Origin of the sequence: Stutzerimonas stutzeri (assembly GCF_013522825.1) — a bacterium.
Lineage (GTDB): Bacteria > Pseudomonadota > Gammaproteobacteria > Pseudomonadales > Pseudomonadaceae > Stutzerimonas > Stutzerimonas stutzeri_AK.
In genome coordinates this window covers 113696-170626 of record NZ_JAAMQZ010000005.1, presented here as the reverse complement: position 1 = coordinate 170626, position 56931 = coordinate 113696, and the positions used below count along the sequence as shown (strand labels likewise).

The 56931-nt window shown below is 63.4% G+C and carries 53 protein-coding genes and 1 tRNA gene (2 of these 54 only partly in view); 39 read left to right on the top strand and 15 right to left on the bottom strand.

The window, feature by feature from the left end:
* Positions 1-623, top strand: partial view of a 2-polyprenyl-3-methyl-6-methoxy-1,4-benzoquinone monooxygenase gene (gene coq7, locus G7020_RS05385; RefSeq protein ID WP_181082908.1) — the 3' portion only. Its footprint begins 25 nt before the window's first position; 623 of the gene's 648 nt are visible here — the last part of the coding sequence; the start codon falls outside the window, past its left edge; its stop codon occupies positions 621-623.
* A 76-nt stretch (positions 624-699) separates the two neighbouring features.
* Here the strand turns inward: coq7 and G7020_RS05380 are convergent, their stop codons facing one another.
* Entirely contained in the window at positions 700-1128 is a 429-nt protein-coding gene (locus tag G7020_RS05380; protein ID WP_181082907.1) for an OsmC family protein, read from the bottom strand.
* A gap of 215 nt (positions 1129-1343) precedes the next feature.
* On the opposite strand from G7020_RS05380, the gene crp reads away from it, so the two are divergent.
* Positions 1344-1988, top strand: a complete 645-nt coding sequence (gene crp, locus G7020_RS05375; protein ID WP_181082906.1) for a cAMP-activated global transcriptional regulator CRP — start codon at positions 1344-1346, stop codon at positions 1986-1988.
* A gap of 49 nt (positions 1989-2037) precedes the next feature.
* Here crp and trpC read toward each other — a convergent pair whose 3' ends face one another.
* The 8 genes from trpC to gabT all read right to left on the bottom strand — a co-directional run bounded on the left by trpC (position 2038) and on the right by gabT (position 11471).
* Positions 2038-2871, bottom strand: a complete 834-nt coding sequence (gene trpC, locus G7020_RS05370) for an indole-3-glycerol phosphate synthase TrpC (protein WP_181082905.1) — start codon at positions 2869-2871, stop codon at positions 2038-2040.
* Positions 2868-3914, bottom strand: a complete 1047-nt coding sequence (trpD, locus tag G7020_RS05365) for an anthranilate phosphoribosyltransferase (protein ID WP_181082904.1) — start codon at positions 3912-3914, stop codon at positions 2868-2870. The genes trpC and trpD overlap by 4 nt, the downstream gene beginning before the upstream one ends.
* Positions 3914-4507 (bottom strand): aminodeoxychorismate/anthranilate synthase component II, encoded by a 594-nt coding sequence (locus G7020_RS05360; protein WP_181082903.1) that lies wholly within the window; start codon positions 4505-4507, stop codon positions 3914-3916. The genes trpD and G7020_RS05360 overlap by 1 nt, the downstream gene beginning before the upstream one ends.
* A gap of 288 nt (positions 4508-4795) precedes the next feature.
* Entirely contained in the window at positions 4796-6988 is a 2193-nt protein-coding gene (locus tag G7020_RS05355) for a putative bifunctional diguanylate cyclase/phosphodiesterase (protein ID WP_181082902.1), read from the bottom strand.
* 120 nt (positions 6989-7108) lie between these two features.
* On the bottom strand, positions 7109-8587 hold the full coding sequence (trpE, locus tag G7020_RS05350) for an anthranilate synthase component I (RefSeq protein WP_181082901.1): 1479 nt from the start codon (positions 8585-8587) through the stop codon (positions 7109-7111).
* Positions 8588-8763: 176 nt separating this feature from the next.
* A complete protein-coding gene (locus tag G7020_RS05345; protein WP_181082900.1) occupies positions 8764-9465 on the bottom strand; it encodes a phosphoglycolate phosphatase in 702 nt (233 codons plus the stop codon).
* Positions 9462-10136, bottom strand: a complete 675-nt coding sequence (gene rpe, locus G7020_RS05340; protein WP_181082899.1) for a ribulose-phosphate 3-epimerase — start codon at positions 10134-10136, stop codon at positions 9462-9464. The genes G7020_RS05345 and rpe overlap by 4 nt, the downstream gene beginning before the upstream one ends.
* Before the next feature lie 54 nt (positions 10137-10190).
* Entirely contained in the window at positions 10191-11471 is a 1281-nt protein-coding gene (gabT, locus tag G7020_RS05335; protein ID WP_181082898.1) for a 4-aminobutyrate--2-oxoglutarate transaminase, read from the bottom strand.
* A 217-nt stretch (positions 11472-11688) separates the two neighbouring features.
* Between gabT and G7020_RS05330 the strand changes: the two genes are divergently transcribed.
* Positions 11689-12723 (top strand): DUF3530 family protein, encoded by a 1035-nt coding sequence (locus G7020_RS05330; protein ID WP_181082897.1) that lies wholly within the window; start codon positions 11689-11691, stop codon positions 12721-12723.
* Here the strand turns inward: G7020_RS05330 and G7020_RS05325 are convergent.
* The 3 genes from G7020_RS05325 to G7020_RS05315 are packed head-to-tail and all read right to left on the bottom strand — an operon-like array spanning position 12720 to position 15184.
* Positions 12720-13493, bottom strand: coding sequence for a DnaJ domain-containing protein (locus tag G7020_RS05325; RefSeq protein ID WP_181082896.1), 774 nt, complete (start codon positions 13491-13493; stop codon positions 12720-12722). The genes G7020_RS05330 and G7020_RS05325 overlap by 4 nt on opposite strands.
* Complete coding sequence (gene murU, locus G7020_RS05320) at positions 13494-14165, bottom strand: N-acetylmuramate alpha-1-phosphate uridylyltransferase MurU (protein WP_181082895.1); 672 nt, start codon at positions 14163-14165, stop codon at positions 13494-13496.
* Positions 14162-15184: an aminoglycoside phosphotransferase family protein gene (locus tag G7020_RS05315; RefSeq protein ID WP_181082894.1), complete on the bottom strand. Its 1023-nt coding sequence runs from the start codon at positions 15182-15184 to the stop codon at positions 14162-14164. The genes murU and G7020_RS05315 overlap by 4 nt, the downstream gene beginning before the upstream one ends.
* Before the next feature lie 130 nt (positions 15185-15314).
* Between G7020_RS05315 and G7020_RS05310 the strand changes: the two genes are divergently transcribed.
* From G7020_RS05310 to G7020_RS05260, 11 genes are all read left to right on the top strand, one after another.
* Positions 15315-18080: an LPS-assembly protein LptD gene (locus G7020_RS05310; RefSeq protein ID WP_181082893.1), complete on the top strand. Its 2766-nt coding sequence runs from the start codon at positions 15315-15317 to the stop codon at positions 18078-18080.
* The gene (locus G7020_RS05305; protein WP_181082892.1) at positions 18061-19365 is read left to right on the top strand and encodes a peptidylprolyl isomerase; all 1305 of its coding nucleotides are present in this window, start codon (positions 18061-18063) and stop codon (positions 19363-19365) included. Before G7020_RS05310 ends, G7020_RS05305 begins: the two co-directional genes overlap by 20 nt.
* 212 nt (positions 19366-19577) lie before the next feature.
* Positions 19578-20564, top strand: coding sequence for a 4-hydroxythreonine-4-phosphate dehydrogenase PdxA (pdxA, locus tag G7020_RS05300; protein ID WP_181082891.1), 987 nt, complete (start codon positions 19578-19580; stop codon positions 20562-20564).
* Between the two features lie 226 nt (positions 20565-20790).
* On the top strand, positions 20791-21585 hold the full coding sequence (rsmA, locus tag G7020_RS05295; RefSeq protein WP_181082890.1) for a 16S rRNA (adenine(1518)-N(6)/adenine(1519)-N(6))-dimethyltransferase RsmA: 795 nt from the start codon (positions 20791-20793) through the stop codon (positions 21583-21585).
* Between the two features lie 20 nt (positions 21586-21605).
* The gene (apaG, locus tag G7020_RS05290; protein WP_181082889.1) at positions 21606-21989 is read left to right on the top strand and encodes a Co2+/Mg2+ efflux protein ApaG; all 384 of its coding nucleotides are present in this window, start codon (positions 21606-21608) and stop codon (positions 21987-21989) included.
* Positions 21986-22813, top strand: a complete 828-nt coding sequence (locus G7020_RS05285) for a symmetrical bis(5'-nucleosyl)-tetraphosphatase (protein ID WP_181082888.1) — start codon at positions 21986-21988, stop codon at positions 22811-22813. Before apaG ends, G7020_RS05285 begins: the two co-directional genes overlap by 4 nt.
* Positions 22810-23139, top strand: coding sequence for a thiosulfate sulfurtransferase GlpE (gene glpE, locus G7020_RS05280; RefSeq protein WP_181082887.1), 330 nt, complete (start codon positions 22810-22812; stop codon positions 23137-23139). The genes G7020_RS05285 and glpE overlap by 4 nt, the downstream gene beginning before the upstream one ends.
* A gap of 280 nt (positions 23140-23419) precedes the next feature.
* Positions 23420-25342 carry a PrkA family serine protein kinase gene (locus G7020_RS05275; RefSeq protein WP_181082886.1) on the top strand — a complete coding sequence of 641 codons (1923 nt, stop codon included), beginning with the start codon at positions 23420-23422 and terminating at the stop codon, positions 25340-25342.
* Between the two features lie 94 nt (positions 25343-25436).
* Complete coding sequence (locus tag G7020_RS05270; protein WP_181082885.1) at positions 25437-26708, top strand: YeaH/YhbH family protein; 1272 nt, start codon at positions 25437-25439, stop codon at positions 26706-26708.
* Positions 26709-26718: 10 nt separating this feature from the next.
* On the top strand, positions 26719-28269 hold the full coding sequence (locus G7020_RS05265; RefSeq protein ID WP_181082884.1) for a SpoVR family protein: 1551 nt from the start codon (positions 26719-26721) through the stop codon (positions 28267-28269).
* 410 nt (positions 28270-28679) lie between these two features.
* Complete coding sequence (locus G7020_RS05260) at positions 28680-29831, top strand: multifunctional CCA addition/repair protein (RefSeq protein WP_181082883.1); 1152 nt, start codon at positions 28680-28682, stop codon at positions 29829-29831.
* 127 nt (positions 29832-29958) lie between these two features.
* Here the strand turns inward: G7020_RS05260 and folK are convergent, their stop codons facing one another.
* Both folK and folB read right to left on the bottom strand, forming a co-directional pair.
* Positions 29959-30513: a 2-amino-4-hydroxy-6-hydroxymethyldihydropteridine diphosphokinase gene (gene folK, locus G7020_RS05255; RefSeq protein WP_181082882.1), complete on the bottom strand. Its 555-nt coding sequence runs from the start codon at positions 30511-30513 to the stop codon at positions 29959-29961.
* Positions 30504-30857 carry a dihydroneopterin aldolase gene (gene folB, locus G7020_RS05250; protein WP_181082881.1) on the bottom strand — a complete coding sequence of 118 codons (354 nt, stop codon included), beginning with the start codon at positions 30855-30857 and terminating at the stop codon, positions 30504-30506. Before folB ends, folK begins: the two co-directional genes overlap by 10 nt.
* Positions 30858-31019: 162 nt before the next feature.
* On the opposite strand from folB, the gene plsY reads away from it, so the two are divergent.
* Positions 31020-31589, top strand: a complete 570-nt coding sequence (plsY, locus tag G7020_RS05245) for a glycerol-3-phosphate 1-O-acyltransferase PlsY (protein ID WP_181082880.1) — start codon at positions 31020-31022, stop codon at positions 31587-31589.
* Here plsY and tsaD read toward each other — a convergent pair.
* Positions 31586-32629 carry a tRNA (adenosine(37)-N6)-threonylcarbamoyltransferase complex transferase subunit TsaD gene (gene tsaD, locus G7020_RS05240; RefSeq protein ID WP_181082879.1) on the bottom strand — a complete coding sequence of 348 codons (1044 nt, stop codon included), beginning with the start codon at positions 32627-32629 and terminating at the stop codon, positions 31586-31588. The two genes, plsY and tsaD, sit on opposite strands and share 4 nt — an antisense overlap.
* Positions 32630-32835: 206 nt before the next feature.
* Between tsaD and rpsU the strand changes: the two genes are divergently transcribed.
* From rpsU to G7020_RS05120, 24 genes are all read left to right on the top strand, one after another.
* Positions 32836-33051 carry a 30S ribosomal protein S21 gene (gene rpsU, locus G7020_RS05235; protein ID WP_003283508.1) on the top strand — a complete coding sequence of 72 codons (216 nt, stop codon included), beginning with the start codon at positions 32836-32838 and terminating at the stop codon, positions 33049-33051.
* Between the two features lie 144 nt (positions 33052-33195).
* On the top strand, positions 33196-35124 hold the full coding sequence (gene dnaG / locus G7020_RS05230; protein ID WP_181082878.1) for a DNA primase: 1929 nt from the start codon (positions 33196-33198) through the stop codon (positions 35122-35124).
* Positions 35125-35390: 266 nt separating this feature from the next.
* Positions 35391-37244 (top strand): RNA polymerase sigma factor RpoD, encoded by a 1854-nt coding sequence (gene rpoD, locus G7020_RS05225; RefSeq protein WP_181082877.1) that lies wholly within the window; start codon positions 35391-35393, stop codon positions 37242-37244.
* Positions 37245-37358: 114 nt separating this feature from the next.
* Positions 37359-37435: transfer RNA gene (locus G7020_RS05220), tRNA-Ile, on the top strand.
* 233 nt (positions 37436-37668) lie between these two features.
* Positions 37669-39459 carry an SLC13 family permease gene (locus G7020_RS05215; protein ID WP_181082876.1) on the top strand — a complete coding sequence of 597 codons (1791 nt, stop codon included), beginning with the start codon at positions 37669-37671 and terminating at the stop codon, positions 39457-39459.
* 83 nt (positions 39460-39542) lie between these two features.
* Positions 39543-40820, top strand: coding sequence for a bifunctional O-acetylhomoserine aminocarboxypropyltransferase/cysteine synthase (locus G7020_RS05210; protein ID WP_181082875.1), 1278 nt, complete (start codon positions 39543-39545; stop codon positions 40818-40820).
* 129 nt (positions 40821-40949) lie between these two features.
* On the top strand, positions 40950-41672 hold the full coding sequence (locus G7020_RS05205; RefSeq protein ID WP_181082921.1) for a beta-ketoacyl synthase chain length factor: 723 nt from the start codon (positions 40950-40952) through the stop codon (positions 41670-41672).
* Positions 41648-42457 (top strand): lysophospholipid acyltransferase family protein, encoded by an 810-nt coding sequence (locus G7020_RS05200; RefSeq protein WP_181082874.1) that lies wholly within the window; start codon positions 41648-41650, stop codon positions 42455-42457. Before G7020_RS05205 ends, G7020_RS05200 begins: the two co-directional genes overlap by 25 nt.
* Positions 42438-42701 carry a phosphopantetheine-binding protein gene (locus G7020_RS05195; RefSeq protein ID WP_181082873.1) on the top strand — a complete coding sequence of 88 codons (264 nt, stop codon included), beginning with the start codon at positions 42438-42440 and terminating at the stop codon, positions 42699-42701. The genes G7020_RS05200 and G7020_RS05195 overlap by 20 nt, the downstream gene beginning before the upstream one ends.
* A gap of 12 nt (positions 42702-42713) precedes the next feature.
* The gene (locus G7020_RS05190; RefSeq protein ID WP_181082872.1) at positions 42714-42971 is read left to right on the top strand and encodes an acyl carrier protein; all 258 of its coding nucleotides are present in this window, start codon (positions 42714-42716) and stop codon (positions 42969-42971) included.
* A 40-nt stretch (positions 42972-43011) separates the two neighbouring features.
* A complete protein-coding gene (locus G7020_RS05185; protein ID WP_181082871.1) occupies positions 43012-43578 on the top strand; it encodes a hypothetical protein in 567 nt (188 codons plus the stop codon).
* A complete protein-coding gene (locus G7020_RS05180; RefSeq protein ID WP_181082870.1) occupies positions 43575-45254 on the top strand; it encodes an AMP-binding protein in 1680 nt (559 codons plus the stop codon). The genes G7020_RS05185 and G7020_RS05180 overlap by 4 nt, the downstream gene beginning before the upstream one ends.
* The gene (locus tag G7020_RS05175) at positions 45251-46057 is read left to right on the top strand and encodes a glycosyltransferase family 2 protein (protein ID WP_181082869.1); all 807 of its coding nucleotides are present in this window, start codon (positions 45251-45253) and stop codon (positions 46055-46057) included. Before G7020_RS05180 ends, G7020_RS05175 begins: the two co-directional genes overlap by 4 nt.
* Positions 46054-47007 carry a glycosyl transferase gene (locus G7020_RS05170; protein ID WP_181082868.1) on the top strand — a complete coding sequence of 318 codons (954 nt, stop codon included), beginning with the start codon at positions 46054-46056 and terminating at the stop codon, positions 47005-47007. Before G7020_RS05175 ends, G7020_RS05170 begins: the two co-directional genes overlap by 4 nt.
* Entirely contained in the window at positions 46988-48535 is a 1548-nt protein-coding gene (locus G7020_RS05165) for an HAL/PAL/TAL family ammonia-lyase (RefSeq protein ID WP_181082867.1), read from the top strand. The genes G7020_RS05170 and G7020_RS05165 overlap by 20 nt, the downstream gene beginning before the upstream one ends.
* A 74-nt stretch (positions 48536-48609) precedes the next feature.
* Positions 48610-49035 carry an acyl-CoA thioesterase gene (locus G7020_RS05160; RefSeq protein WP_181082866.1) on the top strand — a complete coding sequence of 142 codons (426 nt, stop codon included), beginning with the start codon at positions 48610-48612 and terminating at the stop codon, positions 49033-49035.
* Positions 49032-49625 (top strand): outer membrane lipoprotein carrier protein LolA, encoded by a 594-nt coding sequence (locus G7020_RS05155; protein WP_181082865.1) that lies wholly within the window; start codon positions 49032-49034, stop codon positions 49623-49625. Before G7020_RS05160 ends, G7020_RS05155 begins: the two co-directional genes overlap by 4 nt.
* On the top strand, positions 49609-51969 hold the full coding sequence (locus tag G7020_RS05150; protein WP_181082864.1) for an MMPL family transporter: 2361 nt from the start codon (positions 49609-49611) through the stop codon (positions 51967-51969). Before G7020_RS05155 ends, G7020_RS05150 begins: the two co-directional genes overlap by 17 nt.
* Positions 51956-53200 (top strand): NAD(P)/FAD-dependent oxidoreductase, encoded by a 1245-nt coding sequence (locus G7020_RS05145; protein WP_181082863.1) that lies wholly within the window; start codon positions 51956-51958, stop codon positions 53198-53200. The genes G7020_RS05150 and G7020_RS05145 overlap by 14 nt, the downstream gene beginning before the upstream one ends.
* Complete coding sequence (locus tag G7020_RS05140; RefSeq protein ID WP_336509711.1) at positions 53187-53693, top strand: hypothetical protein; 507 nt, start codon at positions 53187-53189, stop codon at positions 53691-53693. The genes G7020_RS05145 and G7020_RS05140 overlap by 14 nt, the downstream gene beginning before the upstream one ends.
* A complete protein-coding gene (locus tag G7020_RS05135; protein WP_181082862.1) occupies positions 53690-54877 on the top strand; it encodes a beta-ketoacyl-[acyl-carrier-protein] synthase family protein in 1188 nt (395 codons plus the stop codon). Before G7020_RS05140 ends, G7020_RS05135 begins: the two co-directional genes overlap by 4 nt.
* A complete protein-coding gene (locus G7020_RS05130) occupies positions 54874-55323 on the top strand; it encodes a hotdog family protein (RefSeq protein ID WP_181082861.1) in 450 nt (149 codons plus the stop codon). Before G7020_RS05135 ends, G7020_RS05130 begins: the two co-directional genes overlap by 4 nt.
* Positions 55320-56048 (top strand): 3-oxoacyl-ACP reductase FabG, encoded by a 729-nt coding sequence (fabG, locus tag G7020_RS05125; protein ID WP_181082860.1) that lies wholly within the window; start codon positions 55320-55322, stop codon positions 56046-56048. Before G7020_RS05130 ends, fabG begins: the two co-directional genes overlap by 4 nt.
* Positions 56048-56931: the 5' portion of a beta-ketoacyl-ACP synthase gene (locus G7020_RS05120; protein ID WP_181082859.1), read on the top strand. The gene runs 343 nt beyond the window's last position; only the first 884 of its 1227 coding nucleotides appear in the window; its start codon is at positions 56048-56050; the stop codon falls past the right edge of the window. The genes fabG and G7020_RS05120 overlap by 1 nt, the downstream gene beginning before the upstream one ends.

Here is a 56931-nt window from a genome sequence, read left to right as displayed (position 1 = left end):
CTGCCGACCGCCTGCTGTTGCAGGCCGATGCCGCATTAAGAACGCTGCTGCCTTTCAGCGGTCAGCCCAACCGCCCGAACCCGGCGCTATTGAAAAACGAGACCGAGCTGAGCGACAGCGAAACACGTCACGTTGCCGGCCTGATGCGCATCAACCACACCGGGGAAGTCTGTGCCCAGGCGCTCTACCAGGGCCAGGCGCTGACAGCCCAGTTGCCTAAGGTGCGCAAGGCGATGGAGCAGGCCGCCGAAGAGGAAATCGACCATCTGGCCTGGTGCGAACAGCGTATTCACCAGTTGGGCAGCCACACCAGCGTGCTCAATCCGCTCTTCTACGGGCTGTCATTCGGCATCGGCGCCACGGCTGGGCTGATCAGCGACCGGGTCAGCCTGGGTTTTGTCGCTGCCACCGAGGACCAGGTCTGCAAGCACCTCGATGAACACCTTGAGCAGATCCCCGCAGGCGACGAGAAATCGCGGGCAATTCTCCAGCAGATGCGCGTGGACGAGGCACAACATTCGACTGCCGCCCTGGAGGCAGGTGGATTCCGCTTCCCGGCGCCGGTCAAGTTTGGCATGAGCCTGATGGCCAAGGTCATGACCAAGACCACCTATCGAATTTGAGGCTGGAGGCTGGACAGGATCGCTCCGGGCAATGCCGATCCAGCTTTTTCATCCAGCTTTCCAGCCTCAAGCGCTTTTAATCGGCTTTTGACTCGACAATCTCATAGTCATGGGTGATCTCGACGCCGGCCCGTCCGAGCATGATCGAGGCGGAACAGTATTTTTCCGCCGACAGCTCTACCGCACGCTTGACCTGGGCCTCCTTCAGGCCACGCCCCTTCACCACGAAATGCAGATGAATCCGGGTGAACACCTTCGGGTCTTCGCTCGCGCGCTCTGCTTCCAGAAAGGCCTCGCAGCTTTCAACCGGCTGACGGGACTTCTTCAGGATGCTCACCACATCGAAGTTGCTGCAGCCACCCAGGCCGAGCAGCAGCATTTCCATGGGGCGGACGCCAAGATTGCGCCCTCCGTTTTCCGGCGGACCGTCCATCACCACGACATGCCCGCTGCCCGACTCGCCAAGAAACATCGCTTCGCCAGCCCATTGAATGCGCGCTTTCATCGACAGACTCCGTAGAAAAAGAGCGAAGCTTAACATGAGCGTTTCAGTCGAATGGATGCAGTGAATCGGCAAAGTCCTGTCCCAAAGGTGATATTCGTGCCGCAGTTTTGTTATCGATCGATAGCGGTCTGTTAAGCTCCCATGACCACGTAAAAAGCCAGCCAATTAGATAATAAGAATCTGCCTCCATTGGATACATCTTCCGGGATTACAGCATGGTCGCTATAACACTTACGCCCAAGATCAAGAACATCGACAAACTGCTCGCTCACTGCCATCGGCGACGCTACACCGCCAAGAGCACCATCATCTACGCAGGTGATCGCTGCGAAACGCTCTTCTTCATCGTCAAGGGGTCAGTCACCATCCTGATCGAAGACGATGATGGTCGCGAGATGATCATCGCCTACCTCAATGCCGGAGACTTTTTCGGTGAAATGGGGCTTTTCGAGAAGGAAGGCACCGAGAAGGAGCGCAGCGCCTGGGTCCGCGCCAAGACCGAATGCGAGGTGGCCGAACTGAGCTATGCCAAGTTCCGTGAACTGACGCAGCAGGACCCAGACATTCTGTATGCCCTGGGCAGCCAGATGGCCGAACGCCTGCGCAATACCACGCGCAAGGTGGGCGACCTGGCATTCCTCGACGTCACGGGACGCGTTGCCCGCACTCTTCTGGACCTGTGCAAGCAGCCCGATGCGATGACCCACCCGGACGGCATGCAGATCAAGATCACGCGCCAGGAAATCGGTCGTATCGTGGGCTGCTCGCGGGAAATGGTCGGACGTGTGCTCAAGAGCCTGGAGGCCCAGGGGCTGGTCTACGTCAAGGGAAAGACCATGGTGGTGTTCGGCACCCGCTGAATGCTGTGCGGTGCAAGGCCGGCTTCACCAAGCCGGCCCACCGAATCGATCAGTCCGGCTCGCCAGCCGCTCTGGGACGGCTTCGCCCAGGAAAGAACAGGCGCTGCAACTCGACGCCGGGCTGCTCGGCGCGCATAAAGGCTTCGCCCACCAGAAACGCATACACCTGGTTTATCTCCATCAGTTCGACATCCGCACGATGCAGGATTCCGCTCTCGGTCACCACTACCCGATCACGGGGGATGCGCGGCAACAGATCGAGCGTGGTTTCCAGATTCAGCTCGAAGGTATGCAGATTGCGATTGTTGATCCCGAGCAATGGCGCTTCGATACGCAATGCTCGCTCCAACTCGACGGCGTCATGCACCTCTACCAGCACATCCAGGCCCTGCTCTGCCGCCACGTCGACCAGCTCCTTCATTCGCTCGTCGGTCAACGCAGCGACGATCAGCAGAATGCAGTCGGCACCCAGCGCCCGCGCCTCGACCACCTGATAGGGGTCGACCATGAAATCCTTGCGGATGACGGGCAGGCTGCAGGCACTGCGCGCCTGCTGCAGGTACTCATCGGCACCCTGGAAGAAATCGATGTCGGTCAGCACCGACAGGCAGGTCGCACCGCCCGCCTCGTAGCTTCTGGCGATCTCGGCAGGCACGAAATCTTCACGCAGCACGCCCTTGCTCGGAGATGCCTTCTTGATCTCGGCAATCACTGCAGGCTGTTTGTTGCCAACCTGCTCCTGCAGGCGTCGGGCGAAACCACGGACCGGATCGGCGACCGCCGCCAGCTTTTCCAGCTCAGCCAGTCCCATTCGGGCACGACGTTGCGCCACTTCTTCGTATTTGCGCGTAACGATCTTTTCCAGAACGGTTGGCACGCTCATCGTCCTTTCTCCTGCTTGAACACCACCGTGAAAGACACCAGTTCCTCGAACTTGTCCCGCGCCAACCCGCTATGCAAGGCGTCGTGGGCCATCTCCACACCCTGCTTCAGGCTTGACGCCACATCGGCAGCATAAAGCGCGGCACCGGCGTTGAGCACGATCATGTCGGCAGCCTTCTGCCCGTTTTCGGTTTTTCGCCGGCCCAGCGCATCACGAATCAGCATCAATGAGCCTTGTGCGTCTTCGACGTCCAGGCCGATCAGGCTCTGGCTCTTGATGCCGAAATCCTCAGGCCGCACCCGGTATTCACTGATCTCGCCATTGCGCAGTTCGGCAATATGGGTCGGCGCCGCCAGGCTGATCTCGTCCAGACCATCCTGCGCGTGCACCACCAGCACATGGGTACTGCCCAGTCGGGCGAGCACTTCGGCCATCGGGCGGCAGAGTTCCCTGCTGAAAACACCGAGCACCTGATGCCTGACACCGGCCGGATTGGACATCGGCCCAAGGATATTGAACAGCGTGCGCAGCCCCAGTTCGCGACGAGGTCCTGCGGCATGTTTCATGGCGCCGTGGTGCGCGGGAGCGAACATGAAGCCCACACCCACCGCATCGACACTACGCGCCACCTGCTCAGGGCTGAGATCGAGATAGACACCCGCCGCTTCGAGCAGATCGGCGCTGCCGCTCTTGCCCGACACTGCCCGGTTGCCATGCTTGGCCACCTTGCCGCCCGCCGCCGCGACGACGAAAGCCGCCGCCGTCGAGACGTTGAAAATGTTCATGCCGTCGCCGCCGGTGCCACAGGTATCCACCAGGCGATGGGTATCGAACTTCACCGGCTCGGCCAGCTCGCGCATCACCTGCACCGCACCGACGATCTCGTCGATGGTTTCGCTCTTCATGCGCATGCCCATCAGGAACGCGCCGATCTGCGCATCGCTGCACTGTCCGGTCATGATCTGGCGCATGACCGCCTTCATCTCTTCGGTGGTCAGATCCAGCTGTCCGACCACCCGATTCAGGGCTTCCCTGATGTCCATTAGCGCACGCCTCCAGTCTGTTTCAGGAAATTGGCAAAGAGTTCATGCCCCTGCTCGGTGAGGATCGACTCGGGATGAAACTGCACGCCTTCGACATTCAATGTTTTGTGTCGTAGCCCCATGACTTCATCGATGCCGCCATCGTCCAGGCACGTCCAGGCGGTGACTTCCAGACAATCAGGAAGGGTTTTGCGGTCGACCACCAACGAGTGGTAACGGGTGACGGTCAGCGGATTGTTCAGCCCCGCGAAGACGCCGGTATTTTCATGAAAGACCGGGCTGGTCTTGCCATGCATCACCTGTCGCGCCCGCACCACATCGCCGCCGAAGGCCTGGCCAATGCTCTGATGCCCCAGGCATACCCCCAGAATCGGCAGCTTGCCGGCGAAATGGCGGATCAGCTCCAGCGATATACCCGCCTCGTTCGGTGTGCAGGGGCCGGGCGAGACGACGATACGCTCGGGATTGAGTGCCTCGATCTCGGCCACGCTCAGCTCATCGTTGCGCACCACCCTGACCTCGGCGCCGAGCTCGCCGAGGTACTGCACGACGTTGTAGGTAAAGGAATCATAGTTATCCAGCATCAGCAGCATGTGCGTCACCTCGAGAATTGCCTTGTTTCCACTGGCGTTCGCCGGAGCCGTGATGGTCGCGCGGGTCAAACGGCGCAACCGATGGCGGTGGACGAAGCGGGGAGCGAATGATTTCTGGCTTGGCGCCAGCAAGACCGGATCAGGCGCGCCAACGCCATCGGGCGTTGGCCTTGAAAAGACACATCAGGAGGATGCTGCTGAATATCACAGGAAGGTCTCGCAAAACGATCGACGCAAAGTAGCCTATGCCAAGCACTGATTCAACCGGCAACGCCCTCTGTACGCCTGTCACTGGGCCAGCGCACTGTCTTGCGTATGCCTCCTGACTGCGCCCAGGATCGCGACCAGCTCCTGAGCCGGAACCGGACGCGCATAGAGGAAGCCCTGCGCTTGCCGACAGCCTAGCCGCAGCAGCTCGTCGGCAATGGCTTGGTCCTCGACACCTTCGGCCAGGGTAGTGAGCCCCAGCGAATCAGCCATCTGGATGATGGTGGCGACAATTGCATGGCCGTCCTCGGTATCGATGCCCTGCACGAAGGAACGATCGATCTTCAGCGTATCCACTGCCAGCCGGCGCAGATAGGCAAGGCAGGAATAGCCCGTACCGAAATCGTCGATCGACAGCGTCACGCCAAGCGCCTTGAGCCTGCTCAGCGTCAGCATGACCTCTGCATTGTTTTCCACCAGGCTCGACTCGGTCAGTTCAAGCTCCAGCGCAGAGGCCGGCAGGCCGGTTTTCGCCAGCGCATCCCTGATGATGCTTTCCAGCGAGCCCCTGTGCAGCTGGGCCGCCGCCACGTTGACCGCGACTCTGGGGATCGTCACGCCCTGGGCCCGCCAGCTGGCAGTCTGGCGACAGGCCTCGAAGATGACCCAGTTGCCGATTTCAACAATCAGCCCGTTCTCTTCGGCAGCTGGTATGAAACGTCCTGGCGGCACCAACCCCCATTGCGGATGCTGCCAGCGCACCAGCGCCTCGACGCCCAGCACCCGCCCCGAGGCAATATCCACCTGCGGCTGGTAATGCAGCAACAACTCGTTGCGTGAAAGCGCAAGGCGCAGGCCGTTGACCAGATAGAGCCGCCCACGCATTTCGGCATCCAGCCCCGCATCGTAGTAACACCAGGTTTTGCGTCCGGCCTGTTTTGCCTTGTACATGGCCATTTCGGCATTGCGCAGCAGCGTGGGAAAATCCTTACCGTCATTGGGGCCCAGCGCCGCGCCGATGGAAACTGGCACCACGATGCTTTGCCGATCCAGCACGAAGGGTTCGGACAGTTCCGTCAGCAGCGTCTGGACCACCGCTGAAGTCGTCTCGGCATCCGTCAGATCGGGCAGCAGGATCACGAATTCATCACCGCCCTCCCTGGCCAGCATGGCGCTATCGGGCAGCAGGTTCTGCAGGCGCTCCGAGGCGCGACACAGCAGGCGGTCGCCGAAGGCATGGCCAAAGGAGTCGTTGACCATCTTGAAATGGTCGAGGTCCACGTAGAGTACGGCGACCGAGGTTTGCAGCTTCTGCGCCGCCTCCAGCGCCTGGTGGGTTTTCTCCTGCAGGAGATCAGGCTTGGGCAGCCCGGTAAGGCTGTCGTAGGACGTCAGGTACTGGGCTTTCTTCTCGGCGGCGTCGCGTTCGGCCTTCTCCACCGCAAGACGTGCATAGGGCGCGCGCACGCTGGCGACGAACACCACTTGGTAGATGAAGCAGTAGGAGAGGATCTTGTAGAGGTGCCCGAGCAGACTGAACAGACTGTTCACATTGCCGTAAGCGGTAAAACACAACTCGGCGAAGATGGAGATCAGCGTTGCGGCGAGCATGCCGTCGGCATGCCAGGGCCGCTCCCTGCGCCCGATCCAGAAGCGCCAGGCGGCGATGGCCAGCAGCCCGATGATCAGCCATTCGGCAGCGATCTTGAATGCAGTCAGTCCCGTGTCTTCGATAAAGGTGCGCGGCCAGAGCTGCGGCTGATAGAGCTGCAGATAGATAGTCACGCCGGCCACAGCCAACGCAGTGGCGAGCAATGCCGGGCGTGGCAACGAACGCTTCGGCTCCAGGCGAAAGGCAACCGCAAGCAGGGTACAGGCAAGCAGCACCCGCGAAACCAGCCAGAACCCTATGGCCTTTTCCGCCGAGGCCTGGGTTATCCAGTCCGGCATGCCCTTGTAGGAAAGCATGTGAGCCAGATCGAGCAAGGCAATGGCGAGAAAGGCACAACCAAGCAACGGGCTCGAAGCACGTCGCGGGCCGTGGCTGTGCCAGACCACCGCAAAGATCAGTGATGCAACGATGATCGCGAAGACTTCCACGACGACATGCAGCGACGGCGGAAACCAGGCGGTGCTCGTCTGCACATCGGTGAGGCTGGACACCAGCCAGACCAGCCCCAGCAGCAGGCCGGAGGCGGTAACCAGAACATAGGTCAAGGAACGATTGCGATTGGCGGGCGATACGGCGGTACTGCTATCCGTCTGATACGACATGCGGGATACCGGCTGGTAATTCGTCAAGAGCCCTGTATAGGCGAATTCGGACTATATACAGGGCAATTGGCCATTACCATACGCACAGCATGGAATTTCGTCGTACCTCCTGCGTACGAATCAATGTTCGGCCTTCTCCGCCAGAGCCACCGCTCGGAACATCGCGCGACGCTTGTTCAGCGTTTCTTCCCACTCCAGCGCCGGCTGCGAGTCGGCAACGATGCCAGCGCCAGCCTGCACATGCAGTTCGCCGTTCTTGATCACCGCGGTACGAATGGCAATGGCGGTGTCCATGTTGCCATTCCAGGCCAGATAGCCCACGGCGCCACCGTAGACGCCGCGCTTGACCGGCTCCAGTTCGTCGATGATCTCCATCGCACGTACCTTGGGCGCCCCGGACAGGGTGCCCGCCGGCAGGATCGCGCGCAGCGCATCCATCGCCGTCAGCGGCGCCTTGAGCTGACCGGTGACGTTGGAGACGATGTGCATCACGTTGGAATAGCGCTCGATGACCATCTTCTCGGTCAGCCGCACCGAACCGTTCTCGGCGACGCGACCGACGTCGTTGCGGCCCAGGTCGATCAGCATCAGATGCTCAGCCAGCTCCTTGGCGTCGCTGAGCAGATCCTGTTCCAGCGCCAGATCAGCCTCCTCGGTGGCGCCACGCGGGCGGGTGCCGGCGATGGGCCGGACCGTGACCAGGCCGTCCTCGACCCGCACCAGCACTTCCGGCGACGAGCCCACCACATGGAAATCGCCGAAATTGAAGAAGTACATGTAGGGCGTCGGGTTGAAGCAGCGCAGCGCGCGGTAGAGGTCGATCGGGGCAGCCTTGAACGGAATCGACATGCGCTGGGAGATCACCACCTGCATGCAGTCGCCGGCGAGGATGTAGTCCTTGATGCGGTTGACCGCCTGCTCGTAGTTTTCGCGGGTGAAGCTCGAACGGAAATTTGGTTCGGCGGCATTCGGCCCCTCGAAGTCCAGTCCCAGGCGCGGCGTGATCGGCTGGCGGAGCTTGTCACGCAGCACTTGCAGGTGCGCCAGACCGTCTTCGTAGGCATTCGGCTGTGCCGGATCGACCAGCACGATGCAGTGCAGCTTGCCCGCCAGGTTGTCGAACACGATCACGGCGTCGGAGACCATCAGCAGGATGTCCGGCGTGCCCAACGGATCGGGGTTCGGGCACTGCGCCAGCTTGCGCTCGACGTAACGCACGCTGTCGTAGCCGAAATAGCCCACCAGCCCGCCGTTGAAGCGCGGCAGCCCCTCGACCGGCGCCACGCGGTAGCGCTGCTGGAAGGCCTCGACGAAGGCCAGCGGGTCGTCGACCTCCGCATTCTCGGTTTCGATACCGTCGGTGGTGACGCTGACGCGGTGATCGTGCACCCGCAGCACGGTGCGGCACGGCAGGCCGATGATGGAATAGCGCCCCCACTTCTCACCACCCTGTACCGATTCGAGCAGGTAGGAATTGGGCGCGTCGGCCAGCTTCAGGTACAGCGATAGCGGCGTATCGAAGTCGGCGAGGGTCTCGAACGACAGGGGGATGCGGTTATGGCCTTCGGCGGCCAAACGCTGGAATTCTTCGCGGGTCATATCAGCCTCGTGGTCGGAGGGGGCTTTCGGAAACAGTTAAACAGGCCGGCCTGCAGCCGGTCAGCAAAAGTCAGGCGCGCCAGCGCCAACGCGCCAGGGCCTTGATGACCTTCATCCACTGTTTGCGAGTAACCACCACGATCTGATCTCTTCGGCAGGGTGCGGAGCGGGCCACACTAGCGCAGCCCCGAAGCCGAAGCAACCAGCTCACGCAGATCATCCAGTACCAGCGCCGGTCGTTCGTTGGCGATGGGCTCGCCGTGGTTGTAGCCGTAGCTGAGCGCGACGCAGGGAACGGCAGCCGCCTTCGCCGCACGCACGTCGTTGCGCGAATCGCCGACGAACAGCGACTGATTCGCCGAAACGCCCGCCCTGTCCATGACCCACAAGAGCGCCGCCGGATCGGGTTTCTGCTGCGCCAGAGTGTCGCCGCCGACCAGCCACTGGAAATAGCCGCAGAGGCCTTTCTCTTGCAGCAGCGGCTCGATGAACTGCGCCGGCTTGTTGGTGATGATCGCCAGCTTCACATCACGCTCGCGCAGCCAGTCCAGGCACTCGGTCACGCCAGGGTAGACCGTCGTCAGCTCATGCCCGCCGGCATAGGCCTGCATGAATAGCGCCAGCGCCTCGTCGGCCTGCCCGTCGTCGACGCACTCATGCTCCAGCTGCCCAGCCAGCGCACGGCGCACCAGCACCCGTGAACCATTACCGACCCAGTTGCGTACCTGCGCCACGCCGGCCGGCTCGCGACCGAGCTGCACCAGCATCTTGTCCACGGCAGCAGCCAGGTCCGGCACCGAATCCATCAGGGTGCCGTCCAGGTCGAACATCACCAGGCGCGGCAACTGCCCTTCGAAGAGCTGTTCCAGGCGAGTCATGAGCGGGCCAGCGCCAGTTCGGCGCGCATCTGGTCGATCACCGCCTTGTAGTCCGGCTGGTTGAAGATGGCCGAGCCGGCGACGAAGGTGTCGGCACCGGCCGCGGCGATCTCGCGGATATTCTGCGGATTGACGCCGCCGTCGATTTCCAGCCGGATCTCGCGACCGCTGGCATCGATCAGCGCACGCGCCTCGCGCAGCTTGTCGAGGGTGCCGGGAATGAACTTCTGCCCGCCGAAGCCGGGGTTGACGCTCATCAGCAGCACCATGTCGATCTTGTCCATCACGTACTTGAGCACGTCCAGCGGCGTCGCCGGGTTGAACACCAGGCCGGCCTTGGCGCCGCCGTCCTTGATCAGTTGCAGCGAGCGGTCGATGTGCTCGGAGGCTTCCGGGTGGAAGGTGATGTAGCTGGCGCCGGCCTCGAGGAAGTCGCCAATCATGCGGTCCACCGGCTTGACCATCAGGTGCACGTCGATGGGCGCAGTGACGCCGTGCTTGCGCAGTGCCGAGCAGACCATCGGGCCGATGGTCAGGTTGGGCACGTAGTGGTTGTCCATCACGTCGAAATGGACGATATCCGCGCCGGCGGCGAGAACGTTGTCCACTTCCTCGCCCAGGCGGGCGAAGTTGGCGGAAAGGATCGAAGGGGCGATGGCGAACGGCTGCATGACGACCTCGGGTAGCGCGGGCGGAATGCCGCGCATTGTACCCGAGGTGCGCGGTCAGCTCAGCTCATCGAAACACGCCTCGATGATCGCCAGGCCCCGTTCGAGCACTTCGTCCTCCACCGTCAGCGGCACCAGCACCCGCAGCACGTTGTAGTAGGTGCCGCACGAAAGCAGGATCAGGCCCTTGTCGCGGGCGCGGGCGACGACCTGCGCGGTGAGTTCGGCTGCCGGGCGGGTGTGCCCGGCGTCCTCGAACAGCTCGATGGCGACCATCGCACCCAGCCCGCGCACCTCGGCGATCCGCGGATGGCGTGCCTGGATGGCCTCGAGCCCTGCCGTAAGCTTCGCCGCCACGTGCCGGCAGCGCTCCAGCAACCGCTCTTCGTCGAAGATCTCCAGCACCGCCAGCGCCGCGGCGCAGGACAGCGGGTTGCCCGCATAGGTGCCGCCCAGGCCGCCCGGCGCGATGGCATCCATGAGTTCGGCCCGGCCACAGACGCCAGCGATGGGGAAACCGCCGCCGACGGACTTGGCGAAGGTGGTGAGATCGGCCACCACACCCATCTGCTCCATGGCGAAGAAGGTGCCGGTACGGCCCGCGCCGGTCTGCACCTCGTCGGCGATCAGGACAATGCCGTGCTGGTCGCACAGCGCGCGCAGGCGGACCATGAACTCCTTCGGCGCGACGTTGAAGCCGCCTTCGCCCTGCACCGGCTCGATGATGATGGCGGCGATGTCGCGCGGCTCGGCATCGTTCTTGAAAATGCGCTCGATGCTGGCGATGGACTCGTCGACGCTGACGCCATGCAGCGCGCAGGGATAGAGCGCGCGGAAGATGCCGCCCGGCATCAGGCCCATGCCCGCCGAATAGGGCGCGACCTTGCCGGTCAGGCCGAGGGTCATCATGGTGCGTCCGTGATAGGCGCCGGTGAAGGCGATCACCCCGGCGCGACCGGTGGCGGCACGGGCGATCTTCACCGCGTTTTCCACCGCCTCGGAGCCGGTGGTCACCAGCAGGGTCTTCTTGGCGAAATCGCCGGGCACCCGCGCGTTGATTTTCTCGCACAGCTCGACGTAGGGCTCATAGGCCAGCACCTGGAAGCAGGTGTGGGTCAGCTTGTGCAGCTGGGCTTCCACGGCCTTGACGATCTTCGGGTGCAGGTGGCCGGTATTCAGCACGGCGATGCCGCCGGCGAAATCGATGAACTCGCGGCCCTCGACATCCACCACCCGGCTGTTGCTGGCATGGTCGGCAAAGATCGGATGGATCTGCCCCACACCACGCGGGACAGCGGCGACACGGCGCTGCATCAGGGATTCGTTGGTCTGGCTCATGGACTCCTCGGTGGGCCGCGTATCGGGGCCGGTCGGAATGGTTACGAAGACAGGCGCGACGCCATCGCCGCATGCCGTTCGGATTACTCTATGCCGCTGTTCGGGATATTGCACGCCCTTGGCAAAAAGATGCATTCCGTACGGCTACGGTTGCCGTTAGTCTTGCCCAGGCCGGCGCAATCATGACGAACGGAAACAGCCCCGCCAGGAGATATCGATGTCTTGCCTTCACCGATTGAGGATCGGTCTTTGCGTCCTCGCACTGGCGAGCGCCGGCGTCGGCGCGAACGAACCCGAACCCTCACCCGAAAAACCGGCCACCCCTATCGAGCGCCCAGCCCTGCCTTCTCGCAGCGCAACAGTAGCCGCCGACCTTGCGCGTCAATTGCCATCGACGGAGGTTCTCAACCTGCAGGCTGCCGATGCCCCCTTCGTGGCGCTCTGGCAACCGGCGAATGTCGCCGAGCCCAAGGGGCTGGTGATCCTCCTGCCCGGAGAAGGCGAGAGTGCGGACTGGCCGCGCGGCATCGGCCCGCTGCGCCGCAATCTGCCCGACCATGGCTGGCATACCCTGAGCCTCAGCCTGCCGGACTCACCGGAATTCATACCACCAGCCACACCGCTTGCCACTACAGAAGCACCAGAGCCAACCGAACCGACAACTGCCGACAGCGAACCGTCAAGCGATCCCAACGAAGCCGGCTACCTGCCTGAGGAAACTGCAGCATCGCCGGACGAAGCAGCAGCTGAGCAGGCCGCCGAAACCCGAGAAACCGACGAGGCTACCGAAACCGACGAAGCAGCCAGAGAAGAAGCCGAACTACCCGAGCGTATCGACGAACGAATCGCCGCCGCCCTGGACCACGCCCGCAACCTGCAACCGAAGACCATCATCCTGCTGGGACAGGGCTCGGGCGCCTACTGGGCCGCTCGCCATCTGCAACAATGGGCGCCGGATGACGTCGCAGGGCTGGCACTGATCCAGCCACGGCAGCCGGAAGACCAGCAGGAACCCCTCGCCCAGCTCGCCCCGGCACTCAAGCTGGCGATCGGGGATTTCTATTACCGCGATGACCCCAGCGCACTGGCCGACGCTCGCGAACGCTTGAATGCGAGCCGTCGAATCGGCCACCCGGGCTATCATCAGGTCGGTCTGACAGCGCTGGCCGGCGAGCGCAGCATCGAGCAGGAACAGCTTGTGCGCCGGGTTCGGGGATGGCTGGAGAGGGCGTCGGATCGGACGAGCCGTTAACGGAATCCCCGGCGCTCACGGACCAGAGCATAGGCATTGTGCAACTCGCGAGTTCGCTCGGTCGCCTCGCGGACCTGCAACGGCGTGGCCCCGGCGCCGGCCTGCTTGTCCGGGTGATGCTTGCTGAGCAGACGTCGGTAAGCACGCTTGATCGCCTGCGGGTCGCTGTCGGCGCGCACGCCCAGCAGCCGCAGCGCCTGTTCGTAGGCCCCGCCAGGATTGCTCGGACTGCCCTGACGCCGCCCGCCAGCCTGATCCAGCGATGCAACCGCGGCAGCGTCCCAGCCCATCCACTTGCCCCACAGCAGGACCAGCTCATGGGCGCGGGAGTCGATCCGTCCTGAGGCACGCGCCATCCGCCAGCAGGCCTGCAGGATCGCCTTCGCCTCGTCGCGCCGCCCCTGCAGACGCTGCAGGGGCTCACGCAGCCCTTCGCCACTGGCCTTGCCCCGGTAGAAAGCCTCGATCGCCGCACGCTGCGCCGTCGAGGGCAGTTGCAGCCGGCGCATCTCGCTGCGCGCCGCCTGGATATGCGCCTCGCTGACCCGCCCGCCACTCTTGGCCAGGCGTCCCAGCAGGAAAAACAACAGCTCGTCGCCTTCCATCATCCGCTTGCCATCGCCCTTCATGCGCTGGCGCAGCTCGGCCCAGGAACCCAGCCCGAGCCGGCGGTCGAGCATCTGTCCGATCAGCGCCCCGAGCAAAGCACCCGGAATGCTTGCCAGCAACCCGCCAGCCAGCGCCCCAAACAGCGTGATGGGCCAGAACATTCAGCAGCACCCTCCCAGAATTCGCTCGACTTCAGCCAGCCGCTCATGAGTTCCGACATCGACCCAGCTCCCGTCGTGACGCTCACCGCTCACCCGACCCGCCGTCATCGCCTGGCGCAACAAGGGCGCAAGCTTGAAGGCACCCGCATTGCAGCCATCGAACAGGCGAGGATCAAGCAGCGCGATGCCGCTGTATGTCAGCCGGGCATCCACCGCCCCCCCCTCCTCTACCCGACCATCGGCAAGCGTGAAGTCACCGGACGGATGATGGGCGGGGTTGTCCACCAGCACCAGATGCGCCAATCCGGCCAGCGGCCTTTTCAGGGCGGCGAAGTCGTAGTCGGTCCAGATATCGCCATTGACCACGGCAAAAGGCTCGTCCCCCAGCAGCGACAACGCACGATGAATGCCGCCGCCGGTTTCCAGCGGCTCACCTTCGGGCGAATAGCGGATGCGGATACCGAACCTGTCGCCTGTGCCCAGATGCGACTCGATCTGTTCGCCAAGCCAGGCGTGGTTGATCACCAGCTCATCGAAGCCGGCCCTGGCCAATGCCTGGATGTGATATTCGATCAGCGGCACGCCGCCGGCGCGCACCAGCGGCTTGGGGGTATGCAGGGTCAGCGGGCGCAGACGCTCACCCTTGCCTGCCGCCAGAATCATCGCCTTCATGGGGACACCTGCGGGCGCGGCAGCTCTCGCAGCAGCTGCGCGAGGTCCGCCAGCTCGGGACGGCGCGCCAGCACGCTATCGATATAGGCGAAGAAGCGCGGCACATCAGCCAGGTAGCGCGGCTTGCCGTCGCGGTGGCAGATCCGGGCGAAAATGCCGATGATCTTCAGGTGCCGCTGCAGCCCCATCAGGTCGCTGGCGCGCTGGAACTCGGCAAAGCTGTCCTGGACCGGGATGCCCGCCGCCCGCGCAGCTTCCCAGTAGTTTTGCAACCAGCCCTGCACCCGCGCCTCCGGCCAGCTGAGAAAGGCATCCTTGAACAGCGAGGTAATGTCGTAGGTCACCGGACCGATCACCGCATCCTGAAAATCCAGCACGCCGGGGTTGGGTTCGCTGATCATCAGATTGCGCGGCATGTAGTCGCGATGCACCAGCACGGTCGGCTGCGCCAGCGCAGAATCGATCAGCAATTGGCAGCTGCGCTCCCAGAGCTGTCGCTGCACCGGGCTGAAGCTACCGCCCAGATGCCGCTGCACATACCATTCAGGGAACAACTGCAGTTCGCGCCGCAATAAAGCCTCATCATACTGAGGCAGCTGCGTCGATACCGGCAGCGCCTGGAATACCAGCAATGCCCGGACCGCATCGGTGAACAGCGCATCGGCGTTATCATCGTCGATGACGTCCAGATAGATCTGCCGACCCAAGTCACCGAGCAGGAGAAAACCACGCTCAAGATCCTCGGCAAGAACCTCCGGCACATGGATGCCCGCCTCGGCCAGCAGCGCCGCCACCTCGACGAAAGGACGGCAGTTTTCCTGCGGCGGCGGCGCGTCCATGAGGATCAGGCTGCGATCCGCCGCCTGCCAGCGAAAATAGCGGCGAAAACTCGCGTCGCTGCTGGCTGGAATCAGGGATGCTTCAGGCACCACGCCCCAGCCACGGCGCGCGAAAATATCTTCCAGACGAGGCTTCAGCCAGGCGCAGAGGTCCAGCAGACGTTGATCTTGTTGCGGCATATCAGGGCTCTCCACGGCGCTAGCCGATAGGCGGGTCATGCTTTATTATCCCGGATCTTTCTCAGCCCATCGAGAGGCCTGCGGCCCAGCCCGGCCGATGGCTCGCCGCAAGCACGGACCAAAAAACAAGATGGCAGTCAAATACCCCGCTTTTCGCAAAAAATTCCCCCTACTGGTTACTGGCGGTCTGCTCGCACTGCAACCTGTAGCGCTACCCGTCGCCATCGCTGCCGAACAGTTCGCCTGCCAGCCGGGTGCTGGCGGTGGCTGGGACTGCGCGAGCAATACTGCCAGCCCGACGTTGCTCCCACGCCCCGCACATCGCGGCAGTCCCGCTGAAAGCAGCACCGGTGTCGCGCAAGCGTCCACAAGCAAGGCCCAGCGCCCGGCAGCCACAACCACCGATGTCACCAAAAGCAAGGGCCGCGCCCTGGCTTCGCGCAGCGCTGACTACAGCCATCTGGACTGGGTCCCGCGCGACCAGCTGACCAATGCACAACTGGCCGAGACCGGCCCCTATTGCGCCGGCGCCTATGTAGAACCGAGCCGCCCAGGGAAATTCGACGATACACCCATGAGCGAAGCGCCGACCTACGTCTCGGCGAAGGCGACCCGCCACGAACAGGAGCAGGAAGTTTCCACGCTGGCAGGCGATGTCGTGTTGCGCCAGGGCAGTATGCAGGCCGAAGCCGATGAGGCGAACCTCTATCAGCTGGAGAATCGCGGCGAACTGAAGGGCAACGTCCGCTTGCGTGACCGCAATGCCCTGATGGTCGGTGATCGCGCGGAGATCTTCCTCGACAGCGGTGAAGCCAAGATCGAAAACGCCGAATACGTCCTTCATGACAGCAGGCTTCGCGGCAGCGCGCAGTACGCCAAGCGCGAGGAAACCGCCATCATTCGCCTCAAGGATGGCACCTACACCAGCTGCGCACCGGGCGAGAACACCTGGCACCTGAAAGGCAACAACGTCACGCTGAACCCGGCCACCGGCTTCGGCTCGGCCACCAACGTCACACTGCGGGTCAAGGATATCCCGGTGTTCTACACACCCTATATCCACTTCCCCATCGATGATCGGCGCCAGTCCGGCTTCCTGATGCCGACCATCGGCAGTTCCAGCGACACCGGCCTGTCGCTGCTGACGCCCTACTATTTCAACCTGGCGCCGAACTTCGACGCCACGCTCTACCCGCACTACATGAGCGAACGCGGTCTGCTGATGGAAGGCGAATTCCGCTACCTGACACGCAGCAGCGAAGGCCAGTTCGGCGCCGCCTGGCTGGACGACAGCGACGACGAGCGCAAGCTGCAGTCGGAGCATAAAGACCAGCGCTGGATGTACAGCTGGCAGAACCGCAGCGGTCTGGATTCGCGCCTGCTGGCCGAAGTCGACTACACCGACATCAGCGACCCCTACTATTTCCAGGATCTGGATACCCAACTGGGCATCAGCCAGCCGGACTTTCTCGATCAGCGCGGCACGTTGACCTGGCGTGGCGACACCTTTACTGCCCGCTTGAACGTGCATGCCTACGAGGCCACCAGCGTGGTCGACACCACGCCTTACGAGCGTCTGCCACAGCTGACGCTGGATGGCCGCCTGCCGTTCCAGCCAGGCGGCCTGAACTTCGCTTACAGTACCGAGTTCGTCAGCTTCCAGCGGGATCTGCGCAGCGGTAGCTTCATCAATGAAGACGGTACGCCACAGCCATGGTATGACGAGAACGTAAGCGGCATTGATCGCGCCGAAGGCGAGCGTATCCACGTGGAGCCGGGCGTCAGCCTGCCCCTGAACTGGAGCTGGGGCTTTATCAAGCCGTCGCTGAAGTACGCCTATACCCAATACGATCTGGATCTGGACGCCAAAGGCCGTGCCGGCCTGAACGGACAGTTCAAGGACTCGCCCGACCGCAGCGTGCCCATCTTCAGCGTCGACTCTGGCCTTTATTTCGACCGCGATACCCAGTTTTTCAGCAAGGATTACCGCCAGACACTCGAACCCCGACTGTTCTATCTCTATGTCCCGGAAGAGGATCAGGACGACATTCCGGTGTTCGATACCAGTGAAAGCAGCTTCAGCTATTCATCTCTATGGCGTGAAAACCGCTTCTCCGGCAAGGATCGTATCGGCGACGCCAACCAGATTTCCCTCGGCGTGACCAGCCGCTGGGTCGAGCCCAACGGCTTCGAGCGGCAGCGCTTCAGCATCGGCCAGGCCTTCTACTTTGAAGACCGCAAGGTACAGATGCCAGGCATCGACTATCGCACGCGTGCTTCGGAACAGTCTTCAGTATCGCCCTACGCGCTTGAATACATGTACCGCTACAACCGCGACTGGCGCTTCACCTCGACCTTCAACTGGGACCCGGACAGTCATCGCACCCGTTCCGGCAGCGCCATGTGGCACTACCAGCCGGCCGACAACCCGAACAAGATCCTCAATATCGGCTACCGCTACCGCAACGACACCATGCGTTACGACCAGGCAAGCGGTAAATGGACCTACGGCAGCGACTTCGGAACGCCTGGTCAGGCGAACTACATCAAGGACTACTACAAGATCAACCAGCATGACTTCTCGTTCGTCTGGCCGGTGGTCCCGCAGTGGAGCGTGATCGGGCGCTGGCAGCATGACTACAGCCGCAGTCGTACCCTGGAAGCCTTCGGCGGCTTCGAGTACGACAACTGCTGCTGGAAGATGCGCCTGATCAACCGCTACTGGATCGATTACGACGAGACTGACCTCAACCCGGACCTGAATGACGAACCGGATACCGGCATCTTCCTGCAGATCGTATTCAAAGGCCTCGGCAACGTCATCGGCGGCGCCACTGAGACATTCCTCGACGAAGGCATACAAGGTTACCGTGAACGTGAAAATCAAGCTTTCTGACACCCTGCGCCCCTTGCTGGGCGCCCTGCTGCTGGGCAGCGCCGCACTCGCCACGACGGTTTGCGCACAGGTTCGTCCGCTCGACCGCATCGTCGCCATCGTCGATAACGACGTGGTCATGCAAAGCCAGCTGGATCAGCGTCTGCGCGAAGTGCAGCAGACCATCGAAAAGCGCGGCGCCGAAATGCCCCCGACCGATGTCATGCAGCAACAGGTACTGGAGCGTCTGATTACCGAGAACCTGCAACTGCAGATTGGTGAACGCTCGGGCATTCGCATCTCCGACGAAGAGCTCAACCAGGCCCTGGCCACCATCGCCCAGCGCAACAACATGACGCTGGAGCAGTTTCGTGACGCACTGCAGCGTGACGGCCTGAGCCTGGAAACGGCACGCGAGCAGATTCGCCGCGAAATGATCATCAACCGCGTGCGCCAGCGGCGCATCGCCGAACGCATCCAGATATCCAACCAGGAAGTGGAAAACTTCCTTGCTTCGGATTTGGGAAAGCTGCAGCTTTCAGAAGAATACCGGCTGGCCAACATTCTGATCCCGGTGCCCGAATCCTCGGATTCCTCAACCATTCAGGCAGCCGAACAAAGCGCTGCGGACACATACCGGCAGTTGCAACAAGGGGCTGATTTCGCCCAGTTGGCGGTGTCCCGCTCGGCCAGCGAAAATGCCCTGGAAGGCGGCGATATGGGCTGGCGCAAGGCCGCGCAGCTGCCGCCGCCGTTCGACACCCAGGTGCGCGAACTTGCCGTGGGTGAAGTCACCCAGCCGGTACGCACGCCGCCAGGCTTTATCATCCTCAAGCTGCTGGACAAGCGCGGTGGCGACACCCAGGTGCGTGACGAGGTGCATGTTCGCCATATCCTGATCAAGCCGAGCCAGATCCGCAGCGAAGCGGAAAGCCGCCGCCTGATCGAGCGCCTGCGAGACCGGATCGAAGCGGGTGAAGACTTCGCCGAACTGGCGCGCAGTTTCTCCGAAGATCCCGGCTCCGCTCTCAATGGCGGCGACCTGAACTGGATCGATCCGAGCTCGCTGGTCCCGGAATTCCGCGAAGTCATGGCCAACAGTGCCAACGGCCAACTGTCGGAACCCTTCCAGTCGCAGTTCGGCTGGCACATCCTGGAAGTACTGGGCCGCCGCGCCACTGATGCCAGCGAAGAGTACCGTGAACAGCAAGCCATGAACCTGCTGCGCAACCGCAAGTACGACGAAGAACTGCAGGCCTGGCTGCGCCAGATCCGCGACGAAGCGTACGTTGAAATAAAGCTGTAAGGTGGATCGCGACCGGGCGGAGTCAAGGTGGATGTAAAAAGCGACATCCACCCTACAAACTGGAGGCTGGACAGTGTGCGATCTAACGCCAAACCTCCGTCCAGCTTTTTCGTCCAGCCTTCCAGCTTCAAGCGTTCTTATCGGCTTTTCTCGTCCAGCTTTCCAACCTCAAGCGCTCTTATCGGCCTTATCGGCTCTACCACGGAGACGCCATGCCCCTTCCCTTCGTTGTAACACCCGGCGAACCGGCTGGCATTGGCCCCGATCTGTGCCTGCTCATGGCTCGCGAAGCACAGCCGCAGGTGCTGATCGCCATCGCCAGCCTTGAGTTGCTCAAGGCACGTGCCGAACTGCTCGGGCTGGATATCCATTTGCAGCCGGTGCTACCTGGTGCCTGGCCGCAAACGCCGGCCCCGGCAGGCAGTCTTTACGTCTGGGACACCCCCCTGAAAGCGCTGGCAAAACCGGGCCGGCTCGACCCTCGCAATGGACAATACGTGCTGGAAACCCTGACCCGCGCCGGCCAGGGCTGCCTGGATGGCCACTTCGCCGGGATGATCACCGCCCCGGTGCACAAAGGCGTGATCAACGAGGCCGGCATTCCCTTCTCCGGCCATACCGAGTTTCTCGCTGAACTGACCCACACCGAGCAGGTGGTCATGATGCTCGCCACCCGCGGCCTGCGCGTGGCGCTGGTCACCACACACCTGCCGCTCAAGGATGTCGCCGCGGCCATCACACGCGAACGCCTGGAGCGGGTCACGCGCATCCTGCATGCCGATCTGGTCGACAAGTTCGGCATCACCAGGCCGCGCATTCTGGTCTGCGGCCTCAACCCGCATGCGGGCGAAGGTGGCCATCTGGGGCGCGAGGAAATCGAGATCATCGAGCCGACGCTGGCCGGGCTGCGCAACGAAGGAATCGACCTGATCGGACCGCTCCCTGCCGATACGCTGTTCACACCGAAAAACCTCGACCGTTGCGACGCAGTGCTGGCCATGTATCACGACCAGGGCCTGCCGGTGCTCAAGTACAAGGGCTTCGGCGCTGCGGTCAACGTCACCCTGGGCCTGCCCATCGTGCGCACCTCGGTCGATCACGGCACCGCGCTGGATCTTGCAGGTAGCGGGCGGATCGATACCGGCAGCCTGCAGGTGGCGCTGGAAACGGCGTACCAGATGGCGAACAGCCGGCTATAGGCTGGAGGCTGGAGGCTGGAGGCTGGAGGCTGGAGGCTGGAGGCTGGAGGCTGGACAGAATCACTCCGGGACAATGCCGATCAAGAAGCTTTTTCGTTCAGCCTTCCAGCCTCAAGCGCTCTTAATCGGCTTTATCGGCTTACCCGACACACCTGCTAAAATGTGCACCTTGTATTCGCTTTTCAGCTTCGAGCTTCAAGCTTCAAGCTGCTCCTTGGAGCTTTCGATGTCCGACTACCAACACCGAGCGCGCAAGCGCTTTGGCCAGAACTTCCTGCATGACGCCGGAGTTATCCATCGCATTCTGCGGGCCATACATGCCAAGCCGGGCGAGCGGCTCGTCGAGATCGGCCCTGGCCAAGGTGCGCTCACTGAGGGCCTGCTGGACAGCGGTGCGCATCTGGATGTAGTGGAGCTGGATCTGGACCTGATCCCGATTCTGCAGGGCAAGTTCGCCGGGCGTGACAACTTCACCCTGCACCAGGGCGATGCGCTGAAATTCGACTTCGCCCGCCTGAGCGAGGCGCCCAACAGTCTGCGCATCGTCGGCAACCTGCCCTACAACATCTCCACGCCGCTGATCTTCCACCTGCTCGACCACGCCCACCTGATCCGCGACATGCACTTCATGCTGCAGAAGGAAGTCGTCGAGCGTCTGGCCGCGCAACCTGGCGGCGGCGACTGGGGCCGGCTGTCGATCATGGTGCAATACCACTGCCGCGTGGAGCATCTGTTCAATGTCGGGCCTGGCGCCTTCAACCCTGCACCCAAGGTGGAATCAGCCATCGTCCGGCTGGTGCCACATGCGGAACTACCACACCCGGCACGCGATCACCGCCAGCTCGAGACCGTCGTCCGCCAGGCCTTCAATCAGCGCCGCAAAACTCTGCGCAATACGCTCAAGGGCCTGCTCGATGCGGACGCCATCGCCGCAGCGGATGTCGACGGCAGCCTGCGCCCCGAGCAACTGGATCTGGCCGCTTTTGTCCGGCTCTCCGATCAACTACCCGCCCGTACATAACGGCATACCGAGCAGAAGCCATGCCTGAAGATCTCCGCTACCGGATCGACGTCAACGTCACGCCGCAGTACCTGCCCGAGCAGTCGCAGCCGGAACAAAACCGCTATGCCTTTGCCTACAAGGTAGTGATCGAAAACAATGGCCAGCTTCCGGCCCAACTGCTGTCGCGCCACTGGATCATCACCGACGGTGACGGTCAGGTACAGGAAGTGCGCGGTGCTGGGGTAGTGGGCGAGCAACCCCTGATCGCCCCTGGCGAGCGCCATGTCTACACCAGCGGCACCCTGATGGGCTCCAGTGTCGGCATCATGCAGGGCAGTTACCAGATGCTCGCCGAGGATGGTCATGCTTTCGATGCAATCATAGCCCCCTTTCGCCTGGCCGTTCCCGGAGTGCTGCATTGACCACTTATGCCGTCGGCGACCTGCAAGGTTGTCTGGAGCCCCTTCAGTGTCTGCTGCGGGAAGTCGATTTCAGCCCCTCCCGCGACTGCCTGTGGTTGGCCGGTGACCTGGTCAACCGTGGCCCGCAATCGCTGGAAGCATTGCGCTTCGTTCGCGACCTGGGCAGCTCGGGCGTCACGGTACTCGGCAACCACGACCTGCATCTGCTGGCCGTATCGCACAATATCGATCGACTGAAGCGCTCCGATACCCTCAAGCCGATTCTCGACGCGCCTGATCGCACTGACCTGATCGACTGGCTACGCCAGCAGAAGCTCGTTCACCACGACAGTGAATGGAAAACCACCATGGTCCACGCTGGCATCCCGCCGCAGTGGACGCTGGAAAAAGCTCTCAAGCGCGCCGCCGAAGTCGAGCAGGTACTGCGTGACGATGCCCTGCTGCTGCCATTTCTCGACGGCATGTACGGCAACCAGCCGGCCAAGTGGGACAAGGAGTTGCACGGTGTGCCACGGCTGCGCCTGATCACCAATTATTTCACCCGCATGCGCTTCTGCAAGGCCGACGGCACACTCAACCTGGAAGCCAAGGAGGGCATCGATACAGCACCGCCCGGCTTCGCCCCGTGGTTCAGCCATGCCAACCGCAAGACCCGTGACTGCAGGATAATCTTCGGCCACTGGGCCGCGCTGGAAGGCCACTGCGACGCGCCCAACGTGCATGCACTGGACACTGGCTGCGTCTGGGGCAATGCCATGACCCTGATGAACCTCGACAGCGGCCAAATGCACCGTTGCGATTGCGATCACGAGAAGCCCGTATGACCGATTTCAAGCGCATTTCTCCCCAGCAGGCCCAGGCACTGCGTGAACAAGGCGGCGTGGTAGTGGATATCCGCGACGCCCACAGTTACGCCAGCGGGCATATTCGCGGCTCGACCCACCTGGACAATCACTCGCTGCCGGATTTCATTGCCGCAGCCGACCTTGACCAGCCGCTGATCGTCACCTGCTACCACGGTCACTCCAGCCAGAGTGCCGCGGCCTATCTGGTCAATCAGGGTTTCTCCGACGTCTACAGCCTCGACGGCGGCTTTGAGTTCTGGCGCCACACCTTTCCACAGGATGTCGAGCACGACGACCCGACATAAAAAGTCATTCTTCCAGAGGGCGCGCACCACGCGGCCTTGAGCCCCGCGCCTGAAAAAAACACCGCCAAATCACTGCTCGCCCCCTTGAGTTTGCCGAATCCGAACTATCCTTGAGTTCAGGCCATCCAAACAGGTGAAAGTCGACAAAAGACTACCGGGCCTCAGGTCACGACCATCGGCTGTTCGGGGGGACGCCACCATCAGGCCGCTGCACAACAGCTGGCCGCCCCTGAATGCCTGATGACAACACCGGCTCCGAGCATCGTCCGAGGTGAAGTCAATGAGCATTTTCAGCCATTACCAGCAACGATTCGAAGCAACCCGCCAAGAGGAGTATTCGCTTCAGGAATACCTCGATCTGTGCAAGGAAGATCCGGGTACCTACGCCACCGCCGCCGAGCGCCTGTTGATGGCCATCGGCGAGCCCGAACTGATCGACACCTCGACCGACCCGCGCCTGTCACGGATCTTTTCCAACAAGGTGATTCGCCGCTACCCGGCATTCGGCGACTTCCATGGCATGGAGGAGTGCATCGACCAGATCGTCTCCTACTTCCGCCATGCCGCGCAGGGACTGGAAGAGAAGAAACAGATTCTCTACCTGCTCGGCCCGGTGGGCGGCGGCAAATCCTCGCTGGCGGAACAGCTCAAGCACCTGATGGAAAAGGTGCCCTTCTATGCCATCAAGGGCTCGCCGGTGTTCGAGTCGCCACTGGGGCTGTTCAACCCCGCCGAGGATGCGCAGATTCTCGAAGAGGACTACGGCATTCCACCGCGCTACCTCAACTCGATCATGTCGCCCTGGGCCACCAAGCGCCTGCAGGAATTCGGCGGTGACATCAGCCAGTTCCGTGTGGTCAAGCTCTACCCTTCGATCCTCAACCAGATCGCCGTGGCCAAGACCGAGCCGGGTGACGAGAACAACCAGGACATCTCCGCCCTGGTGGGCAAGGTGGATATCCGCAAGCTGGAGGAGTTCCCGCAGAACGACGCCGACGCCTACAGCTACTCGGGCGCGCTGTGCCGGGCCAACCAGGGCCTGATGGAGTTCGTCGAGATGTTCAAGGCACCGATCAAGGTGCTGCACCCGCTGCTGACCGCGACCCAGGAAGGCAACTACAACAGCACCGAGGGGCTGGGCGCGATTCCCTACAGTGGCATCCTGCTGGCTCACTCCAACGAGTCGGAATGGCATACCTTCCGCAATAACAAGAACAACGAAGCCTTCATCGACCGCATCTACATCGTCAAGGTGCCGTACTGCCTACGCATGACGGACGAGGTGAAAATCTACGACAAGCTGCTGTTCAACAGCTCGCTGTCCAAGGCCCACTGCGCACCCGACACGCTGAAGATGCTCGCACAGTTCTCGGTATTGAGCCGCCTCAAGGAGCCGGAAAACTCCAACATCTACTCGAAAATGCGCGTCTACGACGGCGAAAACCTCAAGGACACCGACCCCAAGGCCAAATCGATCCAGGAGTACCGCGATGCCGCCGGCGTCGACGAGGGCATGAACGGCCTTTCGACCCGCTTCGCCTTCAAGATTCTGTCCAAGGTGTTCAACTTCGACCCCCACGAGATCGCCGCCAACCCGGTGCACCTGCTGTACGTGCTGGAGCAGCAGATCGAGCAGGAACAGTTCCCTGCTGAAGTCCGGGAAAAGTACCTGCGTTTTATCAAGGAATACCTGGCGCCGCGTTACGTCGAGTTCATCGGCAAGGAAATCCAGACCGCCTACCTGGAAAGCTACAGCGAGTACGGGCAGAACATCTTCGACCGCTACGTGCTCTACGCCGATTTCTGGATTCAGGATCAGGAATACCGTGATCCCGAGACCGGCGAAATCCTCAATCGCATGGCCCTCAACGAGGAGCTGGAGAAGATCGAGAAACCCGCCGGTATCAGCAACCCGAAGGATTTCCGCAACGAGATCGTCAACTTCGTGCTGCGCGCCCGCGCCAACAACAGCGGCAAGAACCCGTCCTGGCTCAGCTACGAGAAGCTGCGCGTGGTGATCGAGAAGAAGATGTTCTCCAACACCGAGGACCTGCTGCCCGTCATCAGCTTCAACGCCAAGGCGAGCAAGGAAGACCAGAAGAAACACAGCGACTTCGTCGTGCGCATGGTCGAACGCGGCTACACGGAGAAACAGGTTCGCCTGCTCTCGGAATGGTATCTGCGGGTACGGAAATCGCAGTAATCCAAAGGCCGCTCAAGGCCAGAGGCTGTAGGCTGGACGAAAAAGCAACACCTCGTCCAGCCTACAGCCTACAGCCTCAGCCCGGAGGGCTCGTATGAGTTATGTGATCGACCGTCGCCTGAACGGCAAGAACAAAAGCACGGTGAACCGTCAGCGGTTCCTGCAGCGTTACCGTGGGCATATCAAGAAGGCCGTGGAGGAAGCCGTGGGCCGGCGCTCCATCACCGACATGGAGCATGGCGAACAGATCAGCATTCCCGGTCGCGATATCGACGAACCGGTGCTGCACCATGGCCGTGGTGGCCGACAGACCATCGTGCATCCCGGCAACAAGGAGTTCGTCGCCGGTGAGCGCATCCCGCGTCCGCAAGGTGGCGGCGGCGGGGGTGGCGCCGGGCAGGCCAGCGATAGCGGCGAGGGCATGGATGACTTCGTGTTCCAGATCACCCAGGAGGAATTTCTCGACTTCATGTTCGAGGACCTGGAACTGCCCAATCTGGTCAAGCGCCATATCACCGGTGCCGACACTTTCAAGACGGTACGCGCCGGCATCAGCAACGAAGGCAACCCGTCGCGGATCAACATCGTCCGCACCCTGCGTTCGGCACATGCGCGGCGCATCGCGCTATCGGGCAGTAGCCGTACGAAGCTGCGCGAGACAAAGGCCGAGCTGGCGCGGCTCAAGCTTGAGGAACCGGATAATTTCACCGATATCCAGGCCCTCGAACAGGAGCTCGAGCGCTTGAGCGCACGCATCAACCGCGTGCCCTTTCTCGACACCTTCGACCTGAAATACAACCTGCTGGTCAAACACCCCAACCCCAGCTCCAAGGCCGTGATGTTCTGCCTGATGGACGTTTCCGGCTCCATGACCCAATCCACCAAGGACATCGCCAAGCGCTTCTTCATCCTGCTGTACCTGTTCCTCAAGCGCAGCTACGACAAGATCGAGGTGGTATTCATTCGTCACCACACCAGCGCCAAGGAAGTGGACGAGGAGGAGTTCTTCTATTCACGGGAAACCGGCGGCACCATCGTCTCCAGCGCATTGAAAATGATGCAGGAAATCATGGCCGAGCGTTATCCGGTCAACGAGTGGAACATCTATGCGGCCCAGGCCTCGGACGGCGACAACTGGAACGATGATTCGCCGGTCTGCCGTGACATTCTGATCAACCAGATCATGCCGTTCGTCCAGTATTTTTCCTACGTCGAGATCACGCCTCGCGAACATCAGGCATTGTGGTACGAATACAACCAGGTGGCCGAAGCCTTTGCCGATTCGTTCGCCCAGCAGCAACTGGTGAGCGCGGGGGATATCTACCCGGTATTCCGCGAACTCTTCCAGCGACGCATGGCCAGCTGAGGTACGCAGCATGAAACGACAGCCCATTTCCACCGGCTCGGAATGGACCTTCGAGCTGATCCGTGCCTACGACCGCGAAATCGGTCGGATCGCCGAAGGCTACGCGCTTGACACCTATCCCAACCAGATCGAGGTGATCACCGCCGAGCAGATGATGGACGCCTATGCCTCGGTGGGCATGCCGCTGGGCTATCACCACTGGTCCTATGGCAAGCATTTCCTCAGCACGGAAAAGTCCTATTCGCGCGGGCAGATGGGCCTGGCCTACGAAATCGTGATCAATTCCGACCCCTGCATCGCCTATCTGATGGAAGAAAACACCATCACCATGCAGGCCTTGGTCATCGCTCACGCCAGCTACGGACACAACAGTTTCTTCAAGGGCAACTACCTGTTCCGCACCTGGACCGACGCCGGTTCGATCATCGACTACCTGGTCTTTGCCCGGCAGTACATCACCCAATGCGAGGAACGCCACGGCATCAATGCGGTGGAAGACCTGCTCGATTCCTGCCATGCGCTGATGAACTACGGCGTGGACCGCTACAAGCGCCCCTATCCCATCTCCGCCGAAGAGGAACGGCGCCGTCAGAAGGACCGCGAAGAACACCTGCAAAAGCAGATCAACGATCTCTGGCGCACCATTCCCCGCGCCTCAGGCAAAGGCGATGAAGAGGACGACGACCAGCGCTTCCCGGTCGAGCCGCAGGAGAACATCCTCTACTTCGTCGAGAAACATGCGCCGCTGCTCGAACCGTGGCAGCGCGAGATCGTGCGCATCGTGCGCAAGATCGCGCAGTACTTCTATCCCCAGCGCCAGACCCAGGTGATGAACGAAGGCTGGGCGACCTTCTGGCACTACACCCTGCTCAACGATCTCTACGACGAGGGCCTGGTCACCGACGGCTTCATGATGGAGTTCCTGCAGTCGCACACCAGCGTGATCTACCAGCCGGGCTTCGACAGCCCTTACTACAGCGGCATCAATCCCTACACGCTGGGCTTCGCCATGTACCAGGACATCCGCCGGATCTGCGAAAAACCCACCGAGGAGGATCGCCACTGGTTCCCCGATATCGCGGGCAGCGACTGGCTGACCACGGTGAAATTCGCCATGCAGAACTTCAAGGACGAAAGCTTCATCCTGCAATTCCTCTCGCCCAAGGTGATTCGCGACCTCAAGCTGTTCAGCATTCTCGATGACGACCACAAGGAAGAACTGCTGGTGCCGGCGATCCATGACGAGAGCGGCTACCACACCATCCGCGAACTGCTGGCCGCACAATACAACCTCGGCAACCGCGAACCCAACATTCAGGTCTGGAGCGTGGACCGGCGTGGCGACCGCTCGCTGACCCTGCGCCATCAGCAACACGACCGCAAACCCCTCGGCGGCTCCACCGAAGAAGTCCTCAAGCACCTGCACCGCCTCTGGGGCTTCGATGTCCATCTGTACTCCATGCAGGACGACAATCGGGTAGCCACCCACCATATGCCGCCCAGAACCGAGGCAGAGCCCGAAACCAGATTTCCCGGTCTGAATCTGGCGGCAAGGCAATAAGGCTGGAGGCGGCGCTTTTGTGGGAGCGGTATGCACGCGGCCATCGCGGGAGGGGCCTTAGCAGGCCTTTGAAAAACTACCTGCGTTGGCAATACTGCGTTAAAAACAGGCTCGGACTGCTCATTTAGGCCACTAAACTCCGCGTCCTCGCCTGTTTTTGCCTTGTCTTGCCTGCCTCTACTACGTTTTTCAACGGCCTGTTAGCCGCGACCGGAACCACACCGATGCTCGGGAAGCGCTTCGCGGACAAGTCCGCTCCCACAAAAGCAGGAGTGCTCCGCCAACACATAACGGGGACATAGCCAGAAGTGTACGGCCCCTAGCCTGGCTTAGCCGAAGGCACAATCCAGGTCATGCCTTGTCGGCTTCCCCACCTTTATCCTTTATCCTCCGCCCCAACGGAGGAAGGCATGCAAATCTACAAAGTCGGCGGGGCGGTGCGTGATCGGTTGCTGGGGCGTCCCGTAACCGAGGTGGACTGGGTGGTGGTCGGCGCCAGCGCCGAGCAGATGCAGGCGCTGGGTTATCGCCCGGTAGGCGCGGATTTCCCCGTGTTCCTGCACCCAAAAACCGGCGAGGAGTATGCGCTGGCCCGCACCGAGCGCAAGAGTGGCCGCGGCTACGGCGGCTTCACCTTCTACGCCAGCCCCGACGTCACCCTGGAAGAAGACCTGATCCGCCGCGACCTCACCATCAACGCCATGGCCGAGGATGAACAAGGTCGGCTGATCGACCCTTACAACGGCCAGGCCGATCTCGCCGCGCACACCCTCAGGCACGTATCGCCCGCCTTTGCCGAAGACCCGCTACGGGTACTGCGCGTGGCCCGCTTTGCGGCGCGCTATGCCGAACTGGGGTTCGGCATAGCCGAGGAAACTCTGGCGCTGATGCGTCAGCTGGCCGACTCGAACGAGCTGCAGGCCCTCACCCCGGAACGCTGCTGGAAGGAAATTTCCCGCGCCTTGATGGAGCCGCGCCCCGACGTGTTCGTGCAGGTACTGCGCGATTGCGGCGCCCTCGCCGTGCTGTTTCCCGAACTCGATGCCCTGTTCGCAGCGCACAGCGGCAGGGGCAAGCGTCTGCTCAAAGTGCTGCGACAGTGCGCCCACCATGAACAGCCACTGGCCATTCGCTGGGCCTGCCTGCTGCATGACCTGAGCCAGGGCCGTGCGCCTGAACTGCGCCTGATCGAGGCCGTGAATGCGCGCTACAAGGTCCCGCGCGACTGTCAGGAGCTGGCCCTGCTGGTCGGTGAGTTCCACAGCCAAGCACACCGGGCGCTGGAACTGGGCGCGGCAGAGTTGTTCAACCTGCTGCTGCACTTCGACATCCACCGCCGCCCCGAACGCTTCGAACAGTTCATTGCCGCCTGCGAAATGATCGCTTGTTCCGAATCACGGGCGTATCCACCAAGCGCCTGGCTGCACACAGCCGCAACCAGCGTCAGAGCGGTGGAAGCGAAATCGCTGATCGAGCAGGGCTACAAGGGCGCGGAACTGGGCGAAGCCCTGAAACGCGAACGACTCAAGGCAATCGAGCGTTTAGTGGCCTGCCAGCTCTGACCGGGGGTTCGCGGACAAGTCCGCTACAGCAGTGGTCTGGCACAGACTTCGTCCGCGGGAGCGGCCCTGGCCGCCAATGGGAGCACAGGCGTAGCGACTGACGGCGAGGCCATCTCACCTCCCACGTCTATTTGCAGCCTGAGGTTGCCTGACCCGAATGCGCCTGCAGCAACGCCAGCGGCGTCAGCTCGGTCTCCCGCCAGCGAAAGGCCGTTGGCCACAGCTGCTGGTCGATCCGTGCCGCCTGCCAAAGCTCGGCGAAAGTCTGTCCAGCCACGGGATGCCGCATCTCGGGCGCCAGCAGGGCCAGCGGCCAGAGCACGAAGGCATTCTTCAGCACCTCCGGGCGCGGCAACTCCAGGCCGTGGAAATTGCCCACCTGATCGCCGTACATCAGCACGTCGATATCCAGCGGCAGCCCCTTGCGCTCGGGGGCGTAGCGGCCATTGTCCGCCTCGATGAACTTGAGCCGGCGGTCCAGTTCCATCAGCGGCAGCTCGGTCAGGCCAGCCACCGCCAGATTGAAGAAATTGTCACCCTTGTAGCCCACCGCATGACTTTCAAAGACCGGCGAGCAGCGCATGTCACCCAGCAATTGGCTCAGCGCATCGAGCCCGGCGCTCAGGTTGCGCTTGCGCCCGACATTACTGCCGAGCCCAAGCAATACGGGTATCAGCGACATCCGCGCTCGATCTCCACGCCCAGCGCCGAAGCGCGGGCATTGACGCCCGGTTTGGTTACCCGCAGGCGCAGCCAGGGAATGCCGAAGCGCTCCATCAGGCACGCCGCGAGGCGCTCGGCGAAGGTCTCGACCAGCTCGAAGCGGGCGGTCTGCGCGAAATGGTCGATAACCTTGGCCACCTCGGCATAATCCAGCGCCTTGTCCAGCTCGTCATTCTGCGCAGCGGGACGAATATCCCAGCCCAGGGTCAGATCCAGCCGCAGGCACTGCCGAATACCGCGCTCCCAGTCATAGGCGCCAATCAGCGTATCCACTTCCAGCCCTTCGATGAAAACTGTATCCACGCACCTCTCCCCACGGCATGAACATTCACCATGCCGTTGGCAGATCGTTGAAAACACAGGCGAGGCCGGTAAGACTAAGCTGTTTTTAACGAAGTATTGCCAACGCAGGTTGTTTTACAGCGGCCTGTTAGACTCTGGGACCCCTGCCCCGGATGTAATTTCATGTTCTGGCAACTGACACTGCTCGCTTACCTGATCGGATCACTGTCATTCGCCATTCTACTCAGTCGCTTGGTCGGGGCACCCGATCCACGTGGCAGTGGCTCGGGCAATCCTGGCGCGACCAACATGCTGCGGCTGGCTGGCAAGCGCCTGGCGATCGCCACGCTGTGCGGCGACCTGCTCAAGGGCCTGCTGCCCGTCCTGCTCGCCGAAGCTCTGGGGCTGCCGCTCGAGCAGCAAAGCTGGATCGCACTGGCAGCGGTGCTCGGTCACCTGTACCCGCTGTATTTTCGTTTTCGCGGAGGCAAGGGCGTGGCCACTGCAGCAGGCGCCCTGCTCGGGCTCTATCCCCCCGCCGCGCTTCTCGCGCTGACCGCTTGGCTACTGGTGTTCAAATTCTCCCGCACCAGCTCACTGGCCGCGCTGGCCGCGTTGCCGCTGTGTCTGCCACTACTCGCCTGGCAGCGCCCCGACAGCCTGCTGCCGATGGCCTTGCTGGCCAGCCTGATCATCTGGCGGCATCGCAGCAATCTGCGCGACCTGATGGCCGGACGCGAAAGGCATTTTTAAATCGCAGCCTGCTGCTCGCAACTCGGCAGGCTCTCCATCGGCCAGCGTGCCTGCACCTTGATCGCCAGGTCTTCATGCTGCCCAGCCAACAGGCGCTGGCAACCGGCGTAGGCGATCATCGCACCATTGTCTGTACAGAAGCGTGGTCGCGCATAGAACACCTGTCCTTTCCGCTCGGCGAGCATGCTTTCCAGGCTTTGCCGCAAAGCCTGATTGGCGCTGACGCCGCCAGCGATCACCAGCGTATTCAGTCCCGTCTGCTGCAGGGCGCGCCGGCATTTGATCGTCAGCGTTTCGACCACCGCCTGCTGGAAGGCCTGGGCGATGTCACAGCGTGTCTGCTCACCCTCATCACCGGCATCGCGGCAGCGCTGCCAGGTAGTCAGGGTGGATGTCTTCAGGCCGCTGAAACTGAAATCCAGCCCCGGACGGTCGGTCATCGGGCGCGGGAAGACGAAGCGCCCCGGCTTACCGCGCTCGGCCAACGCGGCGATTTCAGGGCCGCCCGGATAGCGCAGCCCCATCAGCTTGGCGGTCTTGTCGAAGGCTTCACCGGCGGCGTCATCCACCGACTCGCCCAACAACTCATAGCGGCCAATGCCGTCGACGCGCACCAGTTGCGTATGGCCACCGGAGACCAGCAAGGCAACGAACGGGAACGCCGGGGGCTGCTCTTCGAGCATCGGCGCCAGCAGATGGCCTTCCATGTGGTGCACGCCAATCGCCGGCACACCCCAGGCAAAAGCCATCGCCTGTGCGCAGGAGGCACCGACCAGCAAGGCGCCGACCAGACCGGGACCGGCGGTATAGGCCACCGCGTCGATCTGACTCGAATCGCGCCCGGCCTCATTCAGCACCTGACGAATCAACGGCAGCATGCGCTTGACGTGATCGCGCGACGCCAGCTCGGGCACCACACCCCCATAGACGCGATGCAGATCGATCTGACTGAACAGCGCATCGGCCAGCAGCCCCTGTTCGCTGTCATAGAGCGCGACACCGGTTTCGTCGCATGAAGTTTCCAGCCCCAGCACCAGCATTGGGTGTGTAACCTACAGAAAGCGAATGAAGCCGCGCATGATAATCGCCGCAGCCGCGAAACGGGAACAACCGCTGATGCTTTTCGCTCAACGGCCTTTGCATTCCTCGCAGCAAGGCGTTAACATCCGCAACCCTTAAAACCAGCGTGCTCGCTATCTTTGCCGAAGCGCGTTGTAACCGGTAAACAAGTGAAGGTACGTCCTGGATGCCCAACGTTAAAGTTAAAGAGAACGAACCATTCGACGTAGCTCTGCGTCGCTTCAAGCGTTCTTGCGAAAAAGCCGGTGTGCTGGCAGAAGTCCGCAGCCGCGAGTTCTACGAGAAGCCCACTGCCGAGCGCAAGCGTAAAGCTGCTGCCGCAGTCAAGCGTCACGCCAAGAAAGTGCAGCGCGAACAGCGCCGCAGCGTTCGTCTGTACTGATCCACGTACAACGAAGCCGCATAAAGCCCGGCGAATGCCGGGCTTTGCATTTGCGCCGAAAAAAGACTCCGCTTCGCCAGTTGGCGAATGGGCGGAGTTTTTTCATTTCCGCGCCACTCATCGCGAGCGTACTCTAAAGCCCCTATGGCCGGCCTGATTCCACAGTCCTTCATTGATGACCTGCTTAACCGCTCCGATATCGTCGAAGTGGTGAGTTCGCGCATTCAACTGAAAAAAGCCGGGAAGAACTACACCGCCTGCTGCCCGTTCCACAAGGAAAAGACCCCCTCGTTCAGCGTCAGCCCCGACAAGCAGTTCTACTACTGCTTCGGTTGTGGCGCAGGCGGCAACGCCCTTGGCTTCATCATGGACCACGACAGCCTGGACTTTCCCCAGGCGGTCGAGGATCTGGCCAAGCGCGCCGGCATGGAAGTGCCCCGCGAGGAAAGCGGCCCCGGCCGCAAACCCAGGCAGCCGGTCGACTCGCCGCTTTACCCGCTGCTCGATGCCGCCGCCGACTATTACCGCCAGGCGCTGAAGAATCATCCGGCCCGCAAGGCCGCCGTGGAATACCTGAAAAGCCGCGGCCTGTCGGGGGTGATCGCACGCGACTTCAGCCTCGGCTTCGCACCGCCCGGCTGGGACAACCTGATCAAGCATCTTGGCGGCGACAGCCTGCAACACAAGGCCATGCTCGACGCCGGCCTGCTGATCGAAAACGCCGAAACCGGGCGCAGCTACGACCGCTTCCGCGACCGCGTGATGTTTCCCATCCGCGACAGTCGCGGGCGCATCATCGCCTTCGGCGGACGGGTGCTGGGCGACGACAAGCCCAAATACCTCAACTCGCCGGAAACCCCGGTATTCCACAAGGGCCAGGAACTCTACGGCCTGTACGAAGCCCGCAAGGCCAACCGCGATCTCGACGAGATCATGGTCGTGGAGGGCTACATGGATGTCATCGCGCTGGCCCAGCAGGGCTTGCGCAACGCGGTCGCCACACTCGGCACCGCCACCAGCGACGAGCACCTCAAGCGCCTGTTCCGTGTCGTCCCCAGCGTGCTGTTCTGCTTCGACGGTGATGCAGCCGGGCGCAAGGCCGCCTGGCGCGCACTGGAATCGACCCTGCCCAACCTGCAGGATGGCAGGCGCGCGCGCTTTCTGTTCCTGCCCGAAGGCGAAGATCCGGACAGCCTGGTTCGCCGTGAAGGCACCGACGCCTTCCTCGCCCGCATCCAGCAGCAGGCACAGCCGCTGGCCGACTATTTCTTCCAGCAGCTCAGCGAGGAAGCCGACCCGCGCTCACTGGAAGGCAAGGCCCACCTGGCCACGCTGGCAGCACCGCTCATCGAAAAGATTCCCGGCACCAACCTGCGCACCCTGATGCGTCAGCGCCTGGGTGAAATCACCGGCCTGCACGGCGATGCACTGCAACAGATAACCACTGCAGCGCCAACCGCAGCGCCCCACTACGATGACAACGCCTATTACGACGCCAGCACCGGCCACGAGGAAGACACCTGGTACGCGCCGCCAGAGCCTGCCCAGCCCAGGCGCGGCGACAAGAAAGACAAAGACTGGAAAAAGGACTGGAAAAAATCCGGCCAGCGGCCAGACTTCAAGGCACGAGGCCCACGCACTCCCACCAGTGTCGAACCTCCGGCACTGACCACCCTGCGCACCCTGCTGCATCATCCCGAGCTGGCACAAAAGGTCGAAGATGCCAGTAATTTTGCCGCAGAAGACGATACTTACGCCCAACTGCTGGTCGCCCTGCTCGGCACCCTGCAAAAAAATCCAAAGCTGCGCAGCCTGCAATTGATCGCTCGCTGGCACGGCACCGACCAAGGGCGTCTTTTACGCGCCCTGGCGGAGAAAGAATGGCTGATCTCGGCCGATAACCTTGAACAACAGTTTTTCGACACCATAACTACCCTGGCCGCCAGACAACGCGAACGCAGCCTCGAAACGCTGCTGCGCAAGGCCCGCCAGGGCGAGCTCAGCGCAGAGGAAAAGGATCAGCTGCGCAATCTCTTGAATCGCAACGCAACACCCACTAAAGGGTCCCTCTAAAAACATAGGCGAGGCAGTCAAGACAAAGCGCAACGACCAACGGGAATAACAGCCGCAGGCTGGCCCGAAGGGCGAGCAAAACAGGCAAGGACGCGGAGTTTAGTGGTCTGAATGAGCAGTCCAAGCCTGCTTTTAACACCGTATTGCCAACGCAGATAGTTTTTAGAAGTGCCCTAAATCGACCTCAACTGGCGCGTGAGGTCCCTGCTCGGCTATAATGCTCAGCTTGTTTTCAGCCCGCCAGAACCGTCAGTGGATAGGGTTATATGTCCGGAAAAGCGCAACAGCAGTCTCGTCTCAAAGAATTGATCCAGCGTGGCCGTGAGCAGGGTTACCTGACTTACGCTGAGGTCAATGACCACTTGCCGGAGGATATTTCCGATCCGGAACAGGTGGAAGATATCATCCGCATGATCAACGACATGGGTATCAATGTATTCGAGGTTGCCCCGGATGCCGATGCCCTGTTGCTGGCCGAAGCCGATACCGATGAAGCCGCTGCCGAAGAGGCCGCCGCGGCTCTCGCTGCCGTGGAAACCGACATTGGCCGTACCACCGACCCGGTGCGCATGTACATGCGCGAAATGGGCACGGTCGAGTTGCTGACCCGCGAAGGCGAGATCGAAATCGCCAAACGCATCGAGGAAGGCATCCGCGAAGTCATGAGCGCCATCGCTCATTTCCCCGGAACCGTCGACAGCATTCTTGCCGATTACGACCGCGTCACCACCGAAGGCGGTCGCCTGACCGAAATCCTCAGTGGCTACATCGACCCTGACGACGACGGCGCCGCCGCACCTCAGGAAGTCGAGCCCGTCACACCTCCAGCGGCCGCAAAGCCTGCAGCCGACGGCAAGGAAGAAGACGAGGAAGACGACTCCGAAACCGAAGAGGAAGAAGGCGATGGCGGCCCGGACCCGGAAGTTGCCCGCGTACGTTTCGGTGCCGTTGCCGAACAGCTGGAAGTCGCCAAGAAAGCTTTGAAAAAGCATGGTCGCGGCAGCGAGCAGGCAACCGATGCCCTGCAGGAGCTGGCCATCCTGTTCATGCCGATCAAGCTCATTCCTAAGCAGTACGACGCATTGGTCGAGCGCGTGCGTGACGCTCTGAACCAGATCCGTGCGCAGGAACGCGCCATCATGCAGCTTTGCGTACGTGACGCCCGCATGCCGCGCGCCGACTTCCTGCGCCAGTTCCCCAACAACGAGACCGACCTCGACTGGGCCGACCAACTGGCCAGCGGCAAGAGCAAGTACGCCGAAGCCATCGGCGCACGCAAGGAAGACATCCAGCGCTGCCAGCAGAAGCTGATCGCACTGCAGGACGAATGCGAACTGGCCATCGCTGACATCAAGGACATCAACCGCCGCATGTCCATCGGCGAAGCCAAGGCTCGCCGGGCGAAGAAAGAGATGGTCGAGGCCAACCTGCGCCTGGTTATTTCCATCGCCAAGAAGTACACCAACCGCGGCCTGCAGTTCCTCGACCTGATCCAGGAAGGCAACATCGGCCTGATGAAGGCGGTGGACAAGTTCGAATACCGTCGCGGCTACAAGTTCTCCACCTACGCCACCTGGTGGATTCGCCAGGCGATCACTCGCTCCATTGCCGACCAGGCGCGGACCATCCGCATCCCGGTGCACATGATCGAGACGATCAACAAGCTCAACCGCATCTCCCGCCAGATGCTGCAGGAAATGGGCCGCGAGCCCACGCCCGAAGAGCTGGGCGAGCGCATGGAAATGCCCGAGGACAAGATCCGCAAGGTACTCAAGATCGCCAAAGAACCGATCTCCATGGAAACCCCCATCGGTGACGACGAAGACTCGCACCTGGGCGACTTCATCGAAGACTCCGCCATGCAATCGCCCATCGACGTGGCGACCGTGGAGAGCCTCAAGGAAGCCACCCGCGACGTCCTCTCCGGCCTCACCGCACGGGAAGCCAAGGTCCTGCGCATGCGCTTCGGCATCGACATGAACACCGACCACACGCTTGAAGAGGTGGGTAAGCAGTTCGATGTCACCCGCGAACGCATCCGCCAGATCGAAGCCAAGGCACTGCGCAAACTGCGCCACCCGACGAGAAGCGAGCACCTGCGCTCCTTCCTCGACGAGTAACCAAAACCCCCGGCCAAAACCGGGGGTTTTGCTTTCCACCACGCAAAGCAGCCGTCTCACACAGCTTCGCTTGGCGCACCCGCAACACCCCCGGTATAATCCGCCGGCCTCTGAGGGCCTATAGCTCAGTTGGTTAGAGCAGAGGACTCATAATCCTTTGGTCCACGGTTCGAGTCCGTGTGGGCCCACCAACTCCAAAGCCGCGCATTGCGCGGCTTTTGTCTTTTTGCCGGTTGCTCAGTACCGCACCGTTACCCAGACCGGCACCGTCCAATCCTCGGCAGTAAAATTCCTTTCTGTCTCGCTAATAACCAAAACGCATATAAACATCGTTAAAGGTTTCTGGACACTCTAAGTCGAGCCCCCTATCGTGCGCACGGGCCGCCCGTCGGCCTGCTCCGTTGTCGGCACGCTAAGGAAACCCATGCTCCCTGAATCGCTGCAGCTTTATTTCGTCTGCGCCGTGCTGGTGTGGGTGCTGGTGTCTTTCGTGCGCGAGAGCTGGAGCCCGGACATCGTCGTGGCGATCGCGGTGGCGGTGCTGCTCGCGGCGCAATTGCTGGCGCCAGCGGAGGTGCTGGGGGTGCTGTCGAACTCAGCGCCGGTGACCATCGCCTGCATGTTCGTGATTTCCGCAGCACTGGAGCGAACCGGCTGCATCGATGCGCTGGGCAACTGGCTGGGCGATCTGGTGGGCACCAGCCCGACTCGCGTACTGGCTGGCCTGACCATCACTGCGCTGGTGATTTCCGCCTTTCTCAACAATACCCCGGTGGTGGCGATCCTCACGCCGGTGGCGATTTCCCTGGCCCGACGCGCTGGCACCACACCTTCCAAGCTGCTGATTCCGCTGTCCTACGCGACCATTCTTGGCGGCACGCTGACGATGATCGGCACCTCGACCAACATCCTGGTGGATGGCGTCGCGCGCAAGGCTGGATTGGCGCCCTTCGGCATGTTCGAGATCACCGCCGCCGGGGCAGTGCTTTGCGCGGTCGGCATGCTCTATATGCTGACCCTGGGCAAGCGCTTGCTACCCGAACGCGACACCCTTTCCAAACTGCTGGGCCCGCGCCTGGATCGCACCTTCATGACCGAACTGCGGGTGCCGTCCAGCTCGCCGGTGATCGGCAAGAGCATCGCCGAGGCCAACCTCAACGGCGGCAGCGGCCTGCAGGTACTGCAGATCAATCGCGGGGCCAGCCTGTTCAGCCGCCCGGAGCATGATTTCGCGCTGCAGGCCGGCGATCTGCTGATCATTCACGGTCAGGTCAAGGATGTGGTCGAGCTGCGCGGCAGCGGCCATCTGGCCTTCAATCGCGGTGACGCCTTCGAGACCATCAGCAGCGATGACGTGACGCTGGTCGAGGCCATCGTTGGCCGCGATTCGCGCTTCAGCCACCGCCCCATGCGCGACCTCGACCTGTCGGCGCGCTATGGCATCAACGTGCTCGCCGTGCATCGTCAGGACGAGAACATCCAGGGCAATTTCGACGACTTCGAACTGCAGTTCGGCGACGTCATGCTGGTCGAAGGCTCGGCCACGCAGATCAAGCGCTTCGCCGACAACGGCGGGTTGATCAGCCTCAACACCGTGCAGGAGCGCGCCTACCGCCGCGACAAAGCACCCATCGCGATCATCATTACCATGGCGGTGATGCTGCTCGCCGCGCTGGGCGTGATGCCCATCGAGGGCTTGGCGATCATCGGCGCGGCGGTGGTGCTGGCGACGCGCTGCCTGGATGTCGAAGATGCCTACAAGGCGGTGGACTGGAAGATCCTCAGCCTGATCTTCGGCATGCTGGCGATCAGCGTGGCCATGGACAAGGTGGGACTGGTGGAGCTGATCGTCTCCAGCGTGGTCACCCTCACGCCCTGGGCCGGCCCGCTGTTCATGCTCTCGTTTCTCTATCTGTTCACTTCGGCCCTTACCGAAATGCTGTCGAACAATGCAGTGGCGGTGCTGGTCACCCCCATCGCCATCGGCCTGGCGCAGCAGATGGGCGTCGATCCGCGCGCGTTCGTGGTGGCGGTGATGTTCGCCGCCAGCGCCAGCTTTGCCACCCCCATCGGTTATCAGACCAACACCTTCGTCTATACCGCCGGCGGCTATCGCTTCACCGATTTCCTCAAGGTTGGAATTCCGCTGAATGTGCTGCTCTGGGGCGCGGCAACGCTGGTGATTCCGTGGTTCTGGCCGCTGGTCCCGGTGTAAACAGCCGCCTTGCCGCAGATCATTGACCCTTCCGGCGATTGCTTACATGCTCGCGGCTTTTCAGACAAGAACAAGGAACGCGCATGAAACTGGAAACCCTGGCCATCCATGCCGGCTACAGCCCCGACCCGACCACCAAGGCCGTGGCCGTGCCCATCTACCAGACCACCTCCTACGCCTTCGACAGCACCCAGCATGGCGCCGACCTGTTCGATCTGAAGGTGCCGGGCAACATCTATACCCGGATCATGAACCCGACCAACGATGTGCTGGAGCAGCGCGTCGCGGCGCTGGAAGGTGGCGTCGCGGCACTGGCGGTGGCCTCGGGCATGGCGGCGATCACCTATGCAATCCAGACCATCGCCGAAGCCGGTGACAATATCGTCTCGGTGGCCAAGCTCTACGGCGGCACCTACAACCTCTTTGCCCATACCCTGCCACGCCAGGGCATCGAGGTGCGTTTTGCCCCCCATGACGACATCGCCGCACTGGAAGCGCTGATCGACGGCAACACCAAGGCGGTGTTCTGCGAGTCCATCGGCAATCCGGCGGGCAATATCATCGACATCCAGGCCTTGGCCGATGCCGCGCACCGGCATGGCGTGCCGCTGATCGTCGACAACACCGTGGCCACGCCAATCCTCTGCCGCCCTTTCGAGCATGGCGCCGATATCGTCGTGCATTCGCTGACCAAGTACATGGGCGGCCACGGCACCAGCATCGGCGGCATCGTGGTGGATTCCGGCAAGTTCCCCTGGGCCGAGAACAGTGAACGCTTCGCGTTGCTCAACACGCCGGATGTCTCCTACCACGGCGTCAACTACAGCGAAACCTTCGGCGCAGCGGCCTTTATCGCCCGCTGCCGCGTGGTGCCGCTACGCAACATGGGTGCGGCGCTGTCACCGTTCAACGCCTTCATGATCCTCCAGGGCCTGGAAACCCTTGCATTGCGCATGGAGCGTCATTGCGAGAACGCACTGAAAGTTGCCGACTACCTGCAACAACATCCGCAGGTGGAATGGGTCCGGTACGCCGGCCTGGCGGATCATCCCGAACATGCCCTGGCGCAACGCTATACCGGCGGTCGCCCGGCGGCGATCCTGTCCTTCGGCATCAAGGGCGGCTTCGATGCCGGCGCGCGGTTCATCGACGCGCTCAATCTGGTGGTGCGCCTTGTGAACATCGGCGATGCCAAATCGCTGGCCTGTCATCCAGCCTCGACTACCCACCGCCAGCTCAACGATGAAGAGCTGCAAAAGGCTGGCGTGCCCCGTGACATGGTGCGGCTGTCCATCGGTATCGAGCATATCGACGACATTCTCGCCGACCTGTCCCAGGCGCTGGAAGCGTCCAGAGGCTGAGACCCGCGGGGCGGCGTCTCGGTCCGCCCCGCTTTTATTTGCCTCGTGCCAAGCCCGCTTGGATAATGCCCGCACTTCATGGCGGTAATCGATCCGCCAACCAAAAGGCTGGCGAACAAGCCGGTGGGCATTCGCGTGATTCAATTCGATATCGATCAATGGCAGGCCTGGGCTCCGGGTCTGGCGAATATTGACGATTGGGCGACCTGGGCTCGCGACCCATGCTGCCTCGAAAATGATGACGAGCCGGACGTCAGCTTTCTGCCGGCCATGCAACGACGGCGCCTGAGCCGCCTGGCGCGCATGGCCTTCGCGGTGGCCACGCCGCTGGCGCAAGGTCAGCCACCGATGCCGCTGGTGTATGCCTCGCGCCACGGTGAAACACCGCGCACCTTCGCCATCCTCAGCGATCTGGCCCGCGAAGAAGCCCTTTCCCCTACGCAATTCAGCCTTTCGGTACACAACGCCATCATCGGCCTGTGGTCGATCCAGCAGGGCGACGGCAGCGAAATGACCGCGCTGGCAGCCGAAGGCGACGGGCTGGAACACGCCATGCTCGAAGCCGGCCTGCTGCTGGCCGAAGGTGCGCCCTCGGTGCTGGTGGTGGTCGCCGAAGACCGGCCACCCGCCGCCTACGGGCCCTGGATCGATGACGTGCCCTTTCCCTATGCCGTGGCGCTGCGCCTCACATCCGGTCAGCGCTGGCGACTGAGCCTTGAAGCGGGCAACGATGAGCAGCAGCCAACCCCCTGGCCCCATGCGCTGGAACTGATCCGCATGCTGATCGACCAGCAACCCCTCCGTCAGCAACAATGGAAGAAACGTCGATGGACCTGGCAGAAGACGCTCTGAATCGGCGCCCCAGCCCGCCGTGGCTGTGGCGCCTGATCGCCACCGGCCTGTCCTTTCTGCTGTTCGGCGTGGGCGGGCTGATCTTGCGGCTGGTGGTGTTCCCGCTGCAGTCCCTACTGCCCGGAGACACCCTGCGCCAGCGTCTGCGTGCCCGCAAGACCGTCAACCGGATGTTCTGGCTGTTCGTCCAGTTCATGTATCGCAGCGGCGTGCTCACCTACCAGATCGAGGGGGTCGAGCGCTTGGGCAGGCCCGGCCAGTTGATCATCGCCAACCACCCTTCGCTGATCGACGTGGTGGTATTGATCGCGCTGATTCGTGATGCCAACTGCGTGGTCAAGCAGAGCCTCTGGGACAACCCCTTCACCCGGGGGCCGATCCGCGCCGCGCAGTACATCAGCAACAACGGCAGCGCAGAAATGCTCGACGAAGCCGCCGAGGCGCTGCAGCAGGGCCAGACATTGATCATCTTCCCCGAAGGCACCCGCACCACGCCGGGCCAGGCGCCGCAGTTTCACCGAGGTGCTGCCGCCATAGCCCTGCGCGGTGCGCGGCTGGTCACGCCCGTGGTGATCAGCGTGACACCGACGACACTGACCAAGGCCGAGCCCTGGTACCGCATTCCGTCACGGCGATTTCATTTTCACTTGCAGGTCGGCGATGATATCGACCCACAGACGTTCGCCTCACGGGGCGCGGCGCCGATCGCTTCGCGGCAACTCAACGACCATCTGCACCGACACTTCATAAAGGAGCTCGCACTCGATGAGCCAACTACAGCTTGAAATCAAGCGCCTGATCATTGATGCCCTGGGTCTGGAAGACCTCACACCGGATGATATCGCAGCCGACCAGCCACTGTTCGGCGAGGGGCTGGGCCTGGACTCCGTGGATGCGCTGGAGCTGGGTCTGGCCATCCAGAAGCGCTTCGGCATCAAGATCGACGCCGACGCCAAGGACACCCGCAAGCACTTCGCCAGCATCGACAGCCTGGCCGAGTATGTCAGCGCCAACCGCGCCGTCGCCTGAGGAGGTCATCACGTGAACAGCCGCAACGAGATTTTCCTGACCCTGCGCGACGCGCTGGTCGAACTGTTGGAGCTGGAGCCCGAGCGCATCAGCCTGGAAGCCAACCTGTATCAGGACCTGGAAATCGACAGCATCGATGCCGTCGACCTGATCGACCATATCAAGCGCCAGACCGGCAAGAAGATCGCCGCCGAGGAGTTCAAATCGGTGCGTACCGTGGGTGATGTGGTCGAGGCGGTGTTCCGCCTGGTCAACGTCGAAACGGTCTGAGCCAGGTACTGGCTCGCCGATCAGCTTTCGGAAGCGACTCATGCGAACAGGCAAAGCGGGCAGTGGCCGGCTGATCGGCCTCGGCCTGCTGCTGGCCGGGCTGCTTTACCCATTCGCCGTCTACCTGGGCATGGAGCACCTGACGCCGCGAATGTTCGCCGCACTGCTCGGCGCACTCTGGCTGGCTCGCGCACTCGGCGCCCGGCAAAGCCCGCTGAGCCGCACGCTGAACATCACCGCACTGCTGTTCTGCCTGGCCTTGGCACTGGCCGACAGCAGCGCCCTGCTGCTGGGCTATCCGGTGCTGATCAACCTGGCCCTGCTCGGCCTGTTCGCCGGCAGCCTCTGCTCCGGCATGCCGATCATCGAGCGCCTGGCACGCCTGCAGGAGCCTGACTTGCCGCCCGCCGCCGTGCGCTATACGCGCAAAGTGACCTGGCTGTGGGTGGGCTTCTTCACAGTCAACGCGAGTATCGCCACGGGCCTTGCGCTCTGGGCGCCGCTGGCCTGGTGGACCCTGTATACCGGGCTGATCGCCTATCTGCTGATGGGGCTGCTGTTCGCCGGTGAATGGCTAGTACGCCAGCGCGTAAGGAAAGCGACATGAATTGGATTGCCTTGCAACACCTCCTCGACCAGACCCCGAACGAGCGCCCGGTCACACTGCAACCGGCGCTCGACCACGCCCAGCTACGCCAGCAGGCCCTGCGTCTGGCCGGCGGGCTGCAGGCCCGTGGCGTGCGCCGTATCGCGGTGCATCTGGAGGATGCCGCCGAGCTGGCCGTGGCCCTGCTGGGCGCCTGGCGTGCCGGCGTGACGGTGCTGCTGCCCGCCGACCTGCAACCGGCCAGCCGCGCCCGCCTGCAAGGCCAGGCCGAACTCTGGCTGACAGACCGCGAAGGCGATACCCGCCTGGACGAACTCTTTGCCGAGCCGCTCGCAGGCGCCGAGCTGGATCTGGACCAGTGCCGGCTGGTGCTCTGCACCTCCGGTTCCAGCGGCGAGCCCAAGCTGATAGACAAGCAACTGCGCCCGCTGGCCAACGAAACGCAAATCCTCGAAGCACAATGGGGCCGCGAGCTGGGCGAAGCCTGCATCATCGGCAGCGTGGTCGCGCAGCACATCTACGGCCTGCTGTTTCGCGTGCTCTGGCCGCTGTGCGCCGGGCGCCTTTTCCTGCGCCGCGCACTACCGTTTCCCGAAGATATCCAGCTGGCCAGCCGCGAGCAGGCGCAGTTCTGCTGGGTAGCCAGCCCGGCGCTGCTCAAGCGCATGGGTGACAACCTCGACTGGCCGGCGCTGCGCAGCGTGCGCCGGGTGTTTTCCTCCGGCGGCCCACTGCCCGCTGAAGCCGCGACGCGCCTGCAACAGCACCTGGGCCAGGCTCCGACGGAAATCTACGGCAGCTCGGAGACTGGCGGCATTGCATGGCGCCAAGGCGGCACGCTCTGGCAGCCCTTCGAAGGCGTCGAGCTGGGCCAGGACGAACAGGGCGCGCTGCGCATCGCCTCGCCCTGCCTGCCGCCCAGCCATGTCGAGCAGACCGCCGACGCCGCCCGAATCGAGGTCGATGGCCGCTTCGAGCTGCTGGGCCGGCTGGATCGCATCGTCAAGCTGGAAGAAAAACGCATCTCCCTGCCCATGCTGGAGAAGGCGCTGGCCGAGCACCCGTTGGTCAGCGAGGCGCGCTTCGGCGTGATCGAGGAAAGCCGCGCCTACCTCGCAGCCCTGGTCGCCCTGAGCGACGACGGTCTGCATGCCCTGCGTAACGGTGGCCGACGCGCGCTGACCGCTACGCTGCGCAAGCACCTGGCCGCGCATTGCGAGGCACTGGCGCTGCCACGCCGCTGGCGGCTGGTGCGGCAACTGCCGTGCAATACCCAGGGCAAGCTGCCCCAGGCGCAACTCGACGCCCTGCTGCTAGCGCCGCGCACCCTGCAACCGGAACGCCTGAATATCAGCCAGACGGATGACCAGTGGCTGCTGGAGTTGGAAATCCCGGTCGATCTGGCCCATTTCAGCGGGCATTTCCCACAGACGCCGGTACTGCCCGGCGTGGTGCAGATCGACTGGGCGATAAGCCTGGCCCGCGAATTCATCTCCGGGCTGCCGCCCTGCTTCAGAGGCATGGAAGTGCTCAAGTTTCAGCAACTCGCCCGCCCCGGCGACCGCCTGCAACTGACGCTGCGCTTCGACCCGGAGCGCAGCAAGCTGCATTTCGCCTACCGCAACGGCGACGCCGCCTGTTCATCGGGACGCATCCTGCTGGGGCAACCAGCATGAGTAGCCTCACTCCACCGGCGCGGCAGCCCGATACCCACCAACAACAGTTGCCGCTGCCCATCGAGGACAATTTCAGGCCCTGCGCCGTGGTACCGGTCTACAACCACGAACGCAGCCTGCCCGAGGTCGTCGCCGCGCTGCTTGCCGAAGAGCTGCCGTGCATCCTGGTCGATGACGCCTCCCGCCCCGAGGCCGCACGGGTGATCGACGAACTGGCCAAGCATCCGCAGGTGCATCGGGTACGCCACGCGCACAACCAGGGCAAGGGCGCGGCGGTCACCAGCGGCCTGCGTGAAGCCGCGCGGCTGGGCTTTACCCACGCGCTGCAGGTGGACGCCGACGGCCAGCATGATCTGGCGGGCCTGGGGCTGTTCCTCGACCGCGCTTGCCAAGCGCCCGACGCCTTGATCTGCGGCTACCCGCAATACGACGACAGCGTGCCCAGGGGCCGCCTCTACGGGCGCTACCTGACCCACGTCTGGGTCTGGATCAACACCCTGTCGCTGTCGATCCGCGATTCCATGTGCGGTTTCCGCGTGTATCCGCTGGCGCCGACGCTGGCCCTGCTCGACTCGGTCGAACTGGGCCGGCGGATGGATTTCGACACCGAGATCCTGGTGCGCCTGCACTGGCGCGAGCAACCCATGGTCTGGCTGCCGACGCGCGTGCATTACCCGGACGACGGCATCTCGCACTTTCGCCTGTGGCACGACAACCTGCTGATCTCGCGCATGCACGCCCGGCTGTTCGGCGGCATGCTGCTGCGCGCGCCGGCGCTGCTGTGGCGGCGGTGGCGCGGATGAGTCAGGCGCCCCAACGCAGCGCGCACTGGGCCGCGCAACGCGAACGTGGCAGTTTCGCCCTGATGAAGCTCACCGTGCGCGTGGTGCGCCTGCTGGGGCGGCGCGCCATGACGCCGCTGCTGTACCTGATCGTGCTGTACTTCTATCTGTTTGGCCGCAACGCCCGCCAGAGCGCCTGGACTTATCAGCGCAATCTGGCGAGCTGGAGTGGCCGCAGCCACCTCGCCCCCCGCGCCGGATCGGTCTATCGGCAATTCATGGCCTTCGCCGATAGCCTGCTGGACAAGGTGGATGTCTGGGGCGGGCGCATCGGCTTCGATCAGCTCGATGTGGATGATCCCCAGAGCATTCGCCCGCTGATCTGGAACGGCGGCCAGCGCGGGCAGATGCTGGTGGGCGCGCACCTGGGTAATCTGGAAGTCTGCCGCGCGCTGGCCGAGATCGGCGGCAAGGTGAAGATGAACATCCTCGTCCACACCCGCCACGCCGAGCGCTTCAATCGCCTGCTGGAAGATTCGGGGGCGAACAACCTGCGTCTGATTCAGGTCAGCGAGCTGGACCCGGCGGTCATGCTGGAGTTGTCGCGCCGGCTGGATGCGGGAGAATGGCTGGCGATTGCCGGCGACCGCGTGCCGCTGCACGGCGCGCGCACCGCCACCGTGGACTTCCTCGGCCAGCCGGCGGCCTTTCCGCAGGGGCCGTGGCTGCTGGCCGGCTTGCTGGAATGCCCGGTCAACCTGCTGTTCTGCCTGAAGCATAGCCAGCGCTACCGGATTCAGCTCGCGCCCTTCGCCGAGCGTATCGAATGGCGCCGCCGCGAGCGCGACGCCATCGTGGCGCAATGGGTGCAACGCTATGCCGATGAGCTGGCGGCACGCTGCCTGCAGGCGCCGCTGCAATGGTTCAATTTCTACCCTTTCTGGACTACCCATGACCCACGCGACACCTGAGCCCGTTATCTTTGGCGAAAACCACCTGAGCATCGAGGATGTGCTGGCCGTGGCCGAGCGCCGCGCGCCCGCACAGCTGCAGGCCGACGCCGCGTTTCGCCGGCACATCGCCCGTGGCGCGCAGTTTCTCGACACCCTGCTCGACCGCGAAGGGGTGATCTATGGCGTGACCACCGGCTACGGCGACTCCTGCGTGGTGGCGGTGCCGCTGCATCAGGTCGAGGCACTGCCGCAGCACCTGTTCACCTTCCACGGCTGCGGCCTGGGCAAGCTGCTGGATGCCGAAGCGACCCGCGCCGTGCTCGCCGCGCGGCTGCGCTCACTGACCCACGGCATGTCCGGCGTGCGCATCGAACTGCTCGACCGCCTGCAGGCCTTTCTCGAACACGACATCCTGCCGCTGATTCCCGAAGAGGGCTCGGTGGGCGCCAGCGGCGACCTGACGCCGCTGTCCTATGTGGCCGCGACGCTGACAGGCGAACGCGAGGTGATGTACCAGGGCGAGCGCCGCAGCGCCGCCGAAGTGCACCGCCAGCTGGGCTGGACGCCGCTGACCCTGCGGCCCAAGGAAGCCCTGGCGCTGATGAACGGCACAGCGGTGATGACCGGTTTGGCCTGCCTGGCCTATGCCCGCGCCGATTACCTGCTCAAGCTGGCCACGCGCATCACCGCACTCAACGTGGTGGCGCTGGAAGGCAACCCCGAGCATTTCGACGAGCGCCTGTTCGCCGCCAAGCCGCATCCCGGCCAGAACCAGGTCGCCGCCTGGATTCGCCAGGACCTGGCGATCGATGCGCCAACCGCATCGCTCCATCGTTTACAGGACCGCTACTCCATCCGCTGCGCACCGCATGTGCTTGGCGTCCTGGCCGACAGCCTGGGCCTGCTGCGCCAGTTCATTGAGACCGAACTGAACAGCGCCAACGACAATCCCATCATCGATGCGGAAAACGAGCGCGTGCTGCACGGCGGGCATTTCTATGGCGGCCACATCGCCTTCGCCATGGACAGCCTGAAGAACCTGGTGGGCAACGTCGCCGACCTGCTCGACCGCCAGCTCGCGCTGCTGGTCGATACCCGCTACAACCATGGCCTGCCGAGCAACCTTTCCGGCGCGCCGACGGCCACCGCGATGATCAACCACGGCTTCAAGGCGGTGCAGATCGGCGCCAGCGCCTGGACCGCCGAGGCCCTGAAGAACACCCTGCCGGCCAGCGTCTTCTCGCGCTCCACCGAATGCCACAACCAGGACAAGGTCAGCATGGGCACCATCGCCGCCCGCGATGCGCTGCGCAGCCTGGAGCTGACCGAGCAGGTGGCCGCAGCCACGCTGATCGCAGCGAACCAGGGTGTCTGGCTGCGCCAGCGTGACGAACAGGCGCGGCCGTTGCCCGCGCCGCTGCGCGAGATGCATGCCCAGCTGGGCAAGGACTTCCCGCCGCTGATCGAGGACCGCGCGCTGGAGGGCGAGCTGCGCCTGTGTCTGCAACGTATCCGTGACCGGCATTGGGGGTTGTATGACTTGTAGGAGCGGGCCATGTCCGCGATGCTTTTGCGTTGTGCCGTTCGCGGGCGTGGCCCGCGCCTACCAGGAGCCTCGTCATGCGTAAGACTGGCGTATTGCAGGCCGAGGTGGAAATCCTCGTGCCCTTCTTCGACGTCGACTCGATGGACGTGGTCTGGCACGGCCATTACATCAAGTACTTCGAAGTGGCGCGCTGCGCCCTGCTCGAGCGCATCGGCCACAACTACCTGCAGATGCGCGAGGCCGGCTATGCCTGGCCGGTGATCGACGTGCAGCTGCGCTACATGCGCGGCGCACGTTTCAACCAGCGCATCATCGTGCGCGCCGACCTCGTCGAGTGGGAGAACCGCCTGAAGATCAACTACCTGATCAACGATGCCGAGACCGGCGAGCGCATGACCCGTGGCAGCACGGTGCAGGTCGCGGTGGAAATCGCCAGCCGCGAGATGCAGCTGGCCTCGCCGAAGGTCTTCGTCGAAGCCGTCGAGCAGGCGCTGGCATGATCCGGCGGCTGCTTCTTGTGCTGTGCCTGCTACAGGCAGCGCACGTCCATGCTTTCGATCTGGCGCAGCTCAGCCAGCAACTGCGCGAGCCGGTAGTGATCCGTGGCCAGTTCGTTCAGGAAAAACACCTGCGCGCCCTGCCCCTGCCGCTGGTCAGCCGTGGCCAGTTCGTGCTGGCCCGCGACCACGGCCTGCTCTGGCTGCTCCAGGCGCCCCTGCAGCAGGATTACCGCATCACTGACGCGGGCATCGCCCAGCGAACGGACAGCGGCTGGCAGGCAGCCACCCAGCAGGGCGCGACGGAGCGTCAGAACGAGCTGTTCCTGGCCGTGCTCGGCGGCGATGCCGAGGCGCTGCAACGTGACTTCAACCTCGATCTGCAGGGCAGCAGCGATGCCTGGACACTGACCCTGACACCACACGCCAAGCTGTTGCAGCAGATATTCACCGCCATCCACATCCAGGGCAGCGCCACCGCCGAGCGTATCGAACTGCGGGAAACCCAGGGCGACAGCACCCTGTTGCTGTTGGAAAGCCTACAGGTCGATGACCAGCTGAGCCCGATCGAGCAGCATGACTTCACCTACTGACGAGGCGCTCAGGCTGCCACGTCTGATCCCTATCCTGTTCGCCGTCGCCCTGCTCGGGCTGGTCGGCCTGACCGCCTGGCAATGGCGCGACGGCCCGCCGGTCACCGCCAACCTGCTGCAGCTGCTGCCCAGCGGCACGCCGGGCGAGCTGGAACAGCGGGCCGAAGCACGCATGCAGGAGCCGCTGAACCGCGACCTGATGCTGCTGGTGCGCCATGCCGACACAGCAACCGCCGCCACGCTGGTCGACGAGATCAGCGACACGCTGGAGGCCAGCGGCCTGTTTGCCCAGGTGCGGCACTCCGTAGACGCCGATCTCTCGGAAATCCGCCAACAGTTGCTCGCCCAGCGTCTGGCGCTGCTCGACACGGCAAGCCGTGAAGCACTGATCGCAGGGCCCGATGCCTTCATCCAGCAACGCCTGCAACGCCTGTACAACCCCTTCGAGGGCAGCGGACTGGTGCCCGTCGAGCAGGACTGGTTCGGCATCGCCGACCTGGCGCAACGGCAGCTGCCGCAACCGGGCAATGTCCGGGCCGGGCCGGATGCGCAACTGCTGGCCGAATACCAGGGCCAGCGCTGGGCCGTGATCCATGCGCAGACTCACGGCGACGCCTTTGACGAACGCCTGCCGCTGCAGGTCGAGAAACTGGTGAGCGATATCCGCCTGCAGGTCGAAACCGCCCAGGGCGAACTGCTTGCCGCCGGCGGGCTGCTTCATGCCGCTCACGGACAGCGCCAGGCGCGGGAGGAAGCCAGCCTGATCGGCAGCCTCTCCCTGCTCGCCACCCTCGCTCTGCTGCTGGTGCTGTTTCGCACTCCGCGTGTGCTGCTGATCGTGCTGCCGGTGGCGGTAGGCGCGCTCAGCGGCGCGGCGGCCTGCATCGCGCTGTTCGGTCAGATCCATGTACTGACGCTGGTGCTGGGCGCGAGCCTGGTGGGTGTGAGCATCGACTTTCCGCTGCACTACCTGTCCAAGAGCTGGACCCTGCAACCCTGGAACGGTCATCTGGCGCTGCGCCTGACGCTGCCGGGGCTGGTGCTGGCGTTGCTCACCAACGTCATCGGCTACCTGGCGATGGCCTTCACGCCATTCCCGGCACTGGGCCAGGTGGCGGTGTTTTCCGCCGCCGGGCTGACCGGCGCCTTTGCCTGCGCCACCTGCCTGCTGCCCTGGCTATTGCGCGCGCCGTTGCGGCCCTGGCCGGCGCCGCTGGGCTGGGCCGAACGCGCGTTGCGTCTGCGCCAGACGTTACTGGGGCGCATCGCCACGCCCTGGCTGCTGGCCGCCTTCGCCCTGTACTGCGCCTTCGGCGTGCCGCACGTCTCGTTCACCGACGATCTGCGCCAGTGGGTCAGCCGCGCCCCGGTCTTGCAGCAGCAGGCCCAGCGCATCGGCGAGATCAGTGGTTTCCAGCCCACCAGCCAGTATTTTCTGGTGCGGGCGGCAACGTCCGACGAGCTGCTGGCAAGCCAGCAAGCCCTGAGCAGCCGCCTCGATGAGCAGGTGGCCGAAGGCAAACTCTCGGGCTACCTGGCGCTCAGCCAGATCGCCGCGCCCGCCACCGCGCAGAAGAGTCTGCAACTGGCCCTGCCGCATCTGCTCGCAGCCGGCACGCCGCTACTGGCACTGGGCGTGGGTCCCGAGCGGCTGGAGGCGGAACTGGTTGCGTTGCAGACACAGCCGATTGCCGAGCTGGAACAGGTCCTGGCCGGCCCGCTGGGCGAGCCCTGGCGCCCGCTCTGGCTGGGCCGTCAGGACGATGGTTCCGTGGCCGGTCTGATCAGCCTGCAGGGGTTGAAGGACAGTGCCATCCTGGCGGGACTGGCCGAGGACCTTGACGGTGTCGACCTGATCGACCGTCCCGCCGAGCTGAACCGCCTGTTCGCCGAAACCAAGACCCAGGCCGCCGCGCTCAAGCTGGTCGCCGCCGGGCTGATCCTCATCCTGCTCTGCCTGCCCTTCGGCTGGCGTGGCGCCGCGCGCTGCCTGGCCGTGCCGTTGCTGGCCGCCCTCGGCAGCCTGGCCAGCCTCGGCTGGCTGGGCCAGTCGCTGACCCTGTTCGGCCTGTTCGGTTTGCTGCTGGTCACCGCCATCGGCGTCGACTACGCCATCCTGATGCGTGAGCAGGTCGGTGGCGCCGCCGTAAGCCTGGTCGGTACGCTACTGGCCGCCGTCACCACCTGGCTGTCGTTCGGTCTGCTGGCGCTGTCGAGCACACCGGCGGTGAGCAATTTCGGCCTGGCCGTGAGCCTCGGCCTGCTGTTCAGTTTCCTGCTGGCGCCCTGGGCCAGCCCATCGCAACCCCAACCAAAGGCAAGGAGCCAGTATGGCGCCGCTTGATTCGCAACAACATGAAGTCGTGATTATCGGTGCTGGTCCTTCCGGCTCCATCGCCGGCGCGCTGCTCAAGCGCAAGGGCCATAAGGTGCTGATTCTGGAACGCCAGCGCTTCCCGCGCTTTTCCATCGGCGAGAGCCTGCTGTCGCACTGCCTGGACTTCATCGAGGAAGCGGGCATGCTCGAAGCGGTGCAGGCCGCCGGCTTCCAGACCAAGCACGGTGCAGCCTTCGGCTGGGGCGAGCGCTACACCGAATTCGATTTTCGCGACAAGTTCACCGAGGGCCACGGCAGCACCTATCAGGTGCAGCGTGCCGATTTCGACAAGCTGCTGGCCGACCAGGCCGAACTGCAGGGTGTGGAAATCCGTTACGAGGAAGAGATCATCGCGGCGGATTTCGCCGGCGCTCGCCCGCGCCTGCAGGTGCGCCGCAATGACGGCAGCGACTATCACATCGAAGCGGCCTTCGTCCTCGACGCCAGCGGTTATGGCCGTGTACTGCCACGCCTGCTGGACCTGGAAGCGCCTTCGAGTTTCCCGGTGCGCCGCGCGGTATTCACCCACATCGAGGATCGCATCGACGACCCGCAGTTCGACCGCGAGAAGATCCTCATCACCACCCATCCTGAGCTGCGTGACGTCTGGTACTGGACCATCCCCTTCAGCAACGGGCGCTGCTCCCTCGGCGTGGTCGCCAGCGCCGAGCGCTACGAGGATCGCCCGCTGGATCTGGATGCCTGCCTCAAGGAGTTCGTCCATGAAGCGCCGAACCTCAGACGCATCCTCAAGAACGCCGAGTGGGATACCCCGGCACGGCTGATCGGCGGCTACTCGGCCAACGTCAAGGCGCTGCACGGCCCCGGCTTCGCCCTGCTGGGCAACGCGGCGGAATTTCTCGACCCGGTGTTTTCCTCCGGCGTGACCATCGCCATGCGCTCGTCGAGCATGGCCGCCGCCACGCTGCATCGCCAGCTCTCGGGCGAGACGGTGGATTGGGAGAGCGAGTTCGCCATCCCGCTCAAGCGCGGCGTGGATACCTTCCGGACCTATGTCGAGGGTTGGTACGATTGCAGCTTCCAGGACGTCATCTACTACGAACACGCCCAGCCGGAGATCCGCCGGATGATCAGCTCGATCCTCGCCGGCTATGCCTGGGACGAAAAAAATCCTTATGTCGCCGAATCCAAGCGCCGCCTGCGGGTACTGGCCGAACTCTGCCGTGGCGAGCGATAAGCCCTTTGGCCTCGCCTGGCTGGCGCTGCTGCTCCTGCTGAGCGGCTGCGCCAACCCGTTGCCGCTGCCCAGCGAACAGCCGCGCCTGCAATTGCCGATGCAACTGCATATCCAGCAACGCAGCGCCGACGGCAGTCATGACCAGTTGCTGGTGATCCAGCAAGAACCTCAGGCTCTGCGCTGGACGCTGCTGACCCCGCTGGGCACGCCGCTGGCGCGGCAGTTGCTGGTCGATGATCAGTGGCAGGCGGATGGCCTGCTGCCGCCCAATCCCCAGGCCCGCGCGCTGTTCGCCGCGCTGCTGTTCGCGCTCACCCCCAATGACCAGCTGGAACGCCTGTATGCCGGGCAGGACTGGAGCCGGCAGGCTGATACGCGTCGGCTGACTCACTGGCAGGTTCGCTACGCACGGGAGGGCCGCTTTCAGCTCGACGCGGGCGGCGGGCTGTCCTATGGTGTCGCCCCCCTCGACGACGGAGCCCGACCACGATGAGCGCCTACCTCAACGCCCTCGGCGTGATCTGCGCGCTGGGCCGCGGCAAGGCCGAGGTGGCCCGGCGACTGCTGCAGGGCGATGGCTCGGGCATGCGCCCCTGGCCGGTTCTGGTCGCTGGGCGCAGCTTGCCGGTCGGTGCAATCAGTGCCGAGCTGCCATCACTAAGCGATGCCACCCTGCGCGATGCGACACGCAACAATCGCCTGCTGCTGGCTGCCGTCGAGGAAATCCTGGAGGAAATCACCGAGGCTATCGAGCGCTTCGGCCCGGCGCGGATCGGCGTAGTGCTGGGCACCAGCACTACCGGCATCCAGGAAGCCTCTCAAGGCATTGCCGGCCTGATTCGCGACGGGCAGCTGCCGCCCAGCTATCACTACGGCCACCAGGAACTTTCGGCGCCGGCGAGCTTTCTCAGCGAGCGCCTGGGGCTTGCCGGCCCCAGCTATTGCATCTCCACCGCCTGCACCTCCGGGGCGCGCGCCTTGCAGAGCGCGAAACGGCTGCTGGACGCGGGCATTTGCGATGCGGTGCTGTGCGGTGGTGTCGATAGCCTCTGCGACCTGACTCTGCAAGGTTTCAGCGCCCTGGAGGCGACCAGCACATGCATCTGCAATCCGTTTTCAGCCAACCGCGACGGCATCAATATCGGCGAGGCGGCAGCGCTGTTCCTGATGACCCGCGAGCCTGCACCCATCGCCCTGCTCGGCGCTGGCGCCAGTTCCGACGCCCATCATATTTCCGCCCCCGACCCCGCAGGCCGGGGCGCCATCGAAGCGATGCACAAAGCGCTGGCCAACGCTGAAACCCCAGCGCAAAGCATCGGTTACCTCAACCTGCACGGCACCGCCACGGCGCACAACGACGCCATGGAAAGCCGCGCCGTCGAGGCGGTGTTTCCCAAAGGCGTGCCCTGCTCATCGAGCAAGCCGCTCACCGGCCACACGCTGGGCGCGGCTGGAGCGCTGGAAGCGGCGTTCTGCTGGCTGACGCTGTCCGGATTCAATGTCGCGCAACAGTTGCCGCCCCACCTCTGGGACGGCCAGCAGGACCCCGACCTTCCCGCGCTGGAGCTGGTCGCCGCTGGCACACCGTTGCGTGTCGAGCGCCCACGGCTGATGATGAGCAACTCCTTCGCTTTCGGCGGCAACAACATCAGCCTGATCCTGGGAGAGACACCATGATCGCCTGGCCGATTGCCGAGCTGTTGCCCCATGCGGGCGACATGATCCTGCTCGATGGCGTCGAGTCGTTCGATGAGGACAGCGTGACGACCCGCCTGACAGTACGCCCCGGCCTGCTGAGCCAACCCGACGGCGGCCTGCCGGCCTGGGTCGGCATCGAGATCATGGCGCAGAGCGTCGCCGCCTTCGCCGGTTGCCAGGGGCGCCGGGCCGGCCTGCCGGTGGAACTGGGCTTTCTGCTCGGCACCCGCAACTATCAGTGCAACGTCGAAGCCTTCCCGCCCGGCAGCGAACTGCGCATTCGCGCCAGTCGCTCGCTGCAGGACGACAGCGGCATGGGTGTTTTCGAATGCCATCTCGACGGCCCCGGCATCCATGCCGAGGCCCGTCTCAATGTGTTCCGCCCGCCCGAAGTGGCGCGCTATCTGGAAGAAACCCGTTCATGAGCGAAACCATCCTGGTCACCGGCTCCAGCCGTGGCATTGGCCGCGCCATCGCCCTGCGTCTGGCCCGCGCCGGCCACGATATCGTCCTGCACTGCCGCGCCCGCCGCGATGAAGCCGAAGCCGTTCAGTCAGACATCCAGGCGCTGGGGCGCCAGGCGCGCATCCTGCAATTCGACATTGCCGACCGCGCCACCTGCCGCGAGCAGCTGGAAGCCGATATCGAGGCCCATGGCGCCTATTACGGCGTGGTCTGTAACGCCGGCCTGACTCGCGACGCGGCCTTTCCGGCGCTGACCGACGAGGACTGGGACCAGGTGCTGCGTACCAACCTGGACGGTTTCTACAACGTCCTGCAGCCACTGACCATGCCGATGATCCGCCGCCGCCAGCCGGGGCGCATCGTCTGCATCACCTCCGTGTCGGGCATGATCGGCAATCGCGGCCAGGTCAACTACAGTGCTTCGAAGGCCGGGGTAATCGGCGCGGCCAAGGCGCTGGCAGTGGAGTTGGGCAAACGCCGGATCACCGTCAACTGTGTTGCGCCGGGGCTGATCGACACCGAAATGCTCGACAAAGACCTGCCCATCGAGGAGATGCTCAAGATGATTCCCGCACAACGCATGGGCACGCCCGATGAAGTCGCCGCTGCGGTCAATTTCCTGATGTCGCCAGAGGCCAGCTACATCACGCGCCAGGTGCTGGCCGTCAACGGCGGGCTGTGCTGATGAAACGTGTGGTCGTCACCGGCATGGCCGGCATCACTTCCCTGGGCAGCGACTGGGCCGGCATCGAAGCCAACTTCAGCGCCAACCGCAGTGGCATCCGGCGTATGGACGAGTGGGATCGCTTCAGCGAACTCAATACGCGCCTGGCCGGGCCGGTGGATGACTTCGCCGTACCCGCGCACTGGACGCGCAAGCAGTTGCGCAGCATGGGCCGTGTCTCGCGCCTGTCGGTCAAGGCCGCCGAGCAGGCCTTGCAGCACGCCGGCCTGCTCGACGACAACAGCATCCGCGATGGCCGCATGGGCGTCGCCTGTGGCTCGTCCACCGGCAGCACCGAGGAGATCAAGGCCTTCGGCAACATGCTGCTCAACTCGGTGGCCGACGGGCTGAATGCCAACTCCTACATCCGCATGATGCCGCACACCACTGCGGCCAACATCAGCATCTTCTTCGGCCTGACCGGCCGGGTGATCCCCACCTCCAGCGCTTGCACCAGCGGCAGCCAGGGCATCGGCTACGCCTATGAAGCGATCAAGTTCGGCCGCCTGCCGATGATGCTCGCCGGTGGTGCCGAGGAGCTGTGCGCCACCGAGGCCATGGTCTTCGACGCGCTCTATGCCACCAGCCTGAAGAACGACGCGCCGCACACCTCGCCGCGTCCCTACGACAGCGGCCGCGACGGCCTGGTGATCGGCGAAGGCGCCGGCATGCTGGTGCTCGAAGAACTGGAACACGCCCTCGCGCGCGGCGCCACCATTCATGCCGAGCTGATGGGCTTCGGCAGCAATGCCGACGGCTGCCATGCCACCAAGCCCGAACAGGCCACCATGCGCCGCGCCATGGAGCTGGCGCTGGAAGATGCCGGCCTGGCACCGGAGGCCAT

What these genes read in the sequence shown, in the direction of transcription:
- G7020_RS05380 (WP_181082907.1), bottom strand. Translation starts at nt 1,128, where the DNA reads ATGAAAGCGCGCATTCAATGGGCTGGCGAAGCGATGTTTCTTGGCGAG.
- crp (WP_181082906.1), top strand. Translation starts at nt 1,344, where the DNA reads ATGGTCGCTATAACACTTACGCCCAAGATCAAGAACATCGACAAACTG.
- trpC (WP_181082905.1), bottom strand. Translation starts at nt 2,871, where the DNA reads ATGAGCGTGCCAACCGTTCTGGAAAAGATCGTTACGCGCAAATACGAA.
- trpD (WP_181082904.1), bottom strand. Translation starts at nt 3,914, where the DNA reads ATGGACATCAGGGAAGCCCTGAATCGGGTGGTCGGACAGCTGGATCTG.
- G7020_RS05360 (WP_181082903.1), bottom strand. Translation starts at nt 4,507, where the DNA reads ATGCTGCTGATGCTGGATAACTATGATTCCTTTACCTACAACGTCGTG.
- G7020_RS05355 (WP_181082902.1), bottom strand. Translation starts at nt 6,988, where the DNA reads ATGTCGTATCAGACGGATAGCAGTACCGCCGTATCGCCCGCCAATCGC.
- trpE (WP_181082901.1), bottom strand. Translation starts at nt 8,587, where the DNA reads ATGACCCGCGAAGAATTCCAGCGTTTGGCCGCCGAAGGCCATAACCGC.
- G7020_RS05345 (WP_181082900.1), bottom strand. Translation starts at nt 9,465, where the DNA reads ATGACTCGCCTGGAACAGCTCTTCGAAGGGCAGTTGCCGCGCCTGGTG.
- rpe (WP_181082899.1), bottom strand. Translation starts at nt 10,136, where the DNA reads ATGCAGCCGTTCGCCATCGCCCCTTCGATCCTTTCCGCCAACTTCGCC.
- gabT (WP_181082898.1), bottom strand. Translation starts at nt 11,471, where the DNA reads ATGAGCCAGACCAACGAATCCCTGATGCAGCGCCGTGTCGCCGCTGTC.
- G7020_RS05330 (WP_181082897.1), top strand. Translation starts at nt 11,689, where the DNA reads ATGTCTTGCCTTCACCGATTGAGGATCGGTCTTTGCGTCCTCGCACTG.
- G7020_RS05325 (WP_181082896.1), bottom strand. Translation starts at nt 13,493, where the DNA reads ATGTTCTGGCCCATCACGCTGTTTGGGGCGCTGGCTGGCGGGTTGCTG.
- murU (WP_181082895.1), bottom strand. Translation starts at nt 14,165, where the DNA reads ATGAAGGCGATGATTCTGGCGGCAGGCAAGGGTGAGCGTCTGCGCCCG.
- G7020_RS05315 (WP_181082894.1), bottom strand. Translation starts at nt 15,184, where the DNA reads ATGCCGCAACAAGATCAACGTCTGCTGGACCTCTGCGCCTGGCTGAAG.
- G7020_RS05310 (WP_181082893.1), top strand. Translation starts at nt 15,315, where the DNA reads ATGGCAGTCAAATACCCCGCTTTTCGCAAAAAATTCCCCCTACTGGTT.
- pdxA (WP_181082891.1), top strand. Translation starts at nt 19,578, where the DNA reads ATGCCCCTTCCCTTCGTTGTAACACCCGGCGAACCGGCTGGCATTGGC.
- rsmA (WP_181082890.1), top strand. Translation starts at nt 20,791, where the DNA reads ATGTCCGACTACCAACACCGAGCGCGCAAGCGCTTTGGCCAGAACTTC.
- apaG (WP_181082889.1), top strand. Translation starts at nt 21,606, where the DNA reads ATGCCTGAAGATCTCCGCTACCGGATCGACGTCAACGTCACGCCGCAG.
- glpE (WP_181082887.1), top strand. Translation starts at nt 22,810, where the DNA reads ATGACCGATTTCAAGCGCATTTCTCCCCAGCAGGCCCAGGCACTGCGT.
- G7020_RS05275 (WP_181082886.1), top strand. Translation starts at nt 23,420, where the DNA reads ATGAGCATTTTCAGCCATTACCAGCAACGATTCGAAGCAACCCGCCAA.
- G7020_RS05270 (WP_181082885.1), top strand. Translation starts at nt 25,437, where the DNA reads ATGAGTTATGTGATCGACCGTCGCCTGAACGGCAAGAACAAAAGCACG.
- G7020_RS05265 (WP_181082884.1), top strand. Translation starts at nt 26,719, where the DNA reads ATGAAACGACAGCCCATTTCCACCGGCTCGGAATGGACCTTCGAGCTG.
- G7020_RS05260 (WP_181082883.1), top strand. Translation starts at nt 28,680, where the DNA reads ATGCAAATCTACAAAGTCGGCGGGGCGGTGCGTGATCGGTTGCTGGGG.
- folK (WP_181082882.1), bottom strand. Translation starts at nt 30,513, where the DNA reads ATGTCGCTGATACCCGTATTGCTTGGGCTCGGCAGTAATGTCGGGCGC.
- plsY (WP_181082880.1), top strand. Translation starts at nt 31,020, where the DNA reads ATGTTCTGGCAACTGACACTGCTCGCTTACCTGATCGGATCACTGTCA.
- tsaD (WP_181082879.1), bottom strand. Translation starts at nt 32,629, where the DNA reads ATGCTGGTGCTGGGGCTGGAAACTTCATGCGACGAAACCGGTGTCGCG.
- rpsU (WP_003283508.1), top strand. Translation starts at nt 32,836, where the DNA reads ATGCCCAACGTTAAAGTTAAAGAGAACGAACCATTCGACGTAGCTCTG.
- dnaG (WP_181082878.1), top strand. Translation starts at nt 33,196, where the DNA reads ATGGCCGGCCTGATTCCACAGTCCTTCATTGATGACCTGCTTAACCGC.
- rpoD (WP_181082877.1), top strand. Translation starts at nt 35,391, where the DNA reads ATGTCCGGAAAAGCGCAACAGCAGTCTCGTCTCAAAGAATTGATCCAG.
- G7020_RS05215 (WP_181082876.1), top strand. Translation starts at nt 37,669, where the DNA reads ATGCTCCCTGAATCGCTGCAGCTTTATTTCGTCTGCGCCGTGCTGGTG.
- G7020_RS05210 (WP_181082875.1), top strand. Translation starts at nt 39,543, where the DNA reads ATGAAACTGGAAACCCTGGCCATCCATGCCGGCTACAGCCCCGACCCG.
- G7020_RS05200 (WP_181082874.1), top strand. Translation starts at nt 41,648, where the DNA reads ATGGACCTGGCAGAAGACGCTCTGAATCGGCGCCCCAGCCCGCCGTGG.
- G7020_RS05195 (WP_181082873.1), top strand. Translation starts at nt 42,438, where the DNA reads ATGAGCCAACTACAGCTTGAAATCAAGCGCCTGATCATTGATGCCCTG.
- G7020_RS05185 (WP_181082871.1), top strand. Translation starts at nt 43,012, where the DNA reads ATGCGAACAGGCAAAGCGGGCAGTGGCCGGCTGATCGGCCTCGGCCTG.
- G7020_RS05180 (WP_181082870.1), top strand. Translation starts at nt 43,575, where the DNA reads ATGAATTGGATTGCCTTGCAACACCTCCTCGACCAGACCCCGAACGAG.
- G7020_RS05175 (WP_181082869.1), top strand. Translation starts at nt 45,251, where the DNA reads ATGAGTAGCCTCACTCCACCGGCGCGGCAGCCCGATACCCACCAACAA.
- G7020_RS05170 (WP_181082868.1), top strand. Translation starts at nt 46,054, where the DNA reads ATGAGTCAGGCGCCCCAACGCAGCGCGCACTGGGCCGCGCAACGCGAA.
- G7020_RS05165 (WP_181082867.1), top strand. Translation starts at nt 46,988, where the DNA reads ATGACCCACGCGACACCTGAGCCCGTTATCTTTGGCGAAAACCACCTG.
- G7020_RS05160 (WP_181082866.1), top strand. Translation starts at nt 48,610, where the DNA reads ATGCGTAAGACTGGCGTATTGCAGGCCGAGGTGGAAATCCTCGTGCCC.
- G7020_RS05155 (WP_181082865.1), top strand. Translation starts at nt 49,032, where the DNA reads ATGATCCGGCGGCTGCTTCTTGTGCTGTGCCTGCTACAGGCAGCGCAC.
- G7020_RS05150 (WP_181082864.1), top strand. Translation starts at nt 49,609, where the DNA reads ATGACTTCACCTACTGACGAGGCGCTCAGGCTGCCACGTCTGATCCCT.
- G7020_RS05145 (WP_181082863.1), top strand. Translation starts at nt 51,956, where the DNA reads ATGGCGCCGCTTGATTCGCAACAACATGAAGTCGTGATTATCGGTGCT.
- G7020_RS05135 (WP_181082862.1), top strand. Translation starts at nt 53,690, where the DNA reads ATGAGCGCCTACCTCAACGCCCTCGGCGTGATCTGCGCGCTGGGCCGC.
- G7020_RS05130 (WP_181082861.1), top strand. Translation starts at nt 54,874, where the DNA reads ATGATCGCCTGGCCGATTGCCGAGCTGTTGCCCCATGCGGGCGACATG.
- fabG (WP_181082860.1), top strand. Translation starts at nt 55,320, where the DNA reads ATGAGCGAAACCATCCTGGTCACCGGCTCCAGCCGTGGCATTGGCCGC.